The organism is Streptomyces roseolilacinus (genome assembly GCF_014649335.1).
GTDB classification, from domain to species: domain Bacteria; phylum Actinomycetota; class Actinomycetes; order Streptomycetales; family Streptomycetaceae; genus Streptomyces; species Streptomyces roseolilacinus.
On the sequence record NZ_BMSV01000004.1, the window covers coordinates 113,554 to 170,739 of the forward strand.

The 57,186-nt window shown below is 74.6% G+C and carries 48 protein-coding genes and 1 tRNA gene (2 of these 49 cut by a window edge); 19 read left to right on the forward strand and 30 right to left on the reverse strand.

What is annotated here, in order from left to right; translation table 11 throughout:
* The 4 genes from IE106_RS10775 to IE106_RS10790 all read right to left on the reverse strand — a co-directional run.
* Positions 1–82: the 5' end (the start) of a nucleoside triphosphate pyrophosphohydrolase gene (locus tag IE106_RS10775; RefSeq protein ID WP_189532431.1), read on the reverse strand. 902 nt of this gene lie to the left of the window's left edge; 82 of the gene's 984 nt are visible here — the first part of the coding sequence; its start codon is at positions 80–82; the stop codon falls past the left edge of the window.
* Positions 83–105: 23 nt separating this feature from the next.
* A complete protein-coding gene (locus tag IE106_RS10780) occupies positions 106–756 on the reverse strand; it encodes a SurA N-terminal domain-containing protein (RefSeq protein ID WP_189532433.1) in 651 nt (216 codons plus the stop codon).
* A gap of 82 nt (positions 757–838) precedes the next feature.
* Positions 839–1,258, reverse strand: a complete 420-nt coding sequence (locus tag IE106_RS10785; protein WP_189532435.1) for a GtrA family protein — start codon at positions 1,256–1,258, stop codon at positions 839–841.
* Positions 1,255–2,217: a glycosyltransferase family 2 protein gene (locus tag IE106_RS10790; protein ID WP_189532437.1), complete on the reverse strand. Its 963-nt coding sequence runs from the start codon at positions 2,215–2,217 to the stop codon at positions 1,255–1,257. Before IE106_RS10790 ends, IE106_RS10785 begins: the two co-directional genes overlap by 4 nt.
* A gap of 123 nt (positions 2,218–2,340) precedes the next feature.
* Here IE106_RS10790 and IE106_RS10795 point away from each other — a divergent pair, with 123 nt between their 5' ends.
* Both IE106_RS10795 and IE106_RS10800 read left to right on the forward strand, forming a co-directional pair.
* On the forward strand, positions 2,341–4,761 hold the full coding sequence (locus tag IE106_RS10795) for a YfhO family protein (RefSeq protein WP_189532439.1): 2,421 nt from the start codon (positions 2,341–2,343) through the stop codon (positions 4,759–4,761).
* 10 nt (positions 4,762–4,771) lie between these two features.
* Positions 4,772–5,608, forward strand: a complete 837-nt coding sequence (locus tag IE106_RS10800) for a class I SAM-dependent methyltransferase (protein ID WP_189532441.1) — start codon at positions 4,772–4,774, stop codon at positions 5,606–5,608.
* 37 nt (positions 5,609–5,645) lie between these two features.
* Here the strand turns inward: IE106_RS10800 and IE106_RS10805 are convergent, their stop codons facing one another.
* The 3 genes from IE106_RS10805 to IE106_RS10815 all read right to left on the reverse strand — a co-directional run bounded on the left by IE106_RS10805 (position 5,646) and on the right by IE106_RS10815 (position 10,035).
* On the reverse strand, positions 5,646–7,217 hold the full coding sequence (locus IE106_RS10805; protein ID WP_189532443.1) for a serine/threonine-protein kinase: 1,572 nt from the start codon (positions 7,215–7,217) through the stop codon (positions 5,646–5,648).
* On the reverse strand, positions 7,214–7,858 hold the full coding sequence (locus IE106_RS10810; RefSeq protein ID WP_189532445.1) for a hypothetical protein: 645 nt from the start codon (positions 7,856–7,858) through the stop codon (positions 7,214–7,216). The genes IE106_RS10805 and IE106_RS10810 overlap by 4 nt, the downstream gene beginning before the upstream one ends.
* Positions 7,859–7,965: 107 nt before the next feature.
* Positions 7,966–10,035 carry an N-6 DNA methylase gene (locus IE106_RS10815; RefSeq protein WP_189533148.1) on the reverse strand — a complete coding sequence of 690 codons (2,070 nt, stop codon included), beginning with the start codon at positions 10,033–10,035 and terminating at the stop codon, positions 7,966–7,968.
* 222 nt (positions 10,036–10,257) lie between these two features.
* Between IE106_RS10815 and IE106_RS10820 the strand changes: the two genes are divergently transcribed.
* On the forward strand, positions 10,258–11,088 hold the full coding sequence (locus IE106_RS10820; RefSeq protein ID WP_189532447.1) for a DUF4352 domain-containing protein: 831 nt from the start codon (positions 10,258–10,260) through the stop codon (positions 11,086–11,088).
* A 79-nt stretch (positions 11,089–11,167) separates the two neighbouring features.
* Here IE106_RS10820 and IE106_RS10825 read toward each other — a convergent pair whose 3' ends face one another.
* The 4 genes from IE106_RS10825 to IE106_RS10840 all read right to left on the reverse strand — a co-directional run bounded on the left by IE106_RS10825 (position 11,168) and on the right by IE106_RS10840 (position 17,191).
* Positions 11,168–11,917 (reverse strand): N-acetyltransferase, encoded by a 750-nt coding sequence (locus tag IE106_RS10825; RefSeq protein ID WP_189532449.1) that lies wholly within the window; start codon positions 11,915–11,917, stop codon positions 11,168–11,170.
* A 97-nt stretch (positions 11,918–12,014) separates the two neighbouring features.
* Positions 12,015–12,803, reverse strand: a complete 789-nt coding sequence (locus IE106_RS10830) for an HNH endonuclease family protein (RefSeq protein WP_373295934.1) — start codon at positions 12,801–12,803, stop codon at positions 12,015–12,017.
* Between the two features lie 128 nt (positions 12,804–12,931).
* Positions 12,932–16,462 (reverse strand): transcription-repair coupling factor, encoded by a 3,531-nt coding sequence (mfd, locus tag IE106_RS10835; protein WP_189532451.1) that lies wholly within the window; start codon positions 16,460–16,462, stop codon positions 12,932–12,934.
* Between the two features lie 210 nt (positions 16,463–16,672).
* A complete protein-coding gene (locus IE106_RS10840) occupies positions 16,673–17,191 on the reverse strand; it encodes a phospholipase (protein ID WP_229840265.1) in 519 nt (172 codons plus the stop codon).
* Between the two features lie 383 nt (positions 17,192–17,574).
* On the opposite strand from IE106_RS10840, the gene IE106_RS10845 reads away from it, so the two are divergent.
* A complete protein-coding gene (locus IE106_RS10845) occupies positions 17,575–19,233 on the forward strand; it encodes an MFS transporter (protein WP_373295935.1) in 1,659 nt (552 codons plus the stop codon).
* Between the two features lie 129 nt (positions 19,234–19,362).
* On the forward strand, positions 19,363–19,644 hold the full coding sequence (locus tag IE106_RS10850; RefSeq protein ID WP_373295936.1) for a hypothetical protein: 282 nt from the start codon (positions 19,363–19,365) through the stop codon (positions 19,642–19,644).
* A 172-nt stretch (positions 19,645–19,816) separates the two neighbouring features.
* Here the strand turns inward: IE106_RS10850 and IE106_RS10855 are convergent, their stop codons facing one another.
* Both IE106_RS10855 and IE106_RS10860 read right to left on the reverse strand, forming a co-directional pair.
* Positions 19,817–22,555, reverse strand: coding sequence for an SUKH-4 family immunity protein (locus tag IE106_RS10855; protein WP_189532453.1), 2,739 nt, complete (start codon positions 22,553–22,555; stop codon positions 19,817–19,819).
* Between the two features lie 7 nt (positions 22,556–22,562).
* Positions 22,563–23,546, reverse strand: coding sequence for an SMI1/KNR4 family protein (locus IE106_RS10860; RefSeq protein ID WP_189532455.1), 984 nt, complete (start codon positions 23,544–23,546; stop codon positions 22,563–22,565).
* Between the two features lie 231 nt (positions 23,547–23,777).
* Here IE106_RS10860 and IE106_RS10865 point away from each other — a divergent pair, with 231 nt between their 5' ends.
* Both IE106_RS10865 and IE106_RS10870 read left to right on the forward strand, forming a co-directional pair.
* Positions 23,778–24,317 carry a YwqJ-related putative deaminase gene (locus IE106_RS10865; protein WP_189532457.1) on the forward strand — a complete coding sequence of 180 codons (540 nt, stop codon included), beginning with the start codon at positions 23,778–23,780 and terminating at the stop codon, positions 24,315–24,317.
* Between the two features lie 11 nt (positions 24,318–24,328).
* On the forward strand, positions 24,329–24,817 hold the full coding sequence (locus IE106_RS10870) for an SUKH-3 domain-containing protein (RefSeq protein ID WP_189532458.1): 489 nt from the start codon (positions 24,329–24,331) through the stop codon (positions 24,815–24,817).
* Between the two features lie 47 nt (positions 24,818–24,864).
* Here IE106_RS10870 and IE106_RS10875 read toward each other — a convergent pair whose 3' ends face one another.
* A complete protein-coding gene (locus IE106_RS10875; protein WP_189532459.1) occupies positions 24,865–26,205 on the reverse strand; it encodes a sensor histidine kinase in 1,341 nt (446 codons plus the stop codon).
* 125 nt (positions 26,206–26,330) lie between these two features.
* Between IE106_RS10875 and IE106_RS10880 the strand changes: the two genes are divergently transcribed.
* The 7 genes from IE106_RS10880 (at position 26,331) to IE106_RS10910 (ending at position 32,155) form a co-directional block, all read left to right on the forward strand.
* Positions 26,331–26,403, forward strand: a tRNA-Gln gene (locus tag IE106_RS10880).
* Positions 26,404–26,521: 118 nt separating this feature from the next.
* The gene (gene glmU, locus IE106_RS10885) at positions 26,522–27,967 is read left to right on the forward strand and encodes a bifunctional UDP-N-acetylglucosamine diphosphorylase/glucosamine-1-phosphate N-acetyltransferase GlmU (protein ID WP_189532460.1); all 1,446 of its coding nucleotides are present in this window, start codon (positions 26,522–26,524) and stop codon (positions 27,965–27,967) included.
* Between the two features lie 110 nt (positions 27,968–28,077).
* Entirely contained in the window at positions 28,078–29,055 is a 978-nt protein-coding gene (locus IE106_RS10890; protein WP_189532461.1) for a ribose-phosphate diphosphokinase, read from the forward strand.
* 258 nt (positions 29,056–29,313) lie between these two features.
* Positions 29,314–29,898 (forward strand): 50S ribosomal protein L25/general stress protein Ctc, encoded by a 585-nt coding sequence (locus IE106_RS10895; protein WP_189532462.1) that lies wholly within the window; start codon positions 29,314–29,316, stop codon positions 29,896–29,898.
* A 76-nt stretch (positions 29,899–29,974) separates the two neighbouring features.
* On the forward strand, positions 29,975–30,571 hold the full coding sequence (pth, locus tag IE106_RS10900; RefSeq protein WP_189532463.1) for an aminoacyl-tRNA hydrolase: 597 nt from the start codon (positions 29,975–29,977) through the stop codon (positions 30,569–30,571).
* 55 nt (positions 30,572–30,626) lie between these two features.
* Entirely contained in the window at positions 30,627–31,100 is a 474-nt protein-coding gene (locus tag IE106_RS10905; protein WP_189532464.1) for a hypothetical protein, read from the forward strand.
* Between the two features lie 215 nt (positions 31,101–31,315).
* Positions 31,316–32,155 (forward strand): LAVTG motif-containing sortase-dependent surface protein, encoded by an 840-nt coding sequence (locus IE106_RS10910; RefSeq protein WP_189532466.1) that lies wholly within the window; start codon positions 31,316–31,318, stop codon positions 32,153–32,155.
* An 81-nt stretch (positions 32,156–32,236) separates the two neighbouring features.
* On the opposite strand, the gene ppc is transcribed toward IE106_RS10910, so the two are convergent.
* Complete coding sequence (gene ppc / locus IE106_RS10915; RefSeq protein ID WP_189532468.1) at positions 32,237–34,966, reverse strand: phosphoenolpyruvate carboxylase; 2,730 nt, start codon at positions 34,964–34,966, stop codon at positions 32,237–32,239.
* A gap of 302 nt (positions 34,967–35,268) precedes the next feature.
* Here ppc and IE106_RS10920 point away from each other — a divergent pair, with 302 nt between their 5' ends.
* Positions 35,269–36,243, forward strand: coding sequence for an acyl-CoA desaturase (locus IE106_RS10920; RefSeq protein WP_189532471.1), 975 nt, complete (start codon positions 35,269–35,271; stop codon positions 36,241–36,243).
* Positions 36,240–36,914 (forward strand): TetR/AcrR family transcriptional regulator, encoded by a 675-nt coding sequence (locus IE106_RS10925; protein ID WP_189532473.1) that lies wholly within the window; start codon positions 36,240–36,242, stop codon positions 36,912–36,914. Before IE106_RS10920 ends, IE106_RS10925 begins: the two co-directional genes overlap by 4 nt.
* A 95-nt stretch (positions 36,915–37,009) precedes the next feature.
* Here IE106_RS10925 and IE106_RS10930 read toward each other — a convergent pair whose 3' ends face one another.
* Together IE106_RS10930 and IE106_RS10935 are read right to left on the reverse strand one after the other, a co-directional pair.
* Complete coding sequence (locus IE106_RS10930; RefSeq protein ID WP_189532475.1) at positions 37,010–37,372, reverse strand: VOC family protein; 363 nt, start codon at positions 37,370–37,372, stop codon at positions 37,010–37,012.
* Positions 37,372–38,199, reverse strand: a complete 828-nt coding sequence (locus IE106_RS10935; RefSeq protein ID WP_189532477.1) for a trans-aconitate 2-methyltransferase — start codon at positions 38,197–38,199, stop codon at positions 37,372–37,374. The genes IE106_RS10930 and IE106_RS10935 overlap by 1 nt, the downstream gene beginning before the upstream one ends.
* Positions 38,200–38,330: 131 nt before the next feature.
* Here IE106_RS10935 and IE106_RS10940 point away from each other — a divergent pair, with 131 nt between their 5' ends.
* Entirely contained in the window at positions 38,331–38,828 is a 498-nt protein-coding gene (locus IE106_RS10940) for a MarR family winged helix-turn-helix transcriptional regulator (protein ID WP_189532479.1), read from the forward strand.
* Here the strand turns inward: IE106_RS10940 and IE106_RS10945 are convergent.
* From IE106_RS10945 to IE106_RS10980, 8 genes are all read right to left on the reverse strand, one after another.
* Complete coding sequence (locus IE106_RS10945) at positions 38,787–39,566, reverse strand: LuxR C-terminal-related transcriptional regulator (protein ID WP_189532481.1); 780 nt, start codon at positions 39,564–39,566, stop codon at positions 38,787–38,789. The genes IE106_RS10940 and IE106_RS10945 overlap by 42 nt on opposite strands.
* A 296-nt stretch (positions 39,567–39,862) precedes the next feature.
* The gene (gene galK / locus IE106_RS10950) at positions 39,863–41,029 is read right to left on the reverse strand and encodes a galactokinase (protein ID WP_189533156.1); all 1,167 of its coding nucleotides are present in this window, start codon (positions 41,027–41,029) and stop codon (positions 39,863–39,865) included.
* Positions 41,030–41,043: 14 nt separating this feature from the next.
* Positions 41,044–42,018 carry a UDP-glucose 4-epimerase GalE gene (gene galE, locus IE106_RS10955; protein WP_189532483.1) on the reverse strand — a complete coding sequence of 325 codons (975 nt, stop codon included), beginning with the start codon at positions 42,016–42,018 and terminating at the stop codon, positions 41,044–41,046.
* On the reverse strand, positions 42,015–43,064 hold the full coding sequence (gene galT, locus IE106_RS10960) for a galactose-1-phosphate uridylyltransferase (protein WP_189532485.1): 1,050 nt from the start codon (positions 43,062–43,064) through the stop codon (positions 42,015–42,017). The genes galE and galT overlap by 4 nt, the downstream gene beginning before the upstream one ends.
* Before the next feature lie 624 nt (positions 43,065–43,688).
* A complete protein-coding gene (locus tag IE106_RS10965) occupies positions 43,689–44,369 on the reverse strand; it encodes a helix-turn-helix transcriptional regulator (protein WP_189532487.1) in 681 nt (226 codons plus the stop codon).
* A 219-nt stretch (positions 44,370–44,588) separates the two neighbouring features.
* Complete coding sequence (locus tag IE106_RS10970) at positions 44,589–46,442, reverse strand: outer membrane protein assembly factor BamB family protein (protein ID WP_189532489.1); 1,854 nt, start codon at positions 46,440–46,442, stop codon at positions 44,589–44,591.
* Between the two features lie 79 nt (positions 46,443–46,521).
* A complete protein-coding gene (locus tag IE106_RS10975) occupies positions 46,522–48,414 on the reverse strand; it encodes an outer membrane protein assembly factor BamB family protein (protein WP_189532491.1) in 1,893 nt (630 codons plus the stop codon).
* A gap of 254 nt (positions 48,415–48,668) precedes the next feature.
* Positions 48,669–50,492: an ABC-F family ATP-binding cassette domain-containing protein gene (locus tag IE106_RS10980; protein ID WP_189532492.1), complete on the reverse strand. Its 1,824-nt coding sequence runs from the start codon at positions 50,490–50,492 to the stop codon at positions 48,669–48,671.
* Positions 50,493–50,604: 112 nt separating this feature from the next.
* Between IE106_RS10980 and IE106_RS10985 the strand changes: the two genes are divergently transcribed.
* Both IE106_RS10985 and IE106_RS10990 read left to right on the forward strand, forming a co-directional pair.
* Positions 50,605–51,309 (forward strand): lipoprotein, encoded by a 705-nt coding sequence (locus IE106_RS10985; protein WP_229840267.1) that lies wholly within the window; start codon positions 50,605–50,607, stop codon positions 51,307–51,309.
* 76 nt (positions 51,310–51,385) lie between these two features.
* Positions 51,386–52,465: a hypothetical protein gene (locus tag IE106_RS10990; RefSeq protein WP_189532494.1), complete on the forward strand. Its 1,080-nt coding sequence runs from the start codon at positions 51,386–51,388 to the stop codon at positions 52,463–52,465.
* Positions 52,466–52,544: 79 nt separating this feature from the next.
* On the opposite strand, the gene IE106_RS10995 is transcribed toward IE106_RS10990, so the two are convergent.
* From IE106_RS10995 to IE106_RS11015, 5 genes are all read right to left on the reverse strand, one after another.
* Positions 52,545–53,858: an acyltransferase family protein gene (locus IE106_RS10995; protein WP_189532496.1), complete on the reverse strand. Its 1,314-nt coding sequence runs from the start codon at positions 53,856–53,858 to the stop codon at positions 52,545–52,547.
* 53 nt (positions 53,859–53,911) lie between these two features.
* On the reverse strand, positions 53,912–54,805 hold the full coding sequence (locus IE106_RS11000) for a 4-(cytidine 5'-diphospho)-2-C-methyl-D-erythritol kinase (RefSeq protein ID WP_189532497.1): 894 nt from the start codon (positions 54,803–54,805) through the stop codon (positions 53,912–53,914).
* On the reverse strand, positions 54,802–55,659 hold the full coding sequence (gene rsmA / locus IE106_RS11005; RefSeq protein WP_189532499.1) for a 16S rRNA (adenine(1518)-N(6)/adenine(1519)-N(6))-dimethyltransferase RsmA: 858 nt from the start codon (positions 55,657–55,659) through the stop codon (positions 54,802–54,804). The genes IE106_RS11000 and rsmA overlap by 4 nt, the downstream gene beginning before the upstream one ends.
* Positions 55,656–56,954, reverse strand: coding sequence for a resuscitation-promoting factor (locus tag IE106_RS11010; protein ID WP_229840269.1), 1,299 nt, complete (start codon positions 56,952–56,954; stop codon positions 55,656–55,658). The genes rsmA and IE106_RS11010 overlap by 4 nt, the downstream gene beginning before the upstream one ends.
* A gap of 94 nt (positions 56,955–57,048) precedes the next feature.
* On the reverse strand, positions 57,049–57,186 hold the end of the coding sequence (locus IE106_RS11015) for a TatD family hydrolase (protein WP_189532501.1). The gene runs 735 nt beyond the window's last position; 138 of the gene's 873 nt are visible here — the last part of the coding sequence; its start codon lies beyond the right edge, outside the window; it ends in the stop codon at positions 57,049–57,051.

Consider the following 57,186-nt stretch of genomic DNA (forward strand, 5'->3'; position numbering starts at 1 on the left):
GCACACCGGGGGCCACCCGGTGGCTGGTGGTGAGGAGGACGATGCGGCCGGTGCCGGGGGTGTCTGCGGCTTGAGCGTTCACCCCTCGAACCTACCGCCCCGCCCCTACGCCCCCGCCGGGGTGGCCCCCGGGTCCTCGGTGACCTGGCGCAGCCAGGGGGCCTGGTAGCGGCCGAGCTGGATCCGGTCGTGGTCCCAGGTGCCGTACCGGGGGTTCACGTCGATGCCGAGGTCCCGGGAGGCGGCGCCGAACAGGTCGGTGAGCTTCTTCTGGCCCTCGGGGCTGTTCGTCACCCCGTGCTTCTCGGCGATCTTGTTCATGAGGACGTTGCGCCGGATGACCCCGTCGATCTCGCCGGGTGCGGTGCCCTGCTGCTGGAGCAGCATCGCGGCGAGCTGCTCCTCCCCGCCGTACTGGCGGGCGGCGTCGCGCCGGGTCTGCCGGAGTTCCTTGCGGCTGACCGTGATCCCGGCGTCGGCGGCGACCTTCTCCACCACCCGGTCGAAGATCATCCCGTTGAGCTTCTCGCGGCTCAGGTCGCCGGTGGCGCGGATCAGCTGCTCGGCCTGCGGCGACGCCTCCTGCGCCGAGCGGACGTCCCGGACCTGCGCCTGGAGCGCGGCCGTCTCGATCCGGTTGCCGCCGACGACGGCCGCGGCGCCGGGGTGGGCGTCGCCGCCGCAGGCGGTGAGGAGGGGGGCCGCGACGAGGAGGGCGGCGGACACGGAGAGCGCGGTGCGACGGCGGCGGTGCAAAGGGGCCTCCCGGCGTGGGTCGTACGTCAGTGTCAACGACCTTGCGGTGATCGATGGTAGGCAGTGGCCGTGGCCCAGGCCACTACTTCGGAGCCACTTCTGCCAACGAGTCACGGTCCTTCGGGTTCTCGGGCCGCAGCATGATCGTCCGGGAGACGACGAACGTGACGGGGACGGCGGCCGCGGCGGCGAGCAGCGGCGCGTACCGGCTGGACAGGCCCGCCACGTCGACCAGCAGCCAGACGCCGGCGGTGGTGATCACGAAGTTCGCCGCGTTGGTGAGGGGGAACAGCAGGAACTTCCGCCAGGTCGGGCGGGTGCGGTAGGTGAAGCGGCTGGTGAGGAAGAACGAGCCGGTCATCGACAGCACGAACGCGGCGACGTGCGCGGCGACGTAGGGCAGGCCGCACGTCAGGAACAGCAGGTAGCAGCCGTAGTACGTGCCGGTGTTCACCACCCCCACCAGGGCGAACCTGACGATCTGGCCGCTGACGCCGGTCATCTTCGGCTGAACTCCCCCGGGGACGGTCGCGTGCTCGGTGTGCCGGTGTTCGACGCCTTCACCAGGAAGTGCGGGCGCCGCTTCACCTCGTAGTAGATACGGCCCACATACTCCCCGATCAGGCCGACCATCACCATCTGGACGCCGGCGAGCGCGGTGACGGCGACCAGGAGGGTGACGTAGCCGGGGGTGTCCACCCCGTTGAGGAGGGCGTCGCCGACGATCCACGCCGCGTAGAGGAAGGCCGTGGAGACGAGCAGGAATCCCAGGTAGAGGGCGGCGCGGAGCGGTTTGTCGTTGAAGGAGAGCAGACCGTCGAGACCGTAGTTGAGGAGTTTGCGGAACGTCCATTTCGAGCGGCCCTGCTCACGCGTCTCGTTCTGGTACTCGAACGTCGCGGTGGGGAATCCGACCCAGGCGAAGATCCCTTTCGAGAAGCGGTTGTACTCGGTGAGTTCCAGCACCGCGTCGACGGCCCGGCGGGACAGCAGCCGGAAGTCCCCGACGCCGTCGACGAGCTCCACGTCGACGAGCCGGTTGATCACCCGGTAGTAGCCGCGGGCGAGCAGGGTGCGCGTGACGCGGTCGCCCTCGCGGGTGCGGCGGGCGACGACCTGGTCGTGGCCGTCGGCGTGCAGGTCCAGCATGCGGCCGACGAGCCGCGGCGGGTGCTGGAGGTCGGCGTCCATGAGGACCACGGCGTCCCCGGCGGCGTGGCGGAGCCCGGCGAGCATGGCGGCCTCCTTGCCGAAGTTCCGGCTGAAGGAGACGTACCGGACGCGGGGGTCGGCGGCGGCCCGCTCCTGGAGGAGTTCCAGCGTGCGGTCGCGGCTTCCGTCGTCGACGTAGACGAGTTCGAAGTCCACCGCGAGGCGGCCCAATTCCGCGGTCACGTGCTCGTGGAATCGGGGGATGATCTCCTCTTCCTCGAAACAGGGCACCACTATCGAGATCAGCACGGCGCCCACGGAAACGGCCGCGCGTGTCGGGTGCGGACCCCTTCCGTGGCGGGCAGGCGGACATTCGGTGAACTCGCCCGCGAGGCACGGGCATTCGCTTTTCCCGGTGCCATATTCGGGGACGTGGCCGAGTCCCGTACCCCTCCGTCCGCTCCGCGCGCCTGCGGTGCGGCCGCGCTGTTCGCCGTGTTCGCCGTCTGCGCCGGCGACGCCGTCGCCCGGACCTTCCCCTTCGGGCCGCGCACGCGCGCCGTCAACGACCTGGGCAACCAGTTCGTGCCGTTCCACGCCCACCTGTGGGACCTGCTGCACGGGCGGACCGGGGGCGGGCTGCTGCTGAACTGGCGGTCGGGGTACGGGACCAGTCTGCTGCCGGACCTGGGCACCTATCTGACCGGCCCGTTCGCCCTGCTCGTCGGGGTGTTCCCGCGGGAGCGGATCGACCTGGCCGTGTACGTGGTGACGGTGCTGAAGCTCGGCGCGGCGGCGGCCTCCATGGCGCTGGTGCTGCTGCGGCAGCGGCGGGGCAGCCGGTGGGGGGCGGCCGTGCTGGGCGCCGCGTACGCGCTGTGCGGCTGGGCGGTGGTGGAGGCCTCGTACAACCCGATGTGGCTGGACGGGCTGATCGCCTTCCCGCTGCTGTGCCTGGTGGCCGAGTGGGTGCGGGAGGGGCGGCGCCCGGTGCTGGGGCCCGTGGTGGTCGCCGTGTGCTGGGTGGCCAACTTCTACACCGCGTACATGGCGACGCTCGGCGCGGCGCTGGTGCTGCTCGCGCGGGGCGGGGCGCGGCCGCGGGTGCTGGGGCGGGCGGCGGCGACGGTGCTGCTGGGGGTGGGGCTCGCCGCACCCGTGCTGGTCCCGGTGTTCCTGGGGTCGCGGCACGCGTACCCGGGGTGGACGCGGCACTTCGACGCGGCGTCGTGGCCGGACGTGGCGGCGCGAGTGCTGCCGGCGACGTACAGCTTCTTCACGCCGGCGCTGTTCCTGGGGGCGGGGGCGCTGCTGCTGGCCGCCGCGCTGCCGTTCCACCGGGGGGTGGCCCGGCGGGAGCGGCTGGTGTGGGGCGGGCTGGTGGCGGGGGTGCTGCTGTCCGCGCAGTGGGAGCCGACGCACCTGGTGTGGCACGTGTTCGCCACGCCGAACGGCAGCCCGTACCGGCAGACGTTCGTCCTGGCGGGCGTCGTGGTGATGGCCGCGTGGACGGGGGTGGCCGCCGGCTGGCCGGGGCCGCGGGCGCTGCTGGGCGGGGCGGGCGTGCTGGCCGCCGTGGCGGTGGCGGCGGCGGGCAGCGCGCTGGTGACGGGCGCGTCGTACGCGCTGTTCGCGGGCGGGGTGGCCGCCGCCGTGGGGGCGGTGGTGCTGCTGGGCCGTGCGGGGCGGGGGCGGCGGGTGGTCCGGGCCGCGGGGGGCGCGCTGCTGGCGGCCACCGTCGTCGTGCCGGCCGCGGCCACCACGGCGTACGCCGACCGGGAGCGGCCCGCGCGGCTCGACGACTACCCGGCGTGGGGCGGCGCGCACGAGGTGCGGGCGGCGGCCGTGCGCGGCGCCGACGGCTGGCCGGAGCACCGGACCGACCCGGGGCGGCCCCAGCTCACCGGCAACGACCCGCTGCTGGTGGGCGGGCAGGGCGCCGCGTACTACAGCAGCCACACGCCGGAGGTGTGGACGCGGACCCTGGCCGCGCTCGGCGGCGGCTGGACCTCGCACGGGCGCAGCCTGCAGAGCCTCGACAACCCGGTGACCGACGCCCTGTTCGCGGTGGGCGCGCGGTGGCGGGAGGGGGTGCTGACGCGGACCGGGGAGCGGCTGCCGCTGGTGACGGTGCGGCCGCGGGCCGCGGGGACCGGCCCCGGGGGGCGGGAACTCCGGTACGGGTCCTCCGCGTTCCGCAACCAGGAGCTGCTGCTCGGGTCACGCGTCTACGACCTCCCCGCGGACGGCGCGTGCCCGGTCGGCAGCGACGTCTTCGCCTGGGCGCCCGACTTCACCGGCACGGTGCGCCTCGGCGGTACGGGCCGGCCGGCCGAGCTGCGCGGCGGGCTGCCCAAGCGGCGGGCCGCCATGACCCCGCTCGGCACGCAGCGCGCGGCGGGCGTGCGCGTGGAGTGGCGGGGCCGGGGCGCCGTGCCCGAGGGCTCCGTCGGCTGCCTCGACCGGGGGCGGCTGAGCGAGGCGGTGGCCCGGCTGCGGGCCACCGCGGCGGTGGACGTGCGGGTGGACGGCGACACGGTGCGCGCCGCGCTCCCGCCGGGCACCCGCGGGGTGGCGGTCCTGGCGGCGCCCCGGATCGCCGGGTGGCGGTGCGGGGGCCGGCCGGCCGGGGAGCACCTGGGCCTGGTCGCCGTGGAGGTCTCGGGTGGGGCGTCGGTGAGCTGCGCGTTCCGCCCGCCGGGGCTGCGGGCCGGGGCCGCGGGCGGGACGGCGGCACTGCTGGTGCTGGTGGGGACGGGGGTGCGCCTCCGGCGTGCGCGTCGCCCGCACGCCACCAAGACTTCACCCGTGCACCACCGTGCCGTACCCCGGGAACGGGCCGGTGCGGCGTAGCTTGCCCCGCATGCCCTCTCTCCTGAGAAACCCGCTGACGAAGCGGCTGCTGCGGCCCGCCCTCTCCCTGATCGAGCAGCGCATGGAGCACGTCACGCACGCGTTCCAGAAGGACCTGGACGCCCTGCACCACGAGGTGGCCGACCTGCGCCGGCAGAGCTACGGGCTCGGGCTGCTGCTCGACCACGCCGGGCGCGGCGCGCACCGGATGCCGACGCCCACGCAGGTGGACCGGCTCGTCGACGAGGTCCGCGCGGTGACCGGCGCGGCGGACGAGCGGGCGCGGGGGGACGTCACCGTGGCGTACCGGCACCTGGTGGCGCTGGAGGCGCTGGGGGTCGGCGGGATCGGCGGGACGGTGTCCGACGTGTGCGGCCGGCTGGCGGCGGTGCCCCTCCTCGCGACGGGCTCCGGCGCGGAGCCTCGTGCGGACGTCGGCGCGGGCCCCGGTGTGGTGGAGGTGCTGGAGGTCGGCACCGGGCACGGGCTGTTCGCGGCGGCGCTGCGCAGGATGCTGCGGCGGCACGGGGTGGAGGCGCGGCTGACGCTCGTCGACCCGCTGGACGGCGCGCCCGCCCTGGAGGAGGTCGTGCGGGGCAACCTCGCGCTGGGCGGCGGGAGTCCGGACGCGTCGCGGCTGGTGCGCGGCCGGCTGGACGAGTCGCGGGTCCGCGAGCTGGTCGCGGACCGGCGCTACGGGGTGGTCCTCCTGGACGGCCCGCACGACGGCGTCCCCGCCCTGGCCGCGCCGGGCGCGGTGGTGGTGTCCCCGGCCGGGGTGCCGGGTCCGGGCCTGCGCCCCCTGGGCGCGGTGGCGGACTCCGCGTACTACGGCACGGCCGCCTGACCGGACGGCCGCCCGACCGCCCGGCCGGCGCGCCGGGTCAGCGGCCGCGTATCTGCTGCTGGTGGGTGAGCGCCCGGCGCAGTTCGCCCGCCAGCGGGTGGTACGGGCCGTAGGTGCGCTCCGTGTCGTACAGCAGGTTCTGGAGCTGCTGGTACGCCCCGGAGTGGTCGCCCATGGTCAGCAGCAGGTGCCCGATCCGGTGCCGGATGCCGAACGCCCGGCTCGGGTCGGCGCCGGGCTGCTGCCGGGCGCTCTCGTGGTACGGCAGGATCGCCCGGTACTCGGCGAGCGCCTCCGCCGCCTCGCCCAGCTGCTCCAGGCAGAGCGCCACGTCGTGCCGGTACTGGAGGGTCTGCGGGTCGGCCGGTCCCGCCTCGGCGGCCCGGTCGGCGGCGAGGCGGCGCAGCTCGGGCAGGGCGCGCCGGTACTGGCCGTCGTCCATGAGGGTCGTCGCGTACTGCTTGCGCAGGACGCGGACGACGTGCGAGTGCTCGCCGTGCTCGGCGGCGGCGGCCGGGAGGATCGCGCCGAGCAGGTCGACGGCCTGGGTGATGCGGCCCTCGCCGAGGAGCCGCTTCACCTCGTCGACGGCGGCGGCCACGCCGGGCCGCCCGGCGGCGGACGCGCCGGTGTCCGCCGCCACGGACGGCGGGACGGTCGGGGGCGGCGGGACGCGGACGGCCGCGGCGGGCGCGGACGCCCGCTCGGGCCAGGGGGCGAGGGGGCGCGTGAACGGCCGGGTGGGGTCCATGGGACCGGTCGGCCCGCCGCCGCGCGCCGGGAGCAGCGGGGCGAGCGCCTCGTAGACCTCCTGCGCGCCGGAGGGCCGGTGCTGGGGGTCCTTGGCGAGGAGCCGCAGCACCAGGGCCTCCAGCGCCTCGGGGATGTCGGGGCGGAGCCGCCTGATGGGCTGCGGGGGCTCGTACAGGTGGCGGTGGAGGACGCCGAGGGCGGTGGAGCCGGCGAACGGCACGTTCCCGCTCAGCAGTTCGTGCAGGACGACGCCGAGGGCGTACAGGTCGGTGTACGGGCCGACGGCGCCGCCCATGGCCTGCTCGGGCGCCATGTAGGCGGGGCTGCCGATGGGCGAGCCGGTGTGGGTGAGGCGCGTGGTGTCGGTGTCGAGGACGGACGCGACGCCCAGGTCGAGGACGGTGATCGTGCCGTCGGGCTTGACCATCACGTTGCGCGGCTTCAGGTCGCGGTGGACGATCGGCACCGCGTGGACGGCGGCCAGCACCGCGCACATCTGGGCGGCGACGGCGACGGCCCACTGCCACGGGTACGGCTCGTGCTCGGCGAGGTGGTCGGAGAGGTCGGCGCCCTCGACGTACTGCATGACGAGGTACAGGTCGTCGCCGTCGCTGCCCGCGTCGTGCACGGTGACCAGGCCGGGGTGGGCGACCTGGGCGGTGACCCGGCACTCGCGGACGAAGCGGCGGCGCATGTCCTCCGCGACGGTGGCGGCGGCCATGTGGTCGGGGCGCAGCAGCTTGACGGCGACGCGGCGGTCGAGCCGCCGGTCGTACGCCGTCCAGACCTGGCCCATGCCGCCCTGGCCGATGACCGTGGCCAGCTCGTACCGGTCGGTGATGACCCGCCCGTTCACCGGCCGCCGTCCTCCCTGCGGAGGAGGTCGCTGAGCTCGTCCAGCTCGGCGCGGACCTGGTCGATGCGGGGGGCCGCGGGCGCGCCGGCCTGCGGCGGGACCGACGGCCGGGGCTGCGGCTGGGGCTGGGGCTGCGGCGGGGCCGGGACCTGGACCTGGACCTGCGGCGGGACCTGGACCTGCGGCTGCGGCTGCCCGTACTGCGGCATCGCCGCGGGGGGTATCCCCGGGTGCGTCCGGGGCTGCGGGGCCGGGTACCCGTAGCCGGAGCCGAGGGGGAAGGTCGTCGCGTACGGCGAGCCGGCCGGGCGGGCGGCGCGCGTGTCGTGGTGGCGGATGTCGGCGTACAGGAAGTACCCGGTGAACAGGGCGGCGTTCAGCAGGATGCCCCCCACCGAGAGGTTGGCCTGCATGCTGTCCGTGTCCTCCGGGATGAAGATCATGCAGAGGAGCGTGACGATCACGGAGACGCCGAACAGCCCCCAGTCGCGGGGCCGTCGCGTCACCACCGCGAGCCGCAGGGTCGCCGCCCCCGTGAGGAAGCCCAGGCTCAGCAGCGGCAGCACGGCGAACAGGACGCGGAGCACGACGACGTGGGTCGGCGTACGACGCTGCGGTGGCACGGGGCCGGGGCCGTACATGGCTCCTCCAGGAGGCCGGGTGGGGGGAAGACGTCCGATACGGGGATGAGCGTATACAGCGACACGGACAACGGCCCCACGGTTGCACGGATCGGCGGTGCCGTTGCTCACGCCTCCAGCGTGCCGTCCGTCAGCCCGTCGTACATGCCGCGCACCAGCCGCTCCCCGAGCCGGCCCACCTGGCGCAGGGCCTGCTCGAAGTCGTCGAGCGCCCGGAACCGTTCGCCGTACCGGCGCTGCTCGGCGAGCGGCAGCCGGGGCAGCTGGAGGCGGCGCACGTCGAGGCGGGTCGCGGTGGAGGCGTAGCTGCTGGCCTGCCGCTGGTTGGCGGTGCCGCGCAGGAACCCGGCGAGGAACCAGGGGTCGAGGGCGGCCGGGTCGGGGCGCAGGAGGTGGAGGCCCCGTCCGAGGGCGGCGCCCGCGGTGGCCTCGTCGACGACGCGCGCGACGGGGCCGCCGCCGAGGACGGGGACGACGACGTCGCCGGTGCGCAGCAGGACGGGTTCCTCGCCGCCCGCGGGGCCTTCGGGCAGGGCGCCGCCGGGTCCCCGGCCGGCGAGGACGTCCTGTTCGGTCAGGACGCGGGGGCGGGAGGCGGCCGGGCCGTGGCCGGGGGCGGTGCCGGCGCCCCCGGCGTGGAGGCGGAGGGCGCCGGTGCGGGCGAGTTCGCCGACGGTGACGCCGGGCGGTCGGGCGGGCCCGGCGGGGGCGGGCGCCGGGACGGCGCGGGTGATGCGGCCGGGCGGCGGGGTCAGTTCGGCGGTGCGGCGCAGCTGGGCGGCGAGCCGGTCGGCCACGGTCGCCAGCTCGGCCGCGCCGCCGCTCGCCGCGGGGGGCGGCAGGTGGCGGGCGGGCGCGAGGTCCACGTCGTCGTCGAGCAGGTCGATGACGGGCAGGGAGCGGCTGGTGCCGGGCCGCTCGGGGGCGGTGCCGTGCCGGTCGAACGGCGTCCAGGCGTCGAGTACGGCGGTGTGGACGGCCTGCCAGTCGAGCCGGTCGCGGCCGGCCGCGCCGTGCGCGGAGGTGTCGACGAGCAGCAGCTCGGGTGACGGGGCGGCGGCGCCCGGCCTGCGCAGCACCCACAGGTGCAGCGGGATGCCGTAGGGGGGCGCGGCGCCGGCCGGGAGGGCGACGACCGCGCGGAGGGCACCGCGCCGCAGCAGGTCGGCGCGGATGCGGCGGCCGGAGCGGCGGGAGGCGGCGGCGGGCGGCATGAGCAGCACGGCGGTGCCGCCGGGGCGGAGGCGGGCCAGGGCGTGCTGCACCCAGGCGAGCTCGGACTCCGTGCGGGCGGGGAAGCCGTACTCCCAGCGGGGGTCGTAGGCGAGCTCCTCGTGGCCCCAGTTGCGCTCGTTGAACGGCGGGTGGCACAGGACCGCGTCGGCGGCCAGGTGCGGGTGGGCGTCGGCGCGCAGCGCGTCGCCCGCGCGGGCGTGGACCTCGGCGCCGGTGTGCAGGGCGAGGTGGAGCGCGCCGAGGGCGGCCAGGTCGGGGTCGGCCTCCTGGGCGTACAGGGCGGCGGGCGCCTCGACGGCGCGGAGCAGGGCGCCCGTGCCGCAGGCGGGGTCCAGGACCGTGGGGCGGCCGGCGCGGCCGGGCGGGACGGCGAGGGCGGCCATGAGGGCGGCCGGGCCGGGCGGGGTGAGGGTGAACTGGCGCGGGTTGGCGTCGAGGTGACGGGCCAGCAGGAAAGCGAAGGCGGCCGGGGCGCCGCCGCTCCCGGCGGCGAGTTCGACGGCCGCGCGCAGCAGCGGCACGGACGGGGCGAGGGCCTCGGCGGTGGGGGTGGCGACGGGCCGGCGGGAGCCCAGGCGGGCGGTGAGGACGCCGTCGAGGACGGGGGGCAGCAGCCCGGCGAGGTGGTCGTCGGGCACCCGGGTCCCGGCGGGCCAGAGGGCGGGCCGTTCGTGTACGAGGAGGAGGGCGCAGCCCGCGTGGACGAGGGCGGTGGCGGCGCCCTCGGGGTGGCCGGAGACCTGCTGCCAGACCCGTTCCCGCAGGGGCACCTCGGCGAGCTTGCCCTGGGCGCGCAGCCAACGTTCGACGTCGGCCAGCGCGAAGGACGGGCTGGTCTCGCTGCCCCCGACCGGCTTGGGGAAGTCGGCGTGGCGGCGGCGCCAGTTGCTGACGGCGGCCCGGCCGACCCCGGCGAGCCGGGCGATCTCCGCGGCGGTCACCTCTGCTGCGTTCGCGTTCTCCGGCACGTGGCCGCTCCCTCCGTCCGCGATGTGCCCCACATCCTAGGGCGGACACCTCTTCCACTGTTTCACAGCGTGAGCCGAGAGCGAGAGAAGAAAGCGTGTTGACTCGGTTCACAAGGTCTGGTGTGATTGACGCATCGCTTCACGGGGCTGCCTCAAGCTCCGCTCACACTCCATGTCTTCGTCCGGAGGGCACCCATGTCCCACCCCACGCAGCAGCCCCAGTACGGCGCGCCGCACCCCGCTCCGCCCGCCCCGGCCGCTCCGGCGCGCAACGGGCTGGGCACGGCGGCGCTGGTGCTCGGCATCGTCGGCACGGTCTCCGGGTTCATCCCGCTGTTCTTCTGGCTCGCGGGCATCCTCGGCCTGCTGGCCCTGGTCCTGGGCCTGGTCGGCCGGGGCCGCGCCAAGCGCGGCGAGGCCACCAACAAGGGCGTCACCACCACCGGCGCGATCCTCGGCCTGGTGGCGCTGGTCCTCTCCGTGGTCGGCGCGGTCCTCACGTACAAGGCCGTGGACGAGGCCGTCACCCAGATCGACAAGGAATTGAGCAACACCGCCCCGAAGGACACCACCGGCGGCGACAAGGGCACGGGTGACGCCGGCGGCACCGACGGCGGCGCGGAGGGCGGCACGGTGCCCGAGGTGCTGGCCGCCGACGAGACGATCATCTACGACGACGACCTGAAGATCACCGTCTCGGCGGCGAAGTCCTTCGAGCCGAGCGACGTGGCGGCCGGCCACAGCGTGGGCAACAAGGCGTACAAGTTCACCGTCGTCGTCGAGAACGGCGGCAAGGAGAAGTTCGACGCCGACATGGTCGTCCTGGAGGCCCGCGCCGGCAAGGACGGCGTGACGGCCGAGCAGGTCTACGACGACGGCCTGGACGGCGTCACCGGCACGGTCACGCCCGGCAAGAAGGCCACCGGCACCTACGCCTTCGACGTGCCCGCCGACGCGAAGACCCTGACCGTCGAGGTCACCCCCGGCTTCGAGCACGAGGCGCAGCAGTGGGAGCTGAAGTTCTGAGCGGACGCCCCGCACGGGGAAGCGGCGGGCGGGCGCACCGCGCGCCGCGCACCGCCGCCCACCGGGTGCGCCACCGGGGTCACACCCGGTGGCGCACCCACACGTTCGGTTCGACGTACACGGCGTACCCGTGCGACGCCTCGCAGCGGACCGGCGTCAGCGCGAACGGCACCTCCACCGGACCGTCCGTGTCGAAGGGCAGGCCGGTCCACTCCCGCCACCGCTCCACGGACTCGCTGATCGTCATGGACGCCGTGGCCACCGAGTCGACCACGCCGCCCGCGCGGACGTGGACCCGCAGCCACGGGTCCTGCGGCAGTCCGTCCTCCGGCCGGGTGCGCAGCGCGTACTCGGCCATCGGCGTGTGCGGCTCCAGGTGCTTGCCGTTGGGCCGCACCGGCGCCACGACCTCCGCGAAGCCGCGCTCCTTCGCCCGGTCGCGCATCGCGGTCAGCATGCGCCCCGACATCCCCCGGCCCAGCAGGTCCCGCGCGACCGATATCTCGATGGCGCTCACCGTGTCGGGCGTCCGGCCGTCCCGCCGGTCCTCCATCGCCCACATCAGCACCTGGTCCCAGCCGCGCGTCGGCAGCACCCCGCCGCGCCCCTCGGCGTGCAGCGCGAACGGCACGCTGAAGGACCGGGCCACGACCCGCCCGTCGCCGTCCAGCGCCACCGACACGTACTCGGGCGCCTCGGCGAGCATCCACGCGTAGCCCAGGTCCGACACCGGGTCCTGGCGCATGAACTCCGGCCACAGGTTGGGCATTCCCCACAGGGCGCCCACCAGGTCGGGCCGCTCGGCGATGCTGACGATCTCCACATCCATGCCCCGGAGGCTAGGCCCCGGACGCCCGGCCCGCCACGGGTTTACCGGCGGGCCGGCCGGGCGGGGGCGGGCCCGGGGCCGCGCGCGTCCGCCCGGCTCAGCCGCCGCACTGCCGGAGCATCACCCGGCGGTCGGCCTCGGTCACCGGCATCTCGTACTTGAGGGCGACCTGGGCGAAGCGGACCGCGTACGCGCACCGGATCCGGCCGTCCGGCGGGAGCCAGGACGCCGGCCCCGAGTCGCCCTTGGCCGAGTTGGTCCGGCCGTCGACCGGGATCAGGTTGAGCACGTCGTTCGCGAGCTGCTCGCGCTTGCCCTCCGGCCAGCGCGAGGAGCCCATCTGCCAGCTGTAGGACAGCGGCACGACGTGGTCCACCTGCACCTCGGCCGCCTTCGCCTTCTTCCAGGCGATGTCCTTGCCGGTGTAGGGGTCGTACAGGTCCATCGACACGACCACGCAGTCGGAACCGGACCGGAACCGGACGTTCCGGCCATGGAGCTTCAGCAGGTCGTTGCGGGTGTCGCAGCCGTTCCTCGCCAGCGGCACCCCGTCGGCCGTGTCCATCCAGGCGTAGCCGAACTCGTCGCGGTCGTACCCCGTCTTCGGCCCGCGGCCCTTCGTGGCCAGCCCCTTGATGAGGTCGCGGGCCTCGGCCTCGTCCGCGTCCGTCGTCACGGGCGCGAGCCCCGGCTTCGTCCCGTCCGGGTTGTCGAGCGGACTGACCACCCGGCCGTCCGGCGCGGCCGTCCCCCGCTCCGTCGGGGAGACGTCCCCGCCGAGCCCCCCGCACCCCGCGCAGAGCAGCGCGGTCACCGCCGCCGCCGCGGCACGGGCGACGTACGCGCTCCGGGCGCCCTCGCGCCCCGCGTCCCTCTCAGCAAGCACAGCCCACCACTCCCTGCCCGATCCGCGTGAACGTCCCCGCCGCCCGGCGGGCCGCGGGACGGCGCGGGGGCCGGGGCGGCGCCGGCCGGACTCCCCGCACGCCTACCCGGTCCCGCGCCCGGTACCGCCTACGACCCCAGGACCGTCGTCAGGAACTCGCCGGTCCACGCCAGCAGTTCCCGGCCCACCACCGGCTTGCCGCCGATCGTGCCCGTCGTCGGGCGGGGCACCAGGATCTGCTGGGCCGTCGCCTTGACGACCGTCCGCGGGTACAGCCGCTTCAGGCGCAGCTCCTGCGACTCGCGCAGCTCGACGGGCGCGAAGCGGATGTTGCCGCCCTGCAGCACGATCTCGCCGACCCCGCAGGCCCGCGCGAGCATCCGCAGGCCCGCCACGAGGAGCAGGTTCTCGACCGGCTCGGGCAGCTTGCCGTACCGGTCGGTCAGCTCCTCGCGCACGGCCCTGATGTCCTCCTCCGAGTTGGCGGAGGCGATCGCCCGGTACGCCTGGAGGCGCAGCCGCTCGCCCGGCGCGTAGTCGTGCGGGACGTGCGCGTCGACCGGCAGCTCGATCTTGACCTCCAGCGGCGGCTCCTCCTCCACGCCGCCCTCCAGGGACGCCCGGTAGTCCGCGACGGCCTCGCCCACCATGCGGACGTACAGGTCGAAGCCGACGCCCGCGATGTGACCGGACTGCTCCCCGCCCAGCAGGTTGCCCGCGCCGCGGATCTCCAGGTCCTTCATGGCGACGTACATGCCGGCGCCCATCTCGGTGTGCTGGGCGATCGTCGCGAGGCGCTCGTGGGCGGTCTCGGTGAGCGGCTTCTCCGGCGGGTACAGGAAGTACGCGTACCCGCGCTCGCGGCCCCGGCCGACGCGGCCGCGCAGCTGGTGCAGCTGCGACAGGCCGAAGTTGTCGCCGCGCTCCACGATCAGCGTGTTGGCGTTGGAGATGTCGATGCCGGACTCGACGATCGTCGTCGACACGAGCACGTCGGACTTCTTCTCCCAGAAGTCCACGACGACCTGCTCCAGCGCCTGCTCCGACATCTGGCCGTGCGCCGTCGCGATCCGCGCCTCGGGCACGATCTCGCGGAGGCGGGCGGCGGCCCGGTCGATGGACTCGACTCGGTTGTGGATGTAGAACACCTGGCCCTCGCGGAGCAGTTCGCGGCGGATCGCGGCGCCGATCTGCTTCTCCTCGTACGGGCCGACGAACGTGAGGACCGGGTGCCGCTCCTCGGGCGGCGTGGTGATCGTCGACATCTCGCGGATGCCGGTGACGGCCATCTCCAGGGTGCGCGGGATGGGCGTCGCGGACATCGTCAGCACGTCGACGTTGGCGCGGAGCTTCTTCAGCTGCTCCTTGTGCTCGACGCCGAAGCGCTGCTCCTCGTCGACGATGACCAGGCCCAGGTCCTTGAACTTCGTCTCGGACGAGAACAGCCGGTGCGTGCCGATGACCACGTCGACGGAGCCTTCCCGCAGCCCCTCCAGCGTCGCCTTGGCCTCCGTGTCCGACTGGAACCGCGACAGGGCCCGCACCGTGACGGGGAACTGCGCGTACCGCTCCGAGAACGTGCCGAAGTGCTGCTGCACCAGGAGCGTCGTCGGGACCAGGACGGCTACCTGCTTGCCGTCCTGGACCGCCTTGAACGCCGCGCGGACCGCGATCTCCGTCTTGCCGTAGCCGACGTCGCCGCAGATCAGCCGGTCCATCGGGATCGACTTCTCCATGTCCTCCTTCACCTCGGCGATCGTCGACAGCTGGTCGGGCGTCTCCGTGTACGGGAAGGCGTCCTCCAGCTCCCGCTGCCACGGGGTGTCGGGGCCGAAGGCGTGGCCGGGCGCCGCCATCCGCGCCGAGTACAGCTTGATCAGGTCGGCGGCGATCTCCTTGACGGCCTTCTTCGCGCGGGCCTTCGTCTTGGTCCAGTCGGCGCCGCCGAGCCGGTGCAGGGTCGGGGCCTCGCCGCCGACGTACTTGGTGACCTGCTCCAGCTGGTCGGTCGGGATGTACAGCCGGTCGCCGGGCTGGCCGCGCTTGGCGGGCGCGTACTCGACGAGCAGGTACTCGCGGGTGGCGCCCTGCACCGTGCGCTGCACCATCTCGATGTACCGGCCGACGCCGTGCTGCTCGTGGACGATGTAGTCGCCCGCCTCCAGGGTGAGCGGGTCGATCGTCTTGCGGCGGCGCGTCGGCATGCGGCGGCCGTCCTTGCCGGCGGCCTTCTGTCCCGTCAGGTCGGTCTCCGTCAGCACGGCCAGCCGCAGGCCCGCGTCGACGAAGCCGTGCTCGACGGACCCGCACGCCACGTGCACCACGGACGGGGTGATCTCCGTCAGGTCCCCGTCGAGGCGGGCCGCGATGCCCTCGCCGCCGAGCACCTCGACGGTGCGGGCCGCCGGGCCGTGCGCCTCCGTCACGAAGACGGTGCGCCAGCCGTCCGCGAGCCAGCCCTTCGTGTCGGCCAGCGCGCGCGCCGTGTCGCCCCGGTACGCCTCCGGGGCGTGCATGCCGAGCTGGAGCGTGTCGTGCTCCGGTTCGGCGTCGGGCGCGAACGGCGACACCGACCACCAGGGCATGCCCAGTTCGCGCGCCCGGTCCCGTACGTCCGCGATGGACCACAGGGACGCGGCGCCCACGTCGATCGGCGCCTCTCCCCCGCCCGCCGTGGCCGCCCACGACGCCTGGAGGAACTCCTGGGACGTGGCGACCAGGTCGGCGGCCCGGGTCCGTACCCGCTCCGGGTCGCAGACCACGGCCATGGAGCCCTGCGGCAGCACGTCCAGCAGCAGTTCCATGTCGTCGACGAGGACCGGGGCGAGGGACTCCATGCCCTCCACGGCGATCCCCTCGGCGATCTTCCCGAGCAGCTCGCCCAGCTCCGGGTGGGCCTCGGCGAGCGCGGCGGCCCGCTGCCTGACCTGCCCGGTCAGCAGCAGCTCCCGGCAGGGCGGCGCCCACAGCCCGTGCTCGGCGACCTCCAGGGACCGCTGGTCGGCGACCTTGAAGTAGCGGATCTCCTCGACGTCGTCGCCCCAGAACTCGACGCGCAGGGGGTGCTCCTCGGTCGGCGGGAACACGTCGAGGATGCCGCCGCGCACGGCGAACTCGCCGCGCTTCTCCACCAGCTCCACCCGCTGGTACGCGGCCGCCGCCAGGCCCTCGACGATCCGCTCCAGGTCGGCGTCCTCCCCGGTCCTCAGGCTGACCGGCTCCAGGTCGCCCAGGCCCTTGACCTGCGGCTGGAGCACGGAGCGGATCGGCGCGACGACCACCTGCACGGGGCCGGCCGCGGGGTCGTCCGGCGACGGGTGCGCGAGGCGGCGCAGCACGGCGAGGCGCCGCCCGACGGTGTCGCTGCGCGGGGACAGCCGCTCGTGCGGCAGGGTCTCCCAGGCCGGGTACTCCACGACGCGGTCGGGGTCGAGCAGGCTGCGCAGCGCGGCGGCCAGGTCCTCGGCCTCCCGGCCGGTCGCGGTCACCGCCAGCACGGTCCGGCCGGTGTCCCTGGCCAGCGCCGCCACCGCGAAGGGCCGCGCCGCCGGGGGGCCGACCAGGTCGACGTGGGGGCGGTGGCCGTCGGCTGCGGCCTTGACGGCTTCGGCGAGGGCGGGGTCCTTGACGACGGCATCGAGGAGACCGTGCAGGCTCATGGAGCTTTCCGTCCCGGGTTCGAAGGAGGCTGGGCAACGCGAAACACCCGACGCGAAGAACGGGCCGGGGTCCTCTCAGCCTACGCCCGCGGACCGGCGCCCGCGCTGGGAGAGCCGCGCCGCCACGGGCACGTGTGAGCCCCGTGGTGCTCGCGGGGAGCACCACGGGGCGGTTTCGCACCCCGGGCCGCACCCCGGGGCCGCCGGGGGTCAGCCCACGGCGCGCACCGCGGCGTAGTACTTGTCCGCGGTCTTGAGGCAGGCGGCCTTCGCCTTCTTCCGGCCGGCCGGGGTCAGCGGGTCGGCCCAGAAACGCGCTCCGCAGACCTGCTTCATGTCCTGCAGGAATACGTCGTCGATGCGCTTCTTGTGCTGGCTGCGGAATTTCGAGACGCCGACCAGGCTCTTGTAGTTCCGGTACCCGAAGTCATGCCGGTGGCACGGAAACGTGAAATCGTACCCGCCCGGAATCTTTTCCGGGGCCTTGGAGCACCCGTCGGTCGACCAGTTGAACTTGTAGGGGTTCTTCCCCTTCCGGTACTGGCCGAGGCCGGCGTACCAGGCATCGAGGGACTTCTGCCCCTTGACGGTCAACTGACCCAGCTTCTTGATGCGTTCGGTCTTGCTCGCCATGGGGGCCTTGCCCGCCGCCACGGCGGAGGTCCCGGTCGCGACCCCCTCGCCCGCGGGCGCCGCGACGGCCGGGGCCACCGAGGTGAGGCCGATCACGCCCGCGAGAACAGCGCCGCCGAGAGCGCTTCGCACTTTATTCACTTGAACTCTTCCCCGTGCACAATCGTGTGGTGGGCCGCATTCCCCTGCGGCCCGGAAGAACACTACGACAGCGGGGCGGGCCCGTAAAGGGAGATCGAGCGGCATCTCCTTTTCCGGGGAAAGCTCAGGAAAAGCTCAAAGGAATTCCGCATTCCGCGACCGGGCGGGGCGCGGGCGCGGGAGGAGCTCCCCGACGAGGTCCCCACCCCCGTGGAGGACCCCGCCGAGGAGCTCCCGCCTCCCTGGGTACCAGCCGGAGCCGGGTCCTTCCCACCTGTTTTCCGGGCCCGCCCGGTGAGAGGGTGTCGGGTGGGACTGCCGCAAGGGGAGGGGCGCACGTGGCGGAGGGCACGGACGGGACGGGCACGGGCCGGACGGGCACGGACGGGACGGGGACGGGCGGGGTGGGCGCGGACGGCTTGAGCGCGGACGGCGCGGGCACGGACGGCGCGGGCACCGGGGAGGACGCCCCGCGGACGCCGGCCGCCGACCGGACGGCGGCGCCCCCCGCGGAAAAGCCCCTGCGCCGGGGCCCGGTCGTGGCGGCGATGATGCTGTCGGTGGCGCTGGCCGCGCTGGACGGCACCGTCATCGCGACGGCGGTCCCGCAAATCGTGGGCGACCTGGGCGGCTTCTCGCTGTTCTCGTGGCTGTTCTCCGGCTACCTCCTCACCGTCACGGTCACCCTCCCCGTGTACGGGCGGCTCTCCGACACGTACGGCCGGAAACCGGTGCTCATCACGGGCATCGCGCTGTTCCTGGTCGGTTCGCTGCTGTGCGCGGCGGCCTGGGACATGGCGTCGCTGATCGCGTTCCGGGTGCTCCAGGGCCTGGGCGGCGGGGCGCTGCAGGGCACCGTGCAGACGATCGCCGGGGACCTCTACCCGCTGAAGGAACGGCCGCGGATCCAGGCCCGGCTGTCGGGGGTGTGGGCGGCGTCCGCGGTGGCGGGGCCGGCGGTGGGCGGGCTGCTCACGACGTACGCGGACTGGCGCTGGATCTTCCTGGTGAACCTCCCGGTGGGCGGCCTCGCCCTGTGGCTGGTGGCCCGCTACCTGGTGGAGCCGCGCCGCACCGGGCCGCGGGCGCGGGCGCGGGTGGACTGGCCGGGCGCCCTGCTGGTGTTCGCGGCCGGCGCGGTGGTGCTGACGGCACTGGTGCAGGGCGGCGTGGCGTGGCCGTGGCTGTCGGCGCCGTCGCTGGGGCTGCTGGGGGCGGGCGCGCTCCTGATCGCCCTGACGGTGCTGGTGGAGCGGCGGGCGGCGGAGCCGATCGTGCCGGGCTGGGTGTGGCGGCGGCGCACGATCGCCGCGGTGAACCTGGCGCTGGGCGCGCTGGGGCTGCTGATGGTGGCGCCGTCGGTGTTTCTCCCGACGTACGCGCAGGCGGTGCTGGGCCTCGGGCCGGTGGCGGCCGGGTTCGTGCTGTCGGTGATGATCCTGAGCTGGCCGGTGAGCGCGTCGCTGTCGCACCACGTGTACCGGCGGGTGGGGTTCCGGCAGTCGGCGGTGATCGGCATGTCGCTGGCGATGCTGGCGCTGCTGGTGTTCCCGTTCCTGCCGTACCCGGGCGAGCCGTGGCAGCCGGCGCTGCTGATGCTGCTGCTGGGCGCGGCCCTGGGCCTGTTCCAGCTGCCGCTGATCGTGGGCGTCCAGTCGACGGTCGGCTGGTCGGAGCGGGGCACGGCGACGGGATCGGTGCTGTTCTGCCGGCAGATCGGCCAGAGCGTGGGCGCGGCGTTGTTCGGCGCCGTCGCCAACGCGGTGCTCACCTCCCGCCTCGGCCCGTCGGGCGGCGACCTGGACACGGCGGCCCGCGCCCTGGACGACCCGGGCGCCCTGTCCCCGGCCGCGTCGGAGACCCTGCGCCGCGCCGTGGACACGGCGGTGGAGTACGTGTACCTGGGCGCGGCCGCCGCGGCGGGCCTGGCCGTCCTGGCCCTCCTGCTCGTGGCGCCGCGCCGCTTCCCGGTCCTCACGGAGCCGGACGGGGACTGACCCCCGCGCCGCGCGGCGCGGGCCCCTCGCCGCGCGGCGCGGGCAACGGGACCAGGGTGCACGCCCGGGCCCTCCACGACGCGTCGGTGTACGACCCGGCCAGGGTGCCGTCCGTAGACTCCGGGATCCGTGCGACGAGTTCGGCCCCCTGAGCCGAGACCACCGTGTGGCGGAGCTGCGGGCTCCGTCTACGAGCAGGTCCGCCGGTTCGTCGAGATCAGCGGCGGCAACACCGCACGGCTGTCCCGCGAGCAGAAGGGCCGCTTCGTCGCGATCTGCTGGACGGCCCAGATGTTCCGGCACTTCGAGGACCCGAAGCCCGGCTACGTGGCGGACTGGCAGGACCTGCCGGTCTGGCAGCAGGAGACCGACGCCGACGTCTTCGAGGCGATCGAGAAGGCACTGGACTGATCTTCGGCGGTCCCGGCGTCCAGGGCGGAGGAACAGCGATCGCGGCCGGAGCCGGGGCTCGTGGTGGAGGCTCTCGGGCGTACGAACAAGCCCGTCGTACCCGCCCAGCCGCCCGCCTCCGTGAAGTGAGGAGGGCCCCGGCGCGCGGGGTGCGCGCCGGGGCCCTTCGGGGTTACAGCAGGCCGTCCCACATCTGTTCCAGGAGGACCGACCACCAGCTCTCCGGGGAGGCCAGTGCCGCCGGGTCCAGCATCGCGAGCTGGGCCTGGAAGTCGACCGTCCAGCGGCCCGCCTGCTCCGGCGTCAGGCCGAAGCGCAGGCGCCACATGCGGCCCAGCAGGGCGAGGCAGCGGGTGAACTCCGGCAGGCCCGTGTTCACGAACTGCGGGGCCACCGGCCGGCCGCCCGGGCCGGCCTCGACCGGTACCGCGACGATGTGCGCCGTGCCGTACTGGACGCAGATCGCCCGGCCGAAGTCGGACCCGAGCACCAGGTAGGAGCCCGCGTCGGCGGCCGGCTGGATCTGGCGCTGCGCGGCCAGTTCGGCCAGCGTCGGGACGACCGGCTGCGCGGGCTGCGCCCAGAAGAACGGCCCGAAGTCCGCCGGCAGGCCCGCCCACACGAGGGTGCGCGCCACCAGCTCCGGTACGCCCTGCCGGGACACGGCCCGCTGGTCGAACCGGCAGATGCCGTGCGGCCCGAACGCGCCCGCCAGTTCCTGCGCGATGCCCTCCGGCGGGATCGGCGGGGCCGGCTGCACCGGCGGCAGCGGGGCGCGCACCGGCGCGGGGCGCGCGGGGCCGTCCGCCACCTGGTGCAGTTCGCCCTGGTGGGCGATGAGCTGCTGCATGCCCTGCTGGCGGCTCGCGTGGTCGTGCCCGTACGGGGCGATCGACGTGATCCGCGCCTGCGGCCAGGTCTCCCGGATCATCCGGGCGCAGTAGCCGCCGGGCAGCTCGCACGACGCGAGCTCCGTGTGCAGCTCCAGCACCTGCTGCGGCGGCACGTTCATGGCGTGCAGCTCGTGCAGGATCTGCCACTCCGGGTGCGGTGTGCCCGGCGCGGAACGGCGGATGACCTGGGCCTCCGAGCCGTCCGGCGCCCGGTAGCGCAGCACGACCTGGTAGCCGGGGCCGACCGTGGGCAGGCCGGACTGCTGCGGGTACCCGTACGCGGGCACGCCGGGGGGCGGCATCGCGCCGGGCGGCGGCGTGGCTCCGGGCGCGCCGGGTGCTCCCGGCGGGCCGGGCGGAGCCGGGGGGCCGCCCGGGCCGGGGTGGGCCAGCATCGTCGCGGCGTGGTGCACCCCGCCGGGAGGCGTCCCGCCGGGCGCTCCGGGCGGCGGGGGCGGCGCGGGCACGCCGGGGGCACCCGGCACACCGGGCGGGCCGGGCGGAGCCGGGGGGCCGCCGGGGCCCGGGTGCGCGAGCATCGTCTGCGCCATGTCCACGCTGCCGCCGGGCGGCGTCGAACCGGGCGGCGCGGGAGGCCCGGGGGGTCCGGGCGGGCCCGGGGGCGGCGGCGTACCGGGGGCACCGGGGCCCGGGTGGGCCAGCATCGTCTGCGCCATGTCCACGCTGCCGCCGGGCGGCGGGGTGGGCGCGCCGGGCGGCTTGGGCCCGTCCGGGCCGAGCTGCGCGACCAGCTGCGTCGGCAGGTACCCGCCGGCGGGCGCGCCGGGCGCGCCGGGGCCCGACGCCGGTGCGGGCGGCGGGGTCGGCGTGCCGGCGGGCGGGCGGGCGCCCGGCGTACCCGGCGCTCCGGGCGGCGGCGGGGTCGTCGGACCGCCCCCGCGCGTGCCGCCCCCGGGCGCGGGCGGCGACACCGCCGCCTTGCTGGTCGCCGCGTCCGCGATGTCGGCGGCGCCCAGGTCGAGGAGGGGCGCGACGGCCGTACGGGGAAGCCGGCTGCCGCCCTGCATCAGCGCGGTGGGCGCGTCGGCCGGTACGGCGGGGGGCGGCGTGTCGTCGTCGTCCGAGCCGGACAGCGGCGGCGCGAACACGGTCGCCGGGAGGGGGACGGAGACGTCGGCGACGGCGGCCGAGGCGCTGGTGTCGTTCCAGGCGGACGGCGGCGGGGTGGCCGAGGAGGAGGTGGGCGGGGTGGCGGGCACCCCGTCGCGGGCGGTCGGCTCGTGGTCCGGGCCTGCGTCCCGCGGGCCGGGGACGGTGCCGCCGGGCGGGGTGGCGCCCGACGCGTCCGCGCCGGACGGGGACGTACCGCCCGGAGGAGTGCTGCCCGGAGGGGTGCTGCCCGGAGGGTTGTCGCGCAGGTCTGTGCCGGACGGGTCGCCGTCGCGCGGGCCGGTGCCCGCGTCCTGCGGCCGGTGGGCGGACCGCCCGTCGGCCGACGGGCCGGCGGGCGGCGCGAACGGCGGCGGGGTCGCGCCCGGCGCGGGCGGCGCGAACGGCGGCGGGGTCGCGCCCGGCGCGGGCGTGCCGCCCGCCGGGGCCGGCCCCGCCCCCGAGGCGGCTCCCGGACCGGCAGCCGGATCGGCGCCGGGCGCGCCCGACGGCCCCTCGGCCCTCCGGTCCGGGATCCCCATGCGGTCCGCCGCGTCCTGGAGCCACTCCGGCGGGGTCAGCAGGAAGGACGTCTGGTTCAGGTCGACGCGCTCCGGCTGCCGGGGCGGCGGGGTCCCGGCCGCCGCCCCCGCGCCGTACTCCTCCTCGTACCGGCGGATCACCTCGCCCACCGGCAGCTCCGGCCACAGCGTGGCCTCGCCGCCGTCGCGGGCGATGACCAGCCGCTGCCTGCCGCCGTCCGAGGAGGGGCCGTCCGGGCGGTCCTCCGCCCAGGCCACGAAGCCCAGCTCGAACTCCCGCACCCGCACCTCGCGGTGCTGGTACGGCGGCACGTCGCCGTTGACCCACTCCTCGGCGCGCTCCTGCGCCTGCGCGAACGTCACCATCGGACCGTCACCCTTCACCCGTGACCGGGACGGCGCGTGCGAAGCCGCCGTCCACCATCAGGTTCGCCACCGTCTCCAGCTCCGGCGGATTGCCCGCCAGTCGCCGCAGGAACTCGTCGAAGTCCGCGCCGCACGGCAGCAGGAGCCGCTCCATGCGCTCCTGGATCGCCGACCCGTCGCCGTCCCGCGCGTCGTCGTACGGGCAGAACCACACCGAGCCCGCCCCGGCGCCCCGCACCCGCACCGCCAGCAGGCCGCCCTGGACGAAGGCGACGCCCAGGTAGTCCTTGGTCAGGTGGTCGCGCAGGCACTTGTTGACGTACACCAGGTCGTTGGCGCCGGCCTCGTCGCGGACCGTGAAGAACGGCTGGTCGACGAGGAGCCCCAGCTCCGCGTCGAGGGCGAGGCCGACCGGGGCGCAGCCGCCCGCGGCCTTGAGGAAGGAGCGGTACGCGCCGGGCAGCCGGTAGCCGAGGTCCTCCTCGACGCCCTGCAGCTGCGTCTCCGTCACGGACACGGCGCTCCTGGGCAGCCCGAAGTGGGCGGGGCGGGTCTCCTGGAGGGGGCGGGTGCCGCGCTTGTCCTGGTCGACCGCCGCGGTGGCGAGTCCGCCGTGGTGCCGCAGCAGCGCCTTCACCTCCACGGGCACCAGCTCCATCCGGCGCGTGCGGGGGACGTGGTGCCAGGTCCAGCCGTGCGGGGTGGCGACCGCCGGGAGCCCGTCCCACAAGGGGTGGCCGTCGGCCTTGAGCGCGGCGTTCGCGGAGACGTAGTCGGTCAGCCGCAGCTCGTCCACGCCGAAGCCCTCCGGCGGTTCCGCGATCTCCGCGGCGGCGCGGGCGTACGGCGAGAAGTCCGGGAAGCCGTCGGCGTCGACCCGTACCCCCCTCGGGTGGCGGGCGGCCCGGACGGGGTCCGGGAAGTGCACGAGCTGTCCCGCGTAGGCCGCGTTCGGCGGCGCGGCTTGGTGCCCGAGCCGACCTGTCGTCATGGCGGTTGCCCCCTGGCTGCTGCTGGCTGGTTCCGCACAGCCTATGCGGTGGGTCCAGAGGGCGACCCGGGCCTCCGCGACGGTGACCATGCGTCACGTTCGGGTGACCGATCAGCGATCACGCGACACGCCTGTGGTCCGTTTCAGCGACCTCGTTTCCCATCTCCTCACCCATTTGGCAGGCTGTCCACGCAACTGGGGGGATTGCACAGAGGGGAAACAGTACGCACCATGCACGCAGCGCAATCAGGAACGACGCCCGCCGCCCGTGACGCGGGGCCCGGTGGCGGGGACCCGCGCCTCTCGTGGAGCGCCACCGCCCCCGACCGCGCGCCCCTACTGCGCCACCGCCGCGACGGCATCCTGCCGACGGTGGGCGCGGCGCTGTCGGTACGCGGCGAGACCCTCACGTGCACCGCGGCGCGGGGCAACCAGCCGCCGGTGCTGCACCCCCTCGTCCAGGACTTCCTCGACAGGCTCACCAGCGGGCAGCGGGAGCGCTTCACCGGGCGCTGCCCCGAGGCGATCCTGCTGTCGCGGCACCTGACCGCCGCGGAGGGCGCCCGGTCCAAACGGTCCCGGCGCAAGCCGCTGACGGCCGGCGAGGCCAAGCGCTCCCTGAGGAACGCCAAGATCACGGCCCGGCGGATCCGCGAGGACGGCGACCCGCTGCACGGCAGCTACGCCGCGCCGTGCCGCTCGTGCGCCGCCCTCCTCGCGTACTTCGGTGTACGTTCCGTCGATCCGACCTCGTCCCACCAGAACGGCTGACCGCACCTGCCATGCCCGACCTCAACACCACCCGTTTCTCCGTCGCCGTGGACGCCGCCCTGCGGGAGGCCGGCTGGCAGCCGGGCCGCTGGGACATCAAGCAGGCCGAACAGTGGGCCGACGCGCTGCGGGCCCACGTGTCCCCGGCCGGTCACCGGCACAGCGTCTTCCCGGCGGCGGTGGAGGTGTGGGCCGAGTTCGGGGGGCTGCGGATCACGCCCCCCGGACAGGGGCGCCAGGTCGCGCCGAGCCCCCTGCTGCTGGACCCGCTGGCGGGGCTGCACCTGGCGCGGAGCCTGTGGGACCTGGGGCGGGCGCTGGAGACCGAGCTGGCGCCGCTGGGGATCGAGGGGGACGACCGCGGTGTGCTGGCCGTCGACGTGGAGGGCCGGGTGTACGGACTGGATCACGCGGGTGACTGGTACCTGGGCCCGGACATCGACCACGCCCTGACCGCCCTCGTCACCGGCATCCACCCCACCCGCCTCACCAACCCCTGAGCGCCCGGCCGCGGGCCCGCTGACGGGGGGCGGCGCGCCGCCGGCCGTCAGCGGCCCGCCGGGAGGACGGCGGAGACCCGGAAGCCGCCCTCGTCCGTGGGGCCCGAGACGAACACGCCGCCCAGCGCCGTCACCCGCTCCCGCATGCCGAGCAGGCCGTTGCCCCCGCTGGGGAGGCGGGCGTCCGTGGCGGCGGCCGCGTCGCAGGGGCCGTTCTCCACCTGCATGGCGACCTCCTCGTCCCGGTGCGCGAGGCGTACGACGACCGTGGCGCCCGCCGCGTGCTTGTGGACGTTCGTCAGGGCCTCCTGCACCACCCGGTAGGCGGTCTGCTCGACGTCCGGGGCGTACGCGCGGGCCTCGCCCTGGACGAGCAGTTCGACGGCCGTCCCCGCCGCGCGGGACTGCTCGACGAGTTCCTCGACGCCGCCGAGCCCCGGTCCGGGCCCGTCCTCCGGGACGGGGGCGGCGGGGGAGGCGGCGGGCGTCTCCGCCGGCGGCCGGCCCGCGGGCGGGGCGGCCGGCGACCCGGCGGGCGGCCGGACGGCCGCCGGCGGCACCGGCTCCGCGCGCAGGACGCCCAGCATCTCCCGCAGCTCCGTCAGCGCCTGCCGTCCCATCTCCCCCACGAGCGCCGCGTTCCTGACCGCCTTCTGCGGGTCCTTCGGCGCCACCGCCTGGAGGGCCGCCGCGTGCACGACCATGAGGCTCACCCGGTGGGCGACCACGTCGTGCATCTCGCGCGCGATGCGGGTCCGCTCCTCCGTGCGGGCGAGCTGGGCGCGCTGCTCCGCCTGGTCGGCCAGCAGCGACAGCTCCTGCTCCAGGGAGTCGGCGCGCTCGCGCAGGCTCTCCATGAGCCGCCGCCGCGCGCCTATGTACAGGCCGAGCAGCACGGGCGGCGCGGTCAGCCCGACCGACATGAAGACCGACACGAGCGGCACGTACCAGGAGCCGGGGTCGAAGTCGGCGGCGGCGACGTCCTGGCGCAGCCGCACGAAGGTGACGAGGAGGACCGCGGCCAGCGACATGCCGGCGAGCACCGTGGTGATCCGCCGCGGCACGTCCGAGGCCGCGAGGGTGTACAGGCCGACGACGGCCATCAGGTAGCCCATCTCGGCGGGCGTGACGGCGATGGAGACGAGGACGACGGCGATAGGCCAGCGCCGCCGCAGGACCAGCGTCGATCCGGCGGCCAGCCCGAACAGCGCCCCCACCGCCCCCGGCGCGTGGGACGCCTCGGCGAAGCCGATGCCCTCGCCCGCGCATTCCAGGGCCGACAGGACCCCGAGTCCGATGTCCAGCGCGGCTCCGCGCCGCCTCCCCCACCACCCGAATCCCCGGGCGGTCATGCCCGTGGCGTCCTGGTGTGCCCCCGTTGTGGTCATGCATCCCAGCCTACGGGCGGCCTTCGGAGGACCGCCGGGCACCGTCGCACGGAGGCCGGTCTGTACGGCATAGTGTTGCGTGCCGGTCCGGCGACCCGACCTCGTGTCCGATTCGACCGGTTCAGTCCCCCATGGTGTAATCAGGCAGCACTGCGGGTTTTGGTCCCGTATGTTCAGGTTCGAATCCTGATGGGGGAGCCCTCCGCGGCACCCGCGCACGGGTCCTGGCCTCCCCGGCCGGGACCCGCCCTCGTTTCGCCTCCGCAACCCCCCGGTATCCTGCGGGTGTCCACCACCCGAAGCCGAAGGGCCACTCGTGAGCGCCAACCCCCCGGCCGCAGTCATCGTCCTCGCCGCGGGTGAGGGCACCCGCATGAAGTCCAAGACCCCGAAGGTCCTGCACGAGATCTGCGGACGCTCCCTCGTCGGACACGTCGTCTCCGCCGCGCGCGAGCTGGGCCCCGAGCACCTCTGCGTCGTCGTCGGCCACGCCCGCGAGCAGGTCGCCGCGCACCTGGAGGAGCACTACGCCGGGACGCGCACCGCCGTCCAGTACGAGCAGAACGGCACCGGGCACGCGGTCCGCATGGCCCTGGAGGAGCTGGGGCAGGTCGACGGCACCGTGGTCGTGGTGTGCGGCGACACCCCGCTGCTGTCCGGGCTGACGCTGGGCGCGCTGGCCGCGACGCACGCCGCGGACGGCAACGCGGTCACCGTGCTGACCGCCGAGGTGCCGGACGCGACCGGCTACGGCCGCATCGTCCGCGACCCGGCCACCGGCGCCGTCACCGCGATCGTGGAGCACAAGGACGCCACCGAGGAGCAGCGGGCCGTCCGGGAGATCAACTCCGGCGTGTTCGCGTTCGACGGGCGGCTCCTCGCGGACGCCCTGGGCAAGGTCCGCACGGACAACAGCCAGGGCGAGGAGTACCTCACCGACGTGCTGGGCATCCTGCGCGAGGCCGGGCACCGCGTGGGCGCGTCCGTCGCGGGCGACCACCGCGAGATCCTCGGCATCAACAACCGCGTGCAGCTCTCCGAGGCCCGCGCGCTGCTCAACCGGCGCCTCCTGGAGCGTGCCATGGCGGACGGCGTGACGGTGGTCGACCCCGCCTCCGTGCAGGTCGACGTCACCGTGACGTTCGAGCGGGACGCGGTGGTCCACCCGGGCACGCAGCTGCTGGGCGCCACCCACGTGGCGGAGGACGCCGAGGTCGGCCCGAACACGCGCCTGAAGGACACGAAGGTCGGCCGGGGCGCCCGCGTGGACAACACGGTCGCGGACTCCGCCGAGATCGGCGAGGGCGCCTCCGTGGGCCCCTACGCGTACCTCCGCCCGGGGACGCGGCTCGGCGTCAAGAGCAAGATCGGCACCTACGTCGAGACGAAGAACGCGACGATCGGCGAGGGCACGAAGGTGCCGCACCTGTCGTACGTCGGCGATGCCACCATCGGCGAGTTCACGAACATCGGCGCCGCGAGCGTCTTCGTGAACTACGACGGCGAGAAGAAGCACCACACGACGATCGGGTCCCACTGCAAGACCGGATCGGACAACATGTTTGTGGCTCCTGTCACGGTCGGGGACGGCGCCTACACGGCCGCCGGCTCCGTGATCACCAAGGACGTACCGGCCGGCGCGCTGGCCGTGGCCCGTGGTCAGCAGCGGAATATCGAGGGTTGGGTCGCCCGGAAGCGGCCCGGCAGCGCCGCCGCCCAGGCCGCGGCGACGGCCGCGGAAGAGCCCGGCGGCGAAGGCTGACCGAAAACACGTACGCCGTACTGGGCGTACCGTGATACGTGCACACAAATTCGGCTGGTTCGCGGCGCACGGGACACGCGACCAGGGAACACGTCTGAGGAGACAGTGCTGTGACCGGGATCAAGACGACCGGCGAGAAGAAGCTGATGCTCTTCTCCGGCCGCGCCCACCCCGAGCTGGCCGAGGAGGTCGCACACCGGCTGGGTGTCGGCCTGGTGCCGACGAAGGTCTTCGACTTCGCCAACGGTGAGATCTACGTCCGCTACCAGGAGTCGGCGCGCGGCGCGGACTGCTTCCTGATCCAGAGCCACACGGCTCCGATCAACAAGTGGATCATGGAACAGCTGATCATGATCGACGCCCTGAAGCGGGCCTCCGCCGCGAGCATCACCGTGATCATCCCGTCCTACGGCTACGCCCGCCAGGACAAGAAGCACAAGGGCCGCGAGCCGATCTCGGCCCGTCTCGTCGCGGACCTGCTGAAGTGCGCGGGCGCGGACCGCATCCTCACGGTCGACCTGCACACCGACCAGATCCAGGGCTTCTTCGACGGCCCGGTCGACCACCTGACCGCGCTGCCGGTCCTCGCCGACTACGTGGGCGCCAAGGTCGACCGCTCGAAGCTGACCGTCGTCTCCCCGGACGCCGGCCGCGTGCGCGTCGCCGACCGCTGGTGCGACCGGCTGGAGGCCCCGCTGGCGATCGTCCATAAGCGCCGCGACAAGGACGTCGCCAACCAGGTGACCGTCCACGAGGTCGTCGGCGAGGTCGAGGGCCGCGTGTGCGTCCTGGTCGACGACATGATCGACACCGGTGGCACGATCTGCGCCGCCGCCGACGCGCTGTTCGCGCACGGCGCCGAGGACGTCATCGTCACCGCGACGCACGGCATCCTCTCCGGCCCGGCCGCGGACCGCCTGAAGAACTCCAAGGTCAGCGAGGTCGTCCTGACCAACACGCTGCCGACCCCGGGCGAGCTGGAGCTCGACAAGATCACGGTGCTGTCGATCGCGCCGACGATCGCCCGCGCGGTGCACGAGGTCTTCGAGGACGGTTCGGTCACCAGCCTCTTCGAGGAGCAGCAGTAACCATCCCTCACGCCGCGGAAGGCCGCCTCCCCCTCGGGGGAGGCGGCCTTCCGCGTACCCGGGGGCCCGGCGGCCCCCGGTGATCCAGTTGGGAGCCCGGCGGGCCGCCGAGTAGACTGTCCGCGTTGCTCGGCGAGGGATGCCGTGGTCCAGGTGGTCACGGCGGTCCGTTATCGACGCGCTCTTCGTAGCAGGCCAGTCCAGTCGTGGCCGAGTGACCGCGACCAGATTCGTTCCCCCGCTTACGAGGAGTGCCCCATGTCCGAGGTGAAGATCTCCGCCGAGACCCGCAGCGAGTTCGGCAAGGGTGCCGCCCGCCGCATCCGCCGCGAGAACAAGGTTCCCGGCGTCCTGTACGGCCACGGCACCGACCCGGTCCACCTGACCCTCCCGGGCCACGACCTGATGATGGCCCTCAAGACCTCCAACGCCCTGCTGGCGCTGCAGCTCGACGGCAAGACCGAGCTGGCCATCCCGAAGGCCGTCCAGCGCGACCCGCTGAAGGGCTTCATCGAGCACGTCGACCTGCTGCTCGTGAACCGCGGCGAGCAGGTCAGCGTCGAGATCCCGGTCCACACCGAGGGCGAGCTGGCCGCCGGCGGCAACCTCCTCGAGCACGTGCTGAACGCGCTGCCCGTCGAGGCCGAGGCCACCCACATCCCCGAGTCCCTGACCGTCTCCGTCGAGGGCCTGGAGGCCGGCGCCTCCGTCCTGGCGAAGGACATCCCGCTGCCCAAGGGCGTCACCCTGGCCGTCGACGCCGACGCCGTCGTCCTGCAGGTCCTGGCCGCGCAGGCCGAGGAGCCCGCCGCCGAGGGCACCGAGGCGTCCGCCGAGGCCTGAGCATCGGCTACGGCCTGATGTCGTCGTGGGGGGTGCGCCCAGCACCCCCCACACCCCTATCCGGAGGCACACGCAGATGACGACGGACGCCAGCGCCCCCTGGCTGATCGCGGGGCTGGGGAACCCGGGCCCCGGCTACGCGGGGAACCGACACAATGTCGGCTTCATGGTGGTCGACCTCCTCGCCGAGCGGATCGGCGGTTCCTTCAAGCGGCACGGCAAGGCGCAGGCGCAGGTCCTGGAGGGGCGGCTGGGGCTCCCCGGCCCGTCCGGCCGGCGGGTCGTGCTCGCCCGGCCGATGTCGTACATGAACCTGTCCGGCGGGCCCGTGGTCGCCCTGCGGGACTTCTACAAGGTGCCCACCCACCAGATCGTGGCCGTCCACGACGAGTTGGACATCGACTACGGCACGCTGCGCCTCAAGCTGGGCGGCGGCGACAACGGCCACAACGGCCTGAAGTCGATGACGAAGGCGATGGGCCCGGACTACCACCGGGTGCGCTTCGGGATCGGCCGCCCGCCCGGCCGGATGCCGGTCGCGGACTTCGTCCTCAAGGACTTCTCCGCGGTCGAGCGCAAGGAGCTCGACTACTTCGTGGACCGCGCGGCCGACGCCGTCGAGGCGCTGGTCACCGAGGGCCTGGAGCGGGCGCAGACCACGTACAACTCCTGACGGGCCGACCGCCGGAATTGACCGGGCGTGGCCCCATGGCCAAGGATCGCGGCCCATGAGCCCGAAGAAGCGGACCCCCGTACTCCCGTACGCCCGTGTCACCGCCATGGCGCTGGTCGCCCTGGTCCTGGTGGTCGCGGGCGTCTGGGCGTCCTGGGACACCGCGCAGCACGTGCTGCTCTCCAAGGGCCGCGAGCACGGCACCATGACGGTCACCGGCTGCGGCGACGAGGTGTGCACGGGGCGCTTCGTCCCCGCGGAGCCCGCCGCGCCGTCCCGTACGGACATGACGATCGCCCGGTCCGTCGCCGTCGAGGAGGGCGGCCGGTACGAGGTCGTCGTGAAGCCCGACACCACCGAGGCCGTCCGCACCGGCTGGGCCGGCGGACTGCACGCGTGGCTGCCGCTGGGCGGCGCGCTGCTGCTCGCGTCCCTGGTCATCGGCGGCGGAACGCACTGGACGCGGGTCACCTGGGTGTCGGGGGCGGCCGGCGGGGCGCTGCTGGTGGCGTCGTTCCTGACGCTCTGACGGGGCGTCGGTTCCCTTCGCGGGGCCGGATTTTGACGGAACCGGTGCGGACTTCCGTACAACCAAACGCGAAGTGTCCCAACCGTTATGGAACGCGTCACGGACAAACGGAATGAACCGGTCCGAAGGCCACCGATCGTCCTTGACTGGTGTGCGGCGTCACAGGAAGCTGAGCCGCCCCCCACGGCCCAGTCACCTCTCACGTTGGACTGCCCATGCGCACCCTTTCCACGACCACCGGCGCTCTGGTGGCGGCCGCGGTCTGCGGCCTGACGCTCGTCCCCGCCGCCCACGCCACCAACGGCACCTACTCTCCCGTGCTGCGCCAGGAGCTGCCCCGCACCGCGACCGACGAGGGCGCTCCGCAGCAGGGGGCCGGCACCTGCGCCGACATCCCGGCCGACCAGGACGGCTGGCACTTCGTGCTGCCCGGCAACGACGCCCGCTTCGTGAAGCTGACGGTCACCTTCGAGCCCGGCGGCCGGCAGGTCGTCACCGACTTCGGCCCGCCGTCCGACAAGCACGCCTACGTCGCGTCGGCGCCGGGCGCCACGCTGACCTCGGTCGTGGCCGAGGTGAAGGGCGGCGACCTGAAGAAGTTCAACCTGTCGCACACCTGCCCGGCGAACACCACGCCGTCGCCGAGCGGCACCCCGAGCGGGAACCCCTCGGAGAACCCCTCCGGGAACCCGTCGGAGAACCCGTCGGAGAACCCGTCGGAGAACCCTTCCGAGAACCCCTCGGAGAACCCTTCCGAGAACCCCTCGGAGAACCCTTCCGAGAACCCCTCGGAGAACCCTTCCGGGAACCCCTCCGAGTCCCCCGCGACCTCGCCGGCCCCGTCCGCCACGCCGGGCACCCCGGTGCCGTCCGAGACGGCTCCGGGCGGGACCGCGCCGTCCGCCGCGCCGTCCCCGTCCGAGAGCTCCTCGACCGGTGACCTGGCCGAGACCGGCAGCAGCGCCCCCGTCGGCGCCCTCGGCGCCCTCGCCGCAGTGCTCGTCGCCGGTGGCGCCTTCCTGGTGGTGCGCCGCCGCAAGGCCCAGCAGCACTGACGACGCGCCCCGCGCGCGTGAACGGGCGGGCCCCCGCCGGAGAGACTCCGGCGGGGGCCCGTCCGCGTGCGGGGCGCGCGGTCAGCCGGTGTTGCGCAGACCGGCCGCCACGCCGTTCACGGTGAGCAGCAGCGCCCGGGCGAGCAGCGGGTCGGCCGGCTCGTCGGCGGCCGCCGCGTCGCGCTGCCGCTTCAGCAGGGCGACCTGGAGGTAGGAGATCGGGTCCAGGTAGGCGTCGCGGATGGCGAACGTCTGCCGCAGCGCGGGCTGCGCGTCCAGCAGTTCGCGCTCGCCGGTGGTCCGCAGGACCTGCTCCACGGTGAGGGCGTGCTCGGCCTCGATGGTGGCGAAGACGTGCTTCAGTCCGTCGGGCACGAGCGTGTCGACGTAGTGGCGGGCGATCCGCAGGTCCGTCTTGGCGAGGGTCATCTCGACGTTCGACAGGAAGTTGCGGAAGAAGTGCCACTTCTCGTACATCTCGCCGAGCACGTCGTCCAGGCCCGCGTCGCGCATCGCCTTCAGGCCGGAGCCCACGCCGTACCAGCCGGGCACGATCTGCCGCGACTGCGTCCAGCCGAACACCCACGGGATGGCCCGCAGCCCGTCGAGCCCGGCGCCCGAGTCGGGACGGCGGGACGGCCGGGAGCCGAGGTGCAGCTCCGCGAGCTGGTCGACCGGGGTGGAGGCGAAGAAGTACGCCGGGAGGTCCGGGTCCTCGACGAGCGCCCGGTACGCCGCGTGGGCGGCCTCGGAGGCGGTGTCCATGGCCGCGTCCCAGCGGGCCAGGGCCTCCTGCGGCTGGCGCGGCCCGGTGTGCAGGGCGGACGCCTGGAGCGTCGCGGCGACGGTCAGCTCCAGGTTCTCCCGGGCCAGGGACGGGATGAGGTACTTGTCGGAGATGACCTCGCCCTGCTCGGTGACCTTGATCTCGCCCTCCAGGGTGCCCCAGGGCTGGGCGAGGATCGCGTCGTGCGAGGGGCCGCCGCCGCGGCCGACGGTGCCCCCGCGGCCGTGGAACAGCCGCAGCCGGACGCCGTGGCGGTGGGCCACGTCGCGCAGCCTGCGCTGGGCGCGGTGGATCTCCCACTGGGAGGTGGTGATGCCGCCGAACTTCGACGAGTCGGAGTAGCCGAGCATGACCTCCTGCACGTCGCCGCGGAGCGAGACGAGCCGCCGGTACGACGGGTCGGCGAGCATGTCGTTGAGGATGACGTCGGCGGCCCGCAGCTCGTCGGTCGTCTCCAGCAGCGGCACGATGCCGATCTTCGCCCAGCCGGCGTGCAGGTCGACCAGCCCCGCCTCGCGCGCGAGGACGGCGGCGGCGAACACGTCGTCGGCGCCCTGGCACATCGAGATGATGTACGACTCGATGACCTCGGGCCCGAACCGTTCGAACGCCGCCTTCACCGTGTGGAAGACGCCGAGGGTCTTCTCCCCGGCCGCGTCGAGCGGCGCCGGCGTCGGGGCGAGCGGGCGCCGGGAGCGCAGCTCCTTGGCGAGCAGCTTCTGCCGGTACTCGCGGGGCATGTCCGCGTACCGCCACGACTCCTCGCCGAGCCGGTCGAAGAGCTGGCCGAGGGCGTGGTGGTGGGCGTCGGCGTGCTCGCGGACGTCCATCGTGGCCAGCTGGAGGCCGAACGCGGACAGGGTGCGGATGGTGCGGTCCAGGTGGCCGTCGGCGAGGAGGCCGCCCCGGTGCTCGCGCAGCGAGGACTGGACGAGGGCGAGGTCGCGGAGCAGCTCGGCCGTGCCCAGGTAGTCGCGGCCCTCCTCGTGGGGGGTGCCCTTGGCGAGGCGCTCGCGGGTGTTGACCAGCTTCTGCCGGATGCAGGTGGCCTTGAGCCGGTACGGCTCCTCGGCGTTCAGCCGCTTGTAGCGGGGGCTGATCTCGGGCAGGCGGTCGAGGTCCTGCTGGAGGGAGTCGAGGAGCTCCTGCGTGGCGCCGGCGTACCGGATGGAGTTCGACAGCAGGCCGCGCAGCTCGTCGACCATCTCGATGGCGTCGGTGAGGCCGTGCTCGTGCTGGAGGATCAGCACCTCCCAGGTGACGGCCGGGGTCACGTTGGGGTTGCCGTCGCGGTCGCCGCCGATCCAGGTGCCGAAGGTCAGCGGGCGGGTGCCGGGGGGCAGCTCGACGCCGACCCGCTCCAGCTCGGCGGCGAGGTCCTCCAGGACGTCGCCAACCGCGCCGGCGTGCAGCTCGTCCAGGTAGTAGATGGCGTTGCGGGCCTCGTCGGCCGGTTCGGGGCGGACGACGCGGAGCTCGTCGGTCTGCCAGATGAGGTCGATGTTCTCGGCGAGCCGCAGGTCGTGGCGGCGGCGGTCGGCGGCGGTGACCGGCTCGTCGAGGAGGGCGGCGATGCGGCGGAGCTTGTTCAGCACGGAGCGGCGCGCGGCCTCGGTCGGGTGCGCGGTGAAGACCGGGCGGACGTTGAGGTTGCGGACGGTCTCGCGGACGTGCTCCGGGTCGCCGTCCTTGAGCATGTCGGCCGTACGGGCGAGCAGGCCGCCCTCGGCGGCGCGGCGGGCGCGCATCTCGCGACCGCGGTGGACCTGCTCGGTGACGTTGGCGAGGTGGAAGTAGGTCGAGAAGGCGCGGACCAGCCGGGCGGCGGTCTCCAGGTCGGTGTCGCCGAGCAGTTCGGCGGCGGCCTCGCCGTCCTCGCGGGTCAGGTGGCGGACCTTCTCGACGAGCTCGAGGAGCTCGGGCCCTTCCTGCCGTACGAGCGTCTCGCCCAGCAGGTCACCCAGTCGGCGGATGTCGGCGCGCAGCTCGGTGCTGGCGGAAGGGGTCTGGTCGGCACTGCTCACAGGTGCGGCTCCTTGCAGTGATGAGCACGTCTGGAGGGGGTACTGCTGAGGTGTCCCCGGAATCGCCCTTCGAACTACCAGCCGGTCTTCGCGAGGCGGTCCCAGCGGGACGCTGCGGACCGCGCTGTCCGACGACACCCAGGATAGGTGTCCGTCCGGGCCGCGCCGCTCGCAGCCCTCTTGCCGCGAGCCCGCGCGCTGACATACTTACGGCTCCGTAGGTTACGGGACCGTAGAAAGGCCCGATCCGACCTCCGTCCACTTCACCCTCACCCTCACTCCTCACCCTCAAGGGGACGCGCATGACCATGACCCCCGAAGTGCTCGACCACACCGCGCGGGAACAGGACCTGCCCTCCGCCACGCTGGGCGGCGACAACAAGCGGTCCGTCGAGCAGATCACGCTGCTGCTCTTCATCGCCGTGCCGTTCCTCGCCCTGCTGGCGGCCGTGCCGCTGGCCTGGGGATGGGGGGTGAGCTGGCTCGACCTCGGACTGCTGACGGCGATGTACTTCATCGGCTGCCACGGCATCACGATCGGCTTCCACCGGTACTTCACCCACGGGTCGTTCAAGGCGAAGCGTCCGCTGCGGATCGCACTGGCGATCATGGGCTCGCTGGCGGTGGAGGGGCCGCTGGTGCGCTGGGTGGCGGACCACCGCAAGCACCACAGGTTCTCGGACGGGGAGGGCGACCCGCACTCGCCGTGGCGGTTCGGGGAGACGGTCCCGGCCCTGATGAAGGGCCTGTGGTGGGCGCACATCGGGTGGATGTTCGACGAGGAGCAGACGCCGCAGCACAAGTACGCCCCGGACCTGATCAAGGACCCGGCGCTGCGGCGGATCTCCCGCCAGTTCGTCCTGTGGACGGTCGTGTCGCTGGCGATCCCGCCACTGGTGGGTGGCCTGGTGACGATGTCGTGGTGGGGGGCCTTCACGGCGTTCTTCTGGGGGTCCCTGGTGCGGGTGGCCCTGCTGCACCACGTCACGTGGTCGATCAACTCGATCTGCCACGCGGTGGGCAAGCGCCCCTTCAAGTCGCGTGACCGCTCGGGCAACGTGTGGTGGCTGGCGGTCCTGTCGTGCGGCGAGTCCTGGCACAACCTGCACCACGCGGACCCGACGAGCGCCCGGCACGGCGTCATGCGGGGCCAGGTGGACTCCAGCGCGCGGCTGATCCGCTGGTTCGAGAAGCTGGGCTGGGCGTACGACGTGCGCTGGCCCTCCCGGGACCGGATCGACGCCCGGCGCCAGACACGCTCCGCGAACGCGGCATGATGGACGATGTGGCGATCGACGGCAGCAGTACCAGCAGTGACAAGCCCCGGCGCGGCCGCCGGGTCCGGATGACCGGCGCCGAACGGCGCCAGCAACTGCTCGACGTCGGCCGGACCCTGTTCGCCGAACGCGGTTTCGAAGGCACGTCGGTGGAGGAGATCGCGGCGAAGGCCGGGGTGTCGAAGCCGGTCGTGTACGAGCACTTCGGCGGCAAGGAGGGGCTGTACGCGGTCGTGGTCGACCGGGAGATGCGCCAGTTGCTGGACATGGTGACCGGCGCGCTCACGGCGGGGCACCCGCGCGAGCTCCTGGAGCAGGCGGCGTTCGCGCTGCTGGACTACATCGAGACGTACACCGACGGCTTCCGGATCCTGGTGCGGGACTCTCCGGTGGCGCAGTCGACGGGTACGTTCGCCTCGCTGATCTCCGACATCGCCACACAGGTCGAGGACATCCTGGGCCTGGAGTTCAAGGCGCGGGGCTTCGACCCGAAGCTGGCCCCGCTGTACGCGCAGGCCCTGGTGGGAATGGTCGCCCTGACGGGCCAGTGGTGGCTGGACGCCCGGAAGCCGAAGAAGGCCGAGGTGGCGGCGCACCTGGTGAACCTGGCCTGGCACGGGCTGGACGGCCTGGAGCAGAGGCCCCGCCTCATAGGCCACCGCAAGTCCTGACCCGCTCCCCCCGCACCGCCCCGCCGGGCCGGTTCGCCGCGGCCCCGCCGGGGCGTGCGGGGCGCCTCCCCGCGGGCGAACCGGCCCGTGGGGCGTCAGGCGCGGGGCTCCAGGAACTCGAGGCGGTTGCCCACGGGGTCCTCCGAGAAGAAGCGGCGGTGCCCGGGCAGCCGGTCGTCCCAGACGACCGGCGCCCCGTGCGCCGCCAGCCGCTCCGCGTACGCCTCTATGTCGTTCACCCGCAGCTCCGGGTGCGCCTTCCTCGCCGGCCGGAACCCCGCCTCGATCCCCAGGTGCAGCTGCACGGCGCCCGCTCGGAACCAGCATCCGCCGTTCGCGGCGAGCGCCGGCGGCTTGGGGATCTCCGTCATCCCGAGGGCGCCCGTGTAGTACGCGCGCAGCCGCTCCTCCGAGCCGGCCGGTGCCGCCGGCTGGACGTGGTCGACGGCGGTCAGCATCAGTACTCCCTGCGGGCGACGGCGAATATGCGGCGGTAGGGGAAGACCGTGCCGTGGGGGCCCGGCGGGTACGCCTTGCGGAGCAGGTCGCGGTACTGGGAGAGGAACTCCGACGTCGCCTCCCCGTCCTCCGCGAGCGCCGTGAGGACCGGGCGCAGGGCGGTGCCCTTGGTCCAGTCGAGGATCGGGTCCTCGCCCTGGAGGAGCTGGGCGTACACGGTCTCCCACACGTCGGCCGCGCAGCCGAGGTCCGCCAGCCGCTCCAGGTACTCCGTCGCGTCGAGGACGTGGACGTACCGCCGCCCGTGCTCGCCGAGCCGGTCGCGCCAACGGGGGGACTCGCACAGCTCGGCCAGCAGGGCGTGGCTGGGGGACGTGAAGTTGGCGGGCACCTGGAAGGCGAGGGTGCCGCCGGGGACGAGCCCGTCCAGCCAGCCCCCGAAGGACTCGGCGTGGCCGGGGACCCACTGCAGCGCCGCGTTGGAGACGATCAGGTCGTACGGCTCCCCGGGCGTCCAGCCGGCCGCGTCGGCGTGCCGGAAGTCGAGCCGCCCGCCGCCCGGGGTGGTGCCGGCGTGCTCCTTCTCGGCCTGGTCGAGCATCTCGCGGGAGAGGTCGAAGCCGGTGATGTGCGCGTCGGGCCAGCGGTCGGCGAGCAGCGCGGTGACGTTGCCGGGTCCGCAGCCGATGTCGGCGATACGGGGCGGCCGCCCCTCCGCGGCGGCGGGCAGCTCGGGGATCCGGGCGAGCAGGTCGAGGAAGGGCCGGGTGCGGTGACCGGAGTGGCGCAGATACTGCCGAGGATCCCAAATCGGTGCGGAATGCATGGTCAATTCCCCTTGCTGGTGCGAGATATCTCAGCCGAACGTTGCTCCGGTCGGTGCCCTCTCAATCGTACGGAAGCATATTTCTTGACATCAAGAGACTTCACGTCGACAGAGCGCCTACACTGATCGTCATGGAGGACGAGGTCGACCGTCTGGTCGCTGCATGGCGCCGCGAGCGCCCGGACCTCGACGTGGAGCCGCTCGAGGTGCTGAGCCGGGTCTCCCGGCTGGCCCGCCACCTGGACCGGGCGCGCCGCCTCGCCTTCGCGGAGCACCAGCTGGAGCCGTGGGAGTTCGACGTCCTGACGTCGCTGCGCCGCGCCGGCGCCCCGTACCAGCTCTCCCCCGGTCAGCTCCTCACGCAGACGCTGGTCACCTCGGGCACGATGACGAACCGCATCGACCGGCTCGCGAAGAAGGGCCTCGTCGAGCGGCTGCCCGACCCCACCGACCGGCGCGGCGTCCTCGTCCGCCTCACCGCCGAGGGGCGCGACCGCGCCGACCAGGCCCTCGCCGGGCTGCTGGACCAGGAGCGGGCCATCCTCGCCCAGCTGTCCCGCGCCCAGCGCGTCGACCTCGCGGCGCTGCTACGCCAGCTGACCGCCCCGTTCGACAACGTCCCCGGCTGACTCGGCGGGCCCGACCCCGGCCCTGCGGGCCAGCGCGACCGCCGCGAGCGTGGAGTGCACGCCCAGCTTCCCCAGGACGTTCTGCATGTGCGTGCGGACGGTGTGCGGGGACAGGAAGAGGCGCTCGGCGACGGCCTTGCGGCCCAGTCCGGCGACCATGCAGCGCAGCACCTCCCGCTCGCGCGGCGTGAGGGACTCGACGAGCCGCTCGCTCTCGGTGCGGTGCTTGCGCGCCGCCGTCAGCTCCCGCAGCACGCCCGTGAGCAGCGCGGGCGCCAGGTGGGTCTCGTCGCGCAGCACGCCCCGGATCACGCCGAGCAGCCGCTGGAGGGAGCAGTCCTTGGCGACCCAGCCGTTCGCCCCGGCCTGGAGGGCCAGCGCGGCGCGGCGCGGGTCGTCCTTCTCGGCGAGCACCACGGTCCGCGCGGAGGGCTGGGCCTCGCGCACCCCGGCGACCAGGGAGATGCCGTCGACGATGCCGTCCGCCGCCCCGCCGTCGGGGACGGCGCGCGCCACGGCCGACCCGGCGGCCACGCCGAGGTCGGCGTCGACGAGGAGGACGTCGAACCGGCGGCCCTCGGCGGCCGCGCGGTCGAGGCAGCGCATCGCGGCGGGGCCGCTGCCGGCCGCGGCGACGTCCACGTCGGGCTCGGCCGCCAGGGCCGCGGCGAGCGACTCGGCGAAGATGCGGTGGTCGTCCACCACCAGAACCCGGATACGGACCACTGGCACCCCCATGCGTCGAGGAAGCGGGCCGAAGCGGGGACGACGCCCGGAGCCGGGTCGCACACGTGGGGCGCACGGCCGCCGCCGTGCCCCGAGTGCTGTCCCGCCCCGGGCGTCGTACCCGGCTGTCTCGCCCCCTGATCGGCACCGGCCCCCACCGATGCTGTGCATCAGCGTACGGGCGGAGGCCCGGACCGGAAGCCGATTTGCAGAACTGACCGACCAGGGTGTTTCCCGTGTGTCAGCTGTGTCGTTACGGGGCGGAAATCGACAGTTCCCGACAGGGTCGACGCGGTGTCAGCCGTGGTTCACAGCACGCGGCGCGCTCCCGCCGACGGTACGGCCGGGAAGATCCGCGGAGCCGGGTGCCCCTGCGCCGCGAACGCCTCCTCCACCGCCGCGGCCACGGTGTCCGCCGCGTCCGCCTCGGTCAGGACGACCGCCGAGCCGCCGAAGCCGCCGCCGGTCATCCGGGCGCCCAGCGCGCCCGCCGCGACCGCCGCCGAGACGACGAGGTCCAGCTCCGGGCAGGAGACCCGCAGGTCGTCCCGGAGGGAGGCGTGACCCTCGGTCAGGACGGGGCCGACGGCCCGTACGTCACCGGCGTCGAGCAGCTCCATCGTCCGCTCGACGCGGTGGTTGTCGGACACGACGTGGCGGACGCAGGCGCGCACGGTCGGGTCGCCCAGCCGCCCCAGCGCCTCCGGGAGCAGCTCGTACGGGATCTCGCGCAGGGTGCGCACCCCGAGCTCCCGCGCGCCCGCCTCGCACCCGGCGCGCCGCTCGGCGTACGCCCCGTCGCCGAGCGCGTGCTTCACCCGGGTGTCGACGACGAGCAGCCGCAGCCCGTGCGCCGGCAGGTCGAACGGGACCTGCCGGCGGGTCAGGTCGCGGGTGTCCAGGTGCAGGACGTGCCCGTCCGTGCAGCAGGCGGACGCCATCTGGTCCATGACGCCGCAGGGCACGCCGACGAAGGCGTTCTCGGCGCGCTGGGCGAGGAGGGCCAGTTCGGGGGCGGGCAGTCCCAGCCCGTACAGCTCGTCGAGGGCGAGGGCGGTGACGACCTCCAGGGCGGCCGAGGAGGACAGCCCGGCGCCCGTGGGCACCGTCGAGGACAGGTGGACGTCCGCGCCGGTGACGGGGTGGCCGGCCTCGCGCAGCGCCCACACCACCCCGGCCGGGTAGGCGGCCCAGCCGGTGTCGGAGCCGGGCCGCAGCCCGGCCGTGTCGAGCTGGACGATCCCCTGGCCCGAGGCGGTGTCGGCTTCCGCGGAGTGGACCCTCAGCAGGCCGTCCGTGCGGCGCGCGACGGCGGCGACCGCGGTGTGCGGCAGCGCCAGCGGCATCACGAACCCGTCGTTGAAGTCGGTGTACTCGCCGATCAGGTTCACCCGGCCCGGTGCGGCCCACACGCCCTCCGGCGCGGTGCCGTACAGCTCCCGGAACTGCGCGGCGACCTTCTCCGCCGCGGACACGGTCTCCGTGCCGTTCACCGCTGCGTCCCCTCCTCCGTCTCGCGCCGCCGCGCGAAGTCCCACGCGTCGCGGACGATGCCCGCGAGGTCCGTGCGCGACGGCCGCCAGCCGAGCCGTTCCTGTGCGACGGCCGCCGACGCGACCAGGACGGCGGGGTCGCCGGGGCGGCGGGCGGCCGTGACCTCGGGCACCGGGTGGCCGGTGACCTTGCGGACGGTCTCGACGACCTCGCGGACCGAGAAGCCGTTGCCGTTGCCGAGGTTGCAGACGAGGTGCTCGCCGGGGGTGACGGCGTCCATGGCGAGGAGGTGGGCCTCGGCCAGGTCCGCGACGTGGATGTAGTCGCGGACGCAGGTGCCGTCGGGGGTCGGGTAGTCCTCCCCGTACACGGAGATGGACTCCCGCCGGCCGAGGGCGACCTGCAGGACGAGCGGGATGAGGTGCGACTCGGGGTCGTGGCGTTCGCCGTGGCCGCCGTACGCGCCGGCGACGTTGAAGTACCGCAGGGACGCGGCGGCCAGGCCGTGCGCGGCGGCCTCGCCGCTGATCATGTGGTCGACGGCGAGCTTCGAGGCGCCGTACGGGCTGGTGGGGGCGGTGGGGTCGGTCTCCGTGACGGGCGTGGAGACCGGTTCGCCGTACGTCGCGGCGGTCGAGGAGAACACCAGGCGGCGCACCCCGGCCCCGCGCATCGCGGCGAGCAGCGCCATCGTGCCGCCGACGTTGTTGTCCCAGTACTTCTCCGGCTTGGCGACGGATTCCCCGACCTGCGAGAACGCGGCGAAGTGCAGCACCCCGTCGTACGAGGCGTCGAGGAAGCGGGCGGCGTCCTGGACGCGCCCCTCGACGAAGGCGGCGCCGTCCGGGACGGCCTCGCGGAAGCCGGTCGACAGGTCGTCGAGGACCGTCACCTCGTGGCCGGCCTCCAGCAGGTGTGCGGCGACGACACCGCCGACGTAGCCGGCCCCGCCCGTTACCAGGTACTTCATGATGCGCTCGCTACCTCTCGCAGTCGGCGGGCCGCCGCCTCCGGCGGCACGTCGTTGATGAACACGCTCATGCCCGATTCGGAGCCCGCGAGGAACTTCAGCTTGCCGGATGTACGGCGGATGGTGAAAAGCTCGAGATGAAGTGCGAACGTGTCGCGCCGCGGGTCGCCGAACGGCGCCTGGTGCCAGGCGGCGATGTACGGCGTGGGCGGCTCGCCCTCCCCGAAGATCCGGTCGAAGCGCCTCAACAGTTCCAGGTACACCTGTGGGAACTCTGTGCGCGCCGCCTCGTCGAGCCCGCGCAGGTCGGGGACGCGGCGGTTGGGGTAGAGGTGCACCTCGTACGGCCAGTGGGCGGCGTACGGCACGAAGGCGGTCCAGTGGTCGGTGGCGAGGACCACCCGTTCGCCGTCGGCGCGCTCCCGCTCGACGAGGTCGTCGAAGAGGTTGCCGCCGCCGGTGCGGGCCGCGTGCTCCTGCGCGGAGCGCAGCATCAGCGCCGTGCGGGGGGTGGTGAAGGGGTAGCCGTAGATCTGGCCGTGCGGGTGGCCGAGGGTGACGCCGATCTCGGCGCCCCGGTTCTCGAAGCAGAACACCTGTTCCACGCCGGGGACCTCGGCCAGCTCGGCGGTGCGGTCGGTCCACGCCTCCAGGACGAGCCCGGCCCGCTCCTCGGTGAGGTCGGCGAAGGAGGCGTCGTGGTCGGAGGTGAAGCAGACGACCTCGCAGCGGCCCGAGTCGCCGGCGAGGGAGGGGAAGCGGTTCTCGAAGACGACGACGTCGTAGTCGGCGTCGGGGACCTCCGTGTGCCGCCCGTCCGCGGACGGGCAGAGCGGGCACTCGTCGGCCGGCGGGTGGTAGGTGCGGCCCTGCCGGTGGGAGGCGACGGCGACGCGGTCGCCGAGCAGCACGTCCTCGCGGATCTCGGAGGTGGTGGCGATCGGGTCGAGGGGCCGCCGGTCGACGGCGTCCCGCACCACGTCGTCCCGGGAGTCGTAGTACACCAGCTCGCGCCCGTCGGCGAGCCGGGTGGACGTCTTCTTCACGCAGGGCTCCTCGCACCACAACCAGATCAAACAGAACCACACACAAGGAACCACAAACCCACACACCCGTCAATGAGGCAGGACGAGGAGAGGGCCGCGCTTCCGGCAACACACCGGTGGCACGACCCCCTGGGACACACGACTGGGGAGAAATGTGCGGTTCTGAGGGGCGCCCACGCGGGTCACCTGGAGGGCGGAAGGGACGCGTGGGCGCCGGGGAGGGGGGCGGTGCCCCCGTCGGGCCACTCGTGGAGCCGAGGGGGCGCGGGTGCCCTGCCGAGGGGGGCGCGCTTCGTGCGAGGCCGCATCTGTGCCGGGGAGGGGGAGGGTGCCCTGTTGGGCCGCTCGTGGAGCCGAAGGGGCGCGCGGGTGTCGGGAAGACGAGCGCGCGCAGCGCCCCGAGGAACGAGGGGCCGAGCACGGTCGACTTCCCGACACCCGCCGAAAGCGCCCCGGAGGTGGAACGGGCCCAAAAAAAGGGGGGAGCCGAAGGGGCGCGCGGGTGTCGGGAAGACGAGCGCGCGCAGCGCCCCGAGGAACGAGGGGCCGAGCACGGTCGACTTCCCGACACCCGCCGAAAGCGCCCCGGAGGCGCAACGAGCCCAAAAAAACGAGCCAAAAAATTCAGCGCTGCCGCGGCACCCCCGCCGCCCGGTCGAGGAGGCCGGTGCGGGCGGCGAGGGCGGCGGCCTCCAGGCGGGAGCCGACGCCGAGTTTCATCAGGACGCGCTGCACGTGGGTGCGGGCGGTGCTCGGGGCGATGCCCATGCCGGCGGCGATCAGGCGGGTGTCCTCGCCTTCGGTGACCCGTACGAGGACCTCCACCTCGCGGGGGGTGAGCATCCGCAGCAGCCGCTGACCTTCGTCGTCGGGGGTCGCGGCCGGGTCGAGGAGTTCCGCGAAGGCGCCCTGCAGGAGTTGGGGGGCGACGGCGGCCTCGCCGGCGCGGGCCTTCACGATGGCGCGTTCGACGCCTTCGATGCGTTCGTCGTGGCGTACGTACCCGGAGGCGCCGGCCGCGAAGGCCGCCGCGATGCCGCGCGGGCTGGGGACCGGGCCGAGGACCAGTACCGCCACCTGCGGGCGGTCCCGTTTGATCCGTACGACCGGGTCGAAGGCGCCGGGTTCCGCCGGGGTCGCCGTGCCGAGGAGGCACACTTCGGGGGCGCGGCTCACCACCAGTTCGGCCGCGCCCGCGGCCGGCGCGGCGGCGGCGAGCACGCGGTGTCCGCGCAGTTTCAGGGCCGAGGCGAGTGCCTCGGCGAGCAGGCGGTGGTCGTCGACCACCATCAGGCGCACGCCCATCGAGAACCCCCAACCCCCTGGTGCGGCCCCCCGGCCGTCCATGACCCGGCAAGCTACACGCTTGTTCGACGTTGTGCGCCCCCTAGTGGCGATGAGCCCCCCACAATGTCGAATTCTTCGCCTATCAGGGCTACTTGGGGGGCGGCGGGGTGACGTGGGGGAAGCCGGCGGCCCGGCACGTCGGGGGAGACGTGCCGGGCCGCGGCGGGGCGTGCGGGGTCACTTGGTGGTGAACACCAGCGCCAGGTAACGCGTTTCCTTCACCACCGTCGACGGCTTGGAGACGAAGTAGTCGGCCAGGTACAGCCGTCCGTCGCGGTAGAGGATGTCCTCGCGTTCGGCGAGGCCGCGCTCGGCGGTGGCGATCGCCCGGTCCACCGGGGTCTTCAGCAGCACGGTCTCCTTGAACGACCCGCCGTGGACGCTGACGATCTGCCCGCCGCGCTCGTAGCCGGGCGTCCGGTAGGCGATGAGGTTGCCGCCGTCCATCCGCACCGGGAAGACCTGCGTGTTGGTTCCCGAGGCCAGCCACTGGCCGGTGAGCTTGCCGGTGGTCAGGTCGAAGGCGACGATCTCGTTGACGCGGTTGTAGTCCTCGCCGGCGTCCTCGTGGGGCTCGGTCGGGATGTACAGGCGACCGTTGCCGACGACGAGCTTCTCGCAGTTCTCCACGTCGGTGGAGCGGCACTTGCCCGCGTACCGCTCGGCGTCCGCGACGATCTTCGCCTTCAGCTTGCCGGTCTTCTCGTCGAGGGAGAAGAAGTCGGAGATGCCGGAGCCGTCGCCCGCCGTGTCGCCCACGTCGGCCGCGACGACCAGCGGCTTGGAGGAGACGACCGACGCGTACTCGACGCCCGCCGGCATCTTGTACGAGGAGATCGGGGCGCCCGTGACGGGGTCGAGGTTCTGGATCGTCACGTACTGGTTGTCGGTGTCGCCGCACTTGCGGGCGGCGACGAGGCCCTCGCCGCCGCCGTAGCCCATGTCGTAGCAGCCCTCGGTGTTCTCCTGGGGCCGCCAGTACTCCTTGCCGCTGGCCAGGTCCCAGGCCGCGCCGCCGTGCGTGCCGCCGGCGGCGACGGTGGCGGCGCCGATGGTGACCTCGTCCCAGGCGACCTTGCGGTCGCCGCGGGACGCGCCGGTGACGGACTTCGTCCACAGCATCTTGCCGGCGTCCAGGTCGATCACGCCGACCTCGGAGCACGCCGGGTACTTGACCTGCGGCGTCGGCTTGGACGGCTGGAAGACCAGGGCGGTCTTGTTGTCCTTGACGTGCCGGCTGGCGGCGCAGATCTCACCGGGCAGCGGCACGCTCCACAGCTTCGTGCCCTTCACCGGGTCGTAGCCGACGACCTCGTTGACGCCCGACTTCACGTACGTCTTGTCGGTCAGCCAGGAGCCCGCGGTGGTGACCGTGTCGGTGACCACCGGCGCCGGGACCTGGAAGGCCACCTTCGCCTCGACGTCGGCGGGCACCTTCTCGGTGCCGGCGCCGTCCGGGGCCGCGGGGCCGCCGTCGTCCTTCCCGCCGCTGCCGTCGGTGCCGGTGCTGCTGTTGGCGGTCGGCGTCGCCGGGTCGTCGCCCTTGGCGGAGGCGTACCAGACGCCGGCGCCGACGATCAGGGCGACCGCCACGGCCGCCGCGATGACGATCTGCATCTGCGCGGACAGCTTCTTGCGCCCGCCCGGTCCGGCCGGGGCGCCGGGCATGCCCGGCTGCGGGGGCATCGCCTGGTGCATGGGCGCGGTCGGGTAGCCGTACGCGGGCGGCCGGCCCGGGGCGCCGGGGGGCGGCTGGACGGGCAGCTGGCCCGGGTGGCCGTACGTCGGGGGCGTCCCCTGACCGGGCGACGGCGGGGTGGCCGGGGCCTGCGGGTAGCCGTAGGCGGGGTCGCCCTGCGGCGGGGTGGGCGCGCCGAAGCCGCCGGGCGGCGGGTCCTGCGGGGCGCCGAACCCGCCCTGCGGGGGCGGGCCGGGCGGCTGGTTCGGCGGGAAGGGCGGCTGGCCGGACGGGCCCGGGGGCTGGTTCGGCGGGCCCGGGGGCTGGTTCGGCGGCTGGGGCGGTTGGGTCATCGTGTGCGTACCTCTGGAAGAAAGGGAGCGGTCGGTTCCGTCGGCGCCGGTCGCGGTACGGTCCGGCGCGGGACCGGCCCTACCCGCCGAACGCGATCATGGTCTTGGTCTCCAGCTCGGCCTTGTCGTTCTGGGCGCTGACCCGGCCGCTGACGATGAGGAACCGGCCGTCGGCGTACTCGTACCGCGGCTGCCAGAAGTCCCGTTCGATCCGGGCGACGGACGCCGGGTGCTGGAGCAGCACGGTCGGCCGGCCGCCGGTGGGGGCCACGGTGGCGACGGCGCCGCCGCGGTCCCAGGAGCCCTCGATGTAGACGAGGAGCTTGCCGCCCTCCATGCGCAGCGGGAGCATCGTCTTGTCCGGGCCCGCCGTGGCGCGCCACTTGGGCTTGCCGGTGTTCAGGTCGAACGCGACGACCTCGTTGGTGCCGCGGGTGAGGCTCGTGGGCTCCGTCGACATGTAGAAGGTGCCGGCGTCGGCCGCGACGCCGGTGCAGCCCTGGAGGCGCTGGCCGAAGACGACGAGGCCGCCGCCGCCGCACTGGGCGCGGTACTTGTCCTTGCCGCCGGAGAGCTGGGAGCGCAGCCTGCCCGCGTCGGTGAGGGCGAGGACGGTGCGCTGCTTCTTCTCCTCCTGGACCGCGTTCACGACGAGGGGGCTGACCGAGTAGACCTTGTCGACCTCCCAGCCGCGCGCCAGCTGGTACTTCCACTTCGGCTTGCCGGTGGCCGGGTCGACGTCCCAGATCTCCTGCTGCGGGTTCTTGTAGTCGGAGACCCGGCAGCTGGCGGCGGCGATCAGGCGCGTCCCGGCGCCGGCGAAGGCGTAGGGCTGGCAGCCGTCGGAGGGCTTGCCGAAGATCTGCTTGCCGTCGGTGAGGGAGAAGCCGTACGAGTTGCCGGTGCCGGCGGCCGCGACGGTGTTGCCGGCGATGGCGAGCGTCGGGTCGGAGAGCGAGCTGAAGCCGGTGCTCTTGGGGATCTCCGTCTTCCAGCCCGCCTTGCCGGTCTTGAGGTCGACCTGCTGGAGGACGCGGCAGTCGGCGCGGTCGCCGGTGCCGTCCTTGAGGCCGAGGACGAGGACGCCGTTCGCGGTGGGCGCGTTCGCGGCCTCGCAGACGTCCGTGGTGAAGGGGACGCTCCACTTCTTCTTGCCGTCGGCGAGGGAGAAGCCCTCGATGCCGCGGTACATGGCCTTGACGACGGTGTCGCCGGCGACCCACGGGCCGTACACGTTGGCGCCGTTGCGCGGCAGGTCCACGTCGTTGGTGAGGAGCCACTCGACCTTGGCCTCGCCGGGCTGGCGGCCCGCGTTCAGGTCGTCCTCCACCTCGCGGCCACCGCCGGTGCCGTCGCCCTTGTCGACGGACGCGGACGCGGTCGGCTCCGACGGGGAGGCGGTCGGCTGGGCGTTGGTGGTCTTGTCCGGCTCGTCGCCGCTGAGCGCCCACCAGGTGCCGCCGCCGACGACGAGCAGCGCGGCCACCGCCCCGGCGATGACGACGCCGGTGCGGCCCTTGAAGGGGCCGCCGCCGGAGCCGCCGGGCGGCACGGGGCCGCCGGGGTACTGGGGCTGGGTCGGGTGGCCGCCGCCGTACGGGCCGAGCTGCTGGCCGTACGGACCGGGCTGGCCGGGCTGCTGGCCGTAGGGGCCGGGCTGGCCGTACGGGCCCGGCTGCTGCGCGTACGGGCCGGGCTGGCCGTACGGTCCGGGCTGGCCGTACGGGCCGGGCTGCTGGCCGGGCGCCTGCGGGTAGCCGTACCCGGGCGCCGGGGGCTGACCGGGCGCCTGCGGGAAGCCGTACCCGGGCGCCGGCTGGGCCGGCGGCTGGGCGGGGGGCCCGGGCGGGGCGGCCGGAGGCTGGGCCGGAGGTGCCGTCGGCGGCTGGGCCGGCGGCTGGGGGACCCCCTGCGGGTCCTGCGGAGACCCGAAGCCTCCCTGCGGCGGTTGCTGGCTGGGCGGCTGAGTCATCAGCGCTTCCCCCTTCGTGCGGTCCGCTGGCCGACCGGCCTCCCCCGCGATTCCGGCGCGAGCTCGTCGCCGGAATGGAGCGATTCGGACAGGGTTGTCGCACTGTTACGTGAGTCGAGCGGGGTTTCTTTCTACCACCCGCCCCCCGCGCGCAGACGGGCCGGACCTTCCCTGTTCCCAAGGGAGGACCGGCCCGTGACGCCCCTGTTATCCGCTCCACGCGGCTCCGGGGAGCGCTCCGCGCACCCTACCGGCTACGCGTCCTCGGCCAGTTCCAGCCAGCGCATCTCCAAGTCCTCACGCTCCGTGGCCAGTTCCCGCAGCTCCGCGTCGAGCTTCGCCACCTGCTCGAAGTCCGTGGCGTTCTCGGCGATCCGGGTGTGGAGGGCGGCCTCCCGGCCGGAGATCTTGTCGAGCTGCCGTTCGATCTTCTGGAGCTCCTTCTTCGCCGCGCGGGCGTCGGCCGCGGAGGCCGTCTTCGCGGCCTTCGCGGCGGCGGCCGGGGTGGCGGCGGCCGGGGCGGACGGCGCGGACGCCGCCTCGACCATCCTCTCCCGGCGCTCCAGGTACTCGTCGATCCCGCGCGGCAGCATCCGCAGCGTCGCGTCGCCGAGCAGCGCGAACGTCCGGTCCGTGGTCCGCTCCAGGAAGAACCGGTCGTGGGAGATGACGATCATCGAGCCGGGCCAGCCGTCGAGCAGGTCCTCCAACTGCGTCAGCGTCTCGATGTCCAGGTCGTTGGTCGGCTCGTCGAGGAAGAGGACGTTCGGCTCGTCCATCAGCAGCCGCAGCAGCTGGAGGCGGCGCCGCTCACCGCCGGACAGGTCCCCGACCGGCGTCCACTGCTTCTCCTTGGTGAACCCGAACTTCTCGCACAGCTGCCCCGCCGTCATCTCCCGGCCCTTGCCGAGGTCGACGCGGTCCCTGATCTGCTGCACGGCCTCCAGGACGCGCAGCGCCGGCGGCAGCTCCGCCACGTCCTGCGAGAGGTAGGCGAGGCGCACGGTCCGGCCGACGGTGACGCCGCCCGCGGCGGGCTGCTTCTCGCCCTGGGTGGCGGCCGCGTCCGCGAGCGCCCGCAGCAGCGAGGTCTTGCCCGCGCCGTTCACGCCGACGAGGCCGATCCGGTCGCCCGGGCCGAGCTGCCACGTCAGGTGCTTCAGCAGGACCTTCGGCCCGGCCTGGACCGTCACGTCCTCCAGGTCGAACACGGTCTTGCCGAGCCGCGCCGACGCGAACCGCATCAGCTCGCTGCTGTCGCGCGGCGGCGGCACGTCCGCGATCAGCTCGTTCGCCGCCTCGATGCGGTAGCGCGGCTTCGACGTGCGGGCCGGGGCGCCGCGCCGCAGCCACGCCAGCTCCTTGCGGACGAGGTTCTGCCGCTTGGTCTCCTCCGTCGCGGCGATCCGCTCCCGCTCGGCCCGCGCGAAGACATAGTCGGAGTAGCCGCCCTCGTACTCGTGGACGGCGCCGCGCTGGACGTCCCACATGCGCGTGCACACCTGGTCGAGGAACCAGCGGTCGTGGGTGACGCAGACCAGCGCCGAGCGGCGGGCCCGCAGGTGCCGGGCGAGCCAGGCGATGCCCTCCACGTCGAGGTGGTTGGTGGGCTCGTCGAGGACGATCAGGTCCTGCTCGGCGATCAGCAGCTTGGCGAGCGCGATGCGGCGCCGCTCGCCGCCGGACAGCGGCCCGATGACCGTGTCCAGGCCCTGCGGGAAACCGGGCAGGTCCAGGCCGCCGAAGAGGCCGGTGAGGACGTCGCGGATCTTGGCGCTGCCCGCCCACTCGTGGTCCGCGAGGTCGCCGATGACCTCGTGCCGCACGGTCGCGGCCGGGTCGAGCGAGTCGTGCTGCGTGAGCACCCCGAGGCGCAGGCCGCCGTTGTGGGTGACGCGGCCGCTGTCGGCCTCCTCCAGCTTGGCGAGGACGCGGATCAGCGTCGTCTTGCCGTCGCCGTTGCGCCCCACGACGCCGATCCGGTCGCCTTCGGAGACGCCGAGGGAGACGCCGTCCAGCAGGGCACGGGTGCCGTACACCTTGCTGACGGCCTCGACATTGACCAGGTTGGCGGCCATTTCACTCCTGATGTGGCGGGACGGATCGACCTTCCAGGGTAGTGGGCGCCGGGGGGTGCCCGGCGAGCCGTGCGGTAGCGTGCGGCGATCGTGCGAGGGAGGGACCGGAGGCATGGTGCGGGACATGGTGCGGGACATGGGGCGGGGCGCGGCGGTGGCGGCGGCCGCGGTGCTGCTGGCCGGGTGCGCCTCGCAGGCGGCGGAGCCGTCGGCGGGCGCGGGGGCCGGGTCGGGGGCCGCGAGCCCGTCGGCGAAGGCCGGCGCGGAGGCGTCCGCGTCGCCGTCGGTGGCCGCCGCGGCGAAGGGCGGCACGGTCGGCGCGGCCGGGTCGGCGTGCCCGCTGCCGGTGACGTTCGACGTGGCCGCCGACTGGAAGCCGAAGAAGGTCGAGCCGATCGGCGACCCGGACCTGGCGGAGCTGAACGACCTGCTGCAGCAGGGCACGGTCACCATGGCCTGCGAGATCGACGCCAAGCCCGCCGGGAACATCGGCTTCCTGCGCGTGTGGACCGACGACGCGAAGGGCGCCGCGCCGCGCGCGGTGCTGGAGTCCTTCGTCGCCGCCGACGACTCCCCCTCGTCGGCCGTCTACCGCGACGTCCGGGTGGGCCGGGGCGGCGCGCTCCCGGCGACCGAGGTGACGTACACCGTGGTCAGCGCGCTCCTCGACGAGCCGAAGAAGGCCCGCGCCCTGGCCCTGGTGACACCGCGCGGCCCGCTCGTGCTGGAGTTGGGCGGCATGGACAGCGAGGAGCACGACGCGATGCTCCCCGCGTACGAACTGGCGAAGGGCTCCCTGGCCGCGACGAGCGGCTGACGGGAGCACGGAAGAACCGGAGGGCGTCGTACCGCGTGTCCGTGTCCGTACGACGTCCACCTGCGAGAGGTACGACATGAGCGAGGACAGCAGAGACCAGGCCAACCCGGCGCCCCGACGACGCCGCGGGGCGCGGCTGACGGCCGTCGCGGCGGCGGCGGCCGTGGTCGTGGCCGGCGGGGCGTTCTGGCTGTCCGGCGGGTACGACGCCTGGAGCGGCACCGGCACCGCGTTGGAGGACGCCTGCGAGGGGGACCTCGCGGCCGGCCGCGTGCGGGCGCTCCTGCCGGACTCCGGGCTGACCGCGTCGAGCGAGCTGCGGCAGGACGGCTGGTACTGCTCCGTCTCGGTCCCGGACGGCGCGGGCGGCGACGCCGGGGTCGAGATGCGGATGCGCAACGCCGAGGAGCCGTTCGGGCCGGACGCCTCGATCGCCCCGGGTGAGGGCGCCGTGCCGCTGGGCGGCGGGTGGACGGGGTCCTTCTCGTACGGCGACGAGGACGCGGGCGGCTCGCGCGGGCGGGTCGTGCTGCTGCTGGACTGCGGCGCCGAGTCCGGTGACGGGCTGCTCGCGACGGCGGACGGGCGGCTCGTGGGCGGGCGGTCCTTCGAGGACGGGGCGGCCCGGGCGCGGCTGGTCTCCGCCCTGGCGGACACGGCCCTGTCGTACGCGCGGCGCACCGGCTGCGACGCGGCGGGCGGCACCGGCCGGGTGCCGGAGGTGGCCGCGCCGGTCGTGGACGCGCGGCGGCCGCTGGCGAAGGCGTCCGGTACGTGCCGGGGGGTCGTGGACGCGGCCACCGCGCGGCGGTGGGGCGCCGGGACGGTCGCCGAGACCGCGGCGCAGCCGGCGCCCGTGGAGCGGTGCGTGCTGGGGAGCGGGCTCGGGACGCCGCTGTACACCTTCACGGCGTCGTACGGGCCGTACGGGGAGGCGGCGCTGTCGGGCGGCGGCGCGCTGCCGGCGGGCGGCAAGGCGGTCTCGCCGAAGGGGCACTACCGGATGACGGCGACGTGCCCCGGCGCGGACGGGACGGGGGTGTACGAGATCACCCCGGACGACGGGCTGGCGCTGGACCACGCGTCGCTGCGCGAGGCGCTGGGCTCCTTCGCGGCGGCGTCCGCCGCCCTCCACGACTGCCGGCCGCCGGCCTGACCGCCGCCCCGCCGGGCGCCCGGCCGTCGGGCGCCCGGCCCCGGTGGGCCGGGGGCTGGGCCGGACGGCGGGCCGGGGGCTAGCGGCGGAGTTCGACCAGGAGCCAGCCCGCCAGGACCAGGGCCAGCGCCCCGGGGGCCGTGACGGGGACCGCCACCAGGACCGCGCTGCGTCCTTCCAGCAGTCCCCCGAAGCCCACCGTCGACAGGCCCAGGACGCCCAGCAGGCTCAGGGTGACGCCCAGCGCCGCCGGCGCCGCGGAGCGGGGCCCGGGGGCGGCGGCCCCGGCGGCCGGGCGGGCCGGGTGCTCCGCCGCGCGGAAGACCCGCACCAGCAGTCCCGTCACCGCCGCCGCCACCGCCACCCGCACCGGCAGCTGCGCCCACCACGCGCCGGACGCCGGCTCCGGCAGCGGTACGCCCAGCGCGAGCATCGCGCCGTACACGCCGAGCATCGCCGTCAGGTGCCACAGGAACGCGGTCATGGCGATCCCGTTCGCCGCGACGACCGCCCGCCAGACGCGGGCGCGGGCGGCGAGCCGGGTGCCGGGGCCGCGCAGCAGCTCCACCGCGCCGACCAGCCACACCCCGTGGCACAGCAGGGCCAGCGTCGGGGGCGCCATGTTGGACACCTCCTCGCCGGGCATGCCCACCATCGACAGCGGGTACGGCCCGAAGGCGACCAGGGCCACCGCGCCCGCCAGCCCCGCCGCGGCCAGCGCCCGCGGCACCGCCGGCGCCCCGAGGCGGCCGTCCGCGCGGAGGAAGCCCAGCTGGTGGACGGCGAGCCACACCAGCGCGAAGTTCAGGAACCCGACGTACGGCACGTCCCCGGCGAACCGCAGCGCATCCACCGCGGCCGCCCCGCCCGCCGGCGCGGCGAACGCGCCCCAGCCCCACCGTCGGTGCAGCCGCAGCAGCGGCGGGGTGAGGGCGACCATCGCCAGGTAGACGCCGACGAACCACAGCGGCTGCGCCACCAGCCGCAGCGCCGTGCCGGTCAGGCCGCCCCCGCCGCCGAGGAGGTGGACGGCGAGCGCCGCCGCGGCCCACACGGCGGCGAAGGCGACGGTCGGGCGGAGCAGCCGCCGCACCCGGCCCCGGACGAACGCGGCGTACCCGGGCCGGGACCGGTGGGACAGGGCGTGCGCGAAGCCGCCGACGAAGAAGAACACCGGCATCACCTGGAGGCCCCAGGTGGCGACCTGGAGGGCGGGCACGACGGCGAGGAGGTTGCCGACCCTCCCGTCGGCCGTCACCGCGGCCATCGTCCAGTGCCCGAGGACGACCGTCGCCAGGGACGCGACCCTCAGGAGGTCGACGTAGCGGTCCCTGCCGGCGGGCGTGTGGGCGGCGAGGTACCGCGCGCTGAGTCCCGTTCCCGTACGTGCCATGCGGGCCAGGGTGGCCTCCCGGCCGCGGGGGCCGGGAGGGTACGCGTACTCAGTTACGCGGTGAGTACCCGGGCGCCGGGCGCCGGCGAGGTGGCCGTGCGCGCCGTGCGGCACGTGCCGGACGCGACGAGCGCGGCGGCGACGGCCTCGGCGGCCTCGGCGTCCTTGACGAGGAACGCCGTGGTGGGGCCGGAGCCGGAGACGATCCCGGCGAGGGCGCCGGCGCCGGTGCCGGCGGCGAGGGTGTCGGCGAGGGACGGCCGCAGGGAGAGGGCGGCGGGCTGGAGGTCGTTGGCGAGGGCGCCGGCGAGGGCGGTGGTGTCGCCGGTGCGCAGCGCGTCGAGGAGGGCGGGCGACGCGACGGGCTCGGGGGCGTCCGGCGTCAGCCGGTCGAACTCGGCGTACACGGCGGGCGTGGACAGGCCGCCGTCGGCGACGGCGAACACCCAGTGGAAGGTGCCGCCGAGCGGGATCTCGGTGAGGCGCTCGCCGCGGCCGGTGCCCAGGGCCGCGCCTCCGACGAGGGAGAACGGCACGTCGCTGCCCAGTTCGGCGCAGATGTCGAGGAGTTCGGCGCGGCTCGCGCCCGTGCCCCACAGGGCGTCGCAGGCGAGGAGGGCGGCCGCGCCGTCCGCGCTGCCGCCGGCCATGCCGCCGGCGACGGGGATGTCCTTGGCGATGTGCAGGTGCACGTCGGGGGTGATGCCGTGGCGGGCGGCGAGGAGTTCCGCGGCGCGCGCGGCGAGGTTCGTGCGGTCCAGGGGGACCCGGTCCGCGTCGGGGCCCTCGCAGGTGACGCGGAGCGCGTCGGCGCGGGTGGCGGTCACCTCGTCGTGGAGGGAGACGGCGAGGAAGACGTTCGCCAGGTCGTGGAAGCCGTCGGGGCGGGCGGGGCCGACCGCCAGCTGGACGTTGACCTTGGCCGGGACTCGTACGGTGATGCTCACGCTCGGGCCTCCGCGATACGGGCGAACTCTTCGACGGTCAGGGACTCCCCCCGCGCCTGGGGGGACACCCCGGCCGCGAGGAGCGCGGCCTCGGCGGCGGCGGGCGATCCGGCCCAGCCGGCCAGTGCGGCGCGCAGGGTCTTGCGGCGCTGCGCGAAGGCGGCGTCGACGACGGCGAAGACCTCCCGCTTGGAGGCGGTGGTCCTCGGCGGGTCGCGGCGGACGAGGGAGACGAGGCCGGAGTCGACGTTCGGCGCGGGCCAGAAGACGTTGCGGCCGATGGCGCCCGCGCGCTTGACCTCCGCGTACCAGTTGGCCTTCACGGAGGGGACGCCGTACACCTTGTTGCCGGGGCGGGCGGCGAGCCGGTCGGCGACCTCGGCCTGGACCATGACGAGGGTGCGCTCGATGGTCGGGAAGCGGTCGAGCATGTGCAGCAGGACGGGCACCGCGACGTTGTACGGCAGGTTCGCGACGAGCGCGGTGGGCGGCGGGCCGGGCAGCTCCTGCACGTCCATGGCGTCGGAGTGGACCAGGGAGAAGCGGGTGGCCCGCTCGGGCGCGCGGGCGGTGATCGTGGCGGGCAGCGCCGCGGCGAGCGTGTCGTCGATCTCGACGGCCACGACGCGGTCGGCCGCCTCCAGCAGGGCGAGGGTGAGGGAGCCGAGTCCGGGGCCGACCTCCACGACGACGTCGTCGGGGCGCACCTCCGCGGTGCGGACGATGCGCCGGACGGTGTTGGCGTCGATGACGAAGTTCTGGCCGCGCTGCTTGGTGGGGCGTACCCCGAGGGCGGCGGCCAGTTCGCGGATGTCGGCGGGGCCGAGGAGGGCGTCGGGCTCAGTGGTGCTCACCGATACAGCCTACGGCCGCAGTGCGGCCACGGACTCGCCCCCCGTTGCACGTAGAGCTTCTTCGCCCGGTATGTCTGTTCGGCGGCGGAGGCGTCCTGGGGGCGCCCGGTGCCGCCGAGGGAGCGCCAGGTGCGGAGGTCGAACTGGTAGAGGCCGCCGTACGTGCCGGAGGGGTCGACGGCGTCGGGGCGGTTGCCGGACTCGCACCGGGCGAGGGCGTCCCAGTTCAGGCCGTCGGTGCCGGAGACGGAGGCGGGCCGCCGCCCGGTGCCGACGCGGACGATCCGGGCGACCGGCTCGCGGACCACGGTGGCGCCGGTCCTGCGGGTGTGCCGGCGGACGCCGTTGACGGTGCGGGTCTCGTACGTGATGCGGCGCAGGCCCGGCCGGCCCTGCCGGTCGACGACCTCGGTGCCCTGGTACAGGTCCGGGTCGTCGACGTGGCGCACGGCGTACGGGATGGTCTCCTCGCGGGTCTCCCGGCCGTCCCTGACGCGCAGGACGGTGACGGTCTGGCCGTCGCGGGGGAACGTGTCGGGCGGTACGGAGGTGGTGTCCTGGCCGCGGAGGGTGATCCCGGCGCGGGCGAGGGCCTCGGCGACGCTGGCGGCGTTGGTGCGGACGGTGCGCTGCCGGCCGTCCGCGAGGAAGGTCACGGCGCGTTCGGTGCGGACGGCCAGGGCGAGGCCGGTGCGGCCGATGGCGGCGGAGCGGGAGGCGGAGAGGTGGGCGCCCTCGGCGCGGACGCCGAGCTCGCGCAGGGCCTCGTCGACGGTGCGGGCGGTGGTCCACAGGTGGCGGGTGCGGCCGTCGACGTCCAGGTCGAGGGGGCGGGCCCAGCGGACGGCGACCTCGTCGCCGTCCGCCAGGGCGGTGCGGGGGGCGGGGGCGACGAGGTCGTGCGCGCCGACGGCGATGCCCTCGGCGGCGAGGAGTTCGCCGACGTCGTCGGCGAAGGTGTGCAGGGTGCGGGGGGCGCCGTCGACGCTGAGCCGGATCGCCTTGTCGTCGACGACGAAGGCGCTGGTGCCGCCGGCGAGCACGGCGACGACGAGGGCCTGCGGGACGAACCGCCGCAGCCCGTCGCCGGGGCGCGGCCCGGGGGCGGGGCGCGGTCCGGCGGCGGGGCGCGGTCCGGCGGCGGGTGCTTCGGCTGACGCTTCGACAGGCGCTTCAACAGGTGCTTCGGCGGGCGCTTCGGCGGTGGCCGCCTCCGCGGGTGCCTCGGCGGCGGACGCCCCGGCGGGGCGGTGGGGGTCGGCGGGGACGCGGTGACTGCCTCGTGAGGTCTTCACGAGGCCGGGACCCTAGCCCAGCTTTCGTCACTCTCCAAAGCCACTCGGCTACTCAGCGTCGTGTCGCCGTGTCGCGGCGCCTCCCCGCCACGGGTCAGTAGTCGAACGCCCGTGCGGTGTTCTCGGCGATCGCGGTCGCCATGGCCTCCTCCCCGACGCCCCGCACGGCCGCCATGGCGCGGACGGTGATCGGGACGAGGTACGGCGCGTTGGGCCGGCCCCGGTAGGGGGC

Coding starts and splice junctions, on each gene's coding strand:
- IE106_RS10785 (WP_189532435.1), bottom strand. CDS start 1,258: ATGACCGGCGTCAGCGGCCAGATCGTCAGGTTCGCCCTGGTGGGGGTG.
- IE106_RS10800 (WP_189532441.1), top strand. CDS start 4,772: ATGCCCTCTCTCCTGAGAAACCCGCTGACGAAGCGGCTGCTGCGGCCC.
- IE106_RS10810 (WP_189532445.1), bottom strand. CDS start 7,858: ATGTACGGCCCCGGCCCCGTGCCACCGCAGCGTCGTACGCCGACCCAC.
- IE106_RS10820 (WP_189532447.1), top strand. CDS start 10,258: ATGTCCCACCCCACGCAGCAGCCCCAGTACGGCGCGCCGCACCCCGCT.
- IE106_RS10825 (WP_189532449.1), bottom strand. CDS start 11,917: ATGGATGTGGAGATCGTCAGCATCGCCGAGCGGCCCGACCTGGTGGGC.
- mfd (WP_189532451.1), bottom strand. CDS start 16,462: ATGAGCCTGCACGGTCTCCTCGATGCCGTCGTCAAGGACCCCGCCCTC.
- IE106_RS10855 (WP_189532453.1), bottom strand. CDS start 22,555: ATGGTGACGTTCGCGCAGGCGCAGGAGCGCGCCGAGGAGTGGGTCAAC.
- IE106_RS10860 (WP_189532455.1), bottom strand. CDS start 23,546: ATGACGACAGGTCGGCTCGGGCACCAAGCCGCGCCGCCGAACGCGGCC.
- IE106_RS10865 (WP_189532457.1), top strand. CDS start 23,778: ATGCACGCAGCGCAATCAGGAACGACGCCCGCCGCCCGTGACGCGGGG.
- IE106_RS10870 (WP_189532458.1), top strand. CDS start 24,329: ATGCCCGACCTCAACACCACCCGTTTCTCCGTCGCCGTGGACGCCGCC.
- IE106_RS10875 (WP_189532459.1), bottom strand. CDS start 26,205: ATGACCACAACGGGGGCACACCAGGACGCCACGGGCATGACCGCCCGG.
- IE106_RS10895 (WP_189532462.1), top strand. CDS start 29,314: ATGTCCGAGGTGAAGATCTCCGCCGAGACCCGCAGCGAGTTCGGCAAG.
- pth (WP_189532463.1), top strand. CDS start 29,975: ATGACGACGGACGCCAGCGCCCCCTGGCTGATCGCGGGGCTGGGGAAC.
- IE106_RS10905 (WP_189532464.1), top strand. CDS start 30,627: ATGAGCCCGAAGAAGCGGACCCCCGTACTCCCGTACGCCCGTGTCACC.
- IE106_RS10910 (WP_189532466.1), top strand. CDS start 31,316: ATGCGCACCCTTTCCACGACCACCGGCGCTCTGGTGGCGGCCGCGGTC.
- IE106_RS10920 (WP_189532471.1), top strand. CDS start 35,269: ATGACCATGACCCCCGAAGTGCTCGACCACACCGCGCGGGAACAGGAC.
- IE106_RS10925 (WP_189532473.1), top strand. CDS start 36,240: ATGATGGACGATGTGGCGATCGACGGCAGCAGTACCAGCAGTGACAAG.
- IE106_RS10930 (WP_189532475.1), bottom strand. CDS start 37,372: ATGCTGACCGCCGTCGACCACGTCCAGCCGGCGGCACCGGCCGGCTCG.
- IE106_RS10935 (WP_189532477.1), bottom strand. CDS start 38,199: ATGCATTCCGCACCGATTTGGGATCCTCGGCAGTATCTGCGCCACTCC.
- IE106_RS10940 (WP_189532479.1), top strand. CDS start 38,331: ATGGAGGACGAGGTCGACCGTCTGGTCGCTGCATGGCGCCGCGAGCGC.
- IE106_RS10945 (WP_189532481.1), bottom strand. CDS start 39,566: ATGGGGGTGCCAGTGGTCCGTATCCGGGTTCTGGTGGTGGACGACCAC.
- galE (WP_189532483.1), bottom strand. CDS start 42,018: ATGAAGTACCTGGTAACGGGCGGGGCCGGCTACGTCGGCGGTGTCGTC.
- IE106_RS10965 (WP_189532487.1), bottom strand. CDS start 44,369: ATGGGCGTGCGCCTGATGGTGGTCGACGACCACCGCCTGCTCGCCGAG.
- IE106_RS10970 (WP_189532489.1), bottom strand. CDS start 46,442: ATGACCCAACCGCCCCAGCCGCCGAACCAGCCCCCGGGCCCGCCGAAC.
- IE106_RS10975 (WP_189532491.1), bottom strand. CDS start 48,414: ATGACTCAGCCGCCCAGCCAGCAACCGCCGCAGGGAGGCTTCGGGTCT.
- IE106_RS10980 (WP_189532492.1), bottom strand. CDS start 50,492: ATGGCCGCCAACCTGGTCAATGTCGAGGCCGTCAGCAAGGTGTACGGC.
- IE106_RS10985 (WP_229840267.1), top strand. CDS start 50,605: ATGGTGCGGGACATGGTGCGGGACATGGGGCGGGGCGCGGCGGTGGCG.
- IE106_RS10990 (WP_189532494.1), top strand. CDS start 51,386: ATGAGCGAGGACAGCAGAGACCAGGCCAACCCGGCGCCCCGACGACGC.
- IE106_RS10995 (WP_189532496.1), bottom strand. CDS start 53,858: ATGGCACGTACGGGAACGGGACTCAGCGCGCGGTACCTCGCCGCCCAC.